Source organism: Williamsia herbipolensis, from assembly GCF_036153515.1.
Taxonomy (GTDB): domain Bacteria; phylum Actinomycetota; class Actinomycetes; order Mycobacteriales; family Mycobacteriaceae; genus Williamsia_A; species Williamsia_A herbipolensis.
In genome coordinates, this window is the sequence record NZ_CP108021.1 from 2,933,733 (window position 1) to 2,989,021 (window position 55,289).

58 protein-coding genes and 1 tRNA gene (2 of these 59 cut by a window edge) are annotated in these 55,289 nt (G+C 69.6%); 32 read left to right on the forward strand and 27 right to left on the reverse strand.

All coding sequences use genetic code 11. The features are described from left to right. Positions 1–4, reverse strand: partial view of a cytochrome P450/oxidoreductase gene (locus OG579_RS13260; RefSeq protein WP_328856301.1) — the start only. The gene continues 2,444 nt to the left of window position 1, outside the view; 4 of the gene's 2,448 nt are visible here — the first part of the coding sequence; it begins with the start codon at positions 2–4; its stop codon lies beyond the left edge, outside the window. Positions 5–260: 256 nt separating this feature from the next. Between OG579_RS13260 and OG579_RS13265 the strand changes: the two genes are divergently transcribed. Further along, entirely contained in the window at positions 261–500 is a 240-nt protein-coding gene (locus tag OG579_RS13265) for a DUF6480 family protein (RefSeq protein WP_045821058.1), read from the forward strand. A 15-nt stretch (positions 501–515) separates the two neighbouring features. Here the strand turns inward: OG579_RS13265 and OG579_RS13270 are convergent, their stop codons facing one another. Both OG579_RS13270 and OG579_RS13275 read right to left on the reverse strand, forming a co-directional pair. Continuing rightward, on the reverse strand, positions 516–998 hold the full coding sequence (locus OG579_RS13270; RefSeq protein WP_328856302.1) for an SRPBCC family protein: 483 nt from the start codon (positions 996–998) through the stop codon (positions 516–518). Between the two features lie 35 nt (positions 999–1,033). Next, entirely contained in the window at positions 1,034–1,756 is a 723-nt protein-coding gene (locus OG579_RS13275) for a VIT1/CCC1 transporter family protein (protein ID WP_150116331.1), read from the reverse strand. A gap of 313 nt (positions 1,757–2,069) precedes the next feature. Here OG579_RS13275 and OG579_RS13280 point away from each other — a divergent pair, with 313 nt between their 5' ends. Then, positions 2,070–2,633 (forward strand): hypothetical protein, encoded by a 564-nt coding sequence (locus tag OG579_RS13280; protein ID WP_045821061.1) that lies wholly within the window; start codon positions 2,070–2,072, stop codon positions 2,631–2,633. 83 nt (positions 2,634–2,716) lie between these two features. Here OG579_RS13280 and OG579_RS13285 read toward each other — a convergent pair whose 3' ends face one another. Next, complete coding sequence (locus OG579_RS13285; protein ID WP_328856303.1) at positions 2,717–3,748, reverse strand: NADP-dependent oxidoreductase; 1,032 nt, start codon at positions 3,746–3,748, stop codon at positions 2,717–2,719. A 186-nt stretch (positions 3,749–3,934) separates the two neighbouring features. Between OG579_RS13285 and OG579_RS13290 the strand changes: the two genes are divergently transcribed. The 6 genes from OG579_RS13290 to ku are packed head-to-tail and all read left to right on the forward strand — an operon-like array spanning position 3,935 to position 8,222. After that, on the forward strand, positions 3,935–4,234 hold the full coding sequence (locus OG579_RS13290) for a hypothetical protein (RefSeq protein WP_052688590.1): 300 nt from the start codon (positions 3,935–3,937) through the stop codon (positions 4,232–4,234). 1 nt (position 4,235) lies between these two features. Continuing rightward, entirely contained in the window at positions 4,236–5,195 is a 960-nt protein-coding gene (locus OG579_RS13295) for an FAD:protein FMN transferase (RefSeq protein WP_328856304.1), read from the forward strand. Then, entirely contained in the window at positions 5,192–5,752 is a 561-nt protein-coding gene (locus OG579_RS13300; RefSeq protein ID WP_328856305.1) for an iron reductase, read from the forward strand. The genes OG579_RS13295 and OG579_RS13300 overlap by 4 nt, the downstream gene beginning before the upstream one ends. After that, positions 5,749–6,978, forward strand: coding sequence for an NADH-ubiquinone oxidoreductase-F iron-sulfur binding region domain-containing protein (locus tag OG579_RS13305; RefSeq protein WP_328856306.1), 1,230 nt, complete (start codon positions 5,749–5,751; stop codon positions 6,976–6,978). Before OG579_RS13300 ends, OG579_RS13305 begins: the two co-directional genes overlap by 4 nt. After that, positions 6,975–7,223, forward strand: coding sequence for a ferredoxin (locus OG579_RS13310; RefSeq protein ID WP_328856307.1), 249 nt, complete (start codon positions 6,975–6,977; stop codon positions 7,221–7,223). Before OG579_RS13305 ends, OG579_RS13310 begins: the two co-directional genes overlap by 4 nt. A 60-nt stretch (positions 7,224–7,283) precedes the next feature. Continuing rightward, positions 7,284–8,222 carry a non-homologous end joining protein Ku gene (gene ku, locus OG579_RS13315; RefSeq protein ID WP_328856308.1) on the forward strand — a complete coding sequence of 313 codons (939 nt, stop codon included), beginning with the start codon at positions 7,284–7,286 and terminating at the stop codon, positions 8,220–8,222. A 63-nt stretch (positions 8,223–8,285) separates the two neighbouring features. On the opposite strand, the gene OG579_RS13320 is transcribed toward ku, so the two are convergent. The 4 genes from OG579_RS13320 to OG579_RS13335 form a co-directional block, all read right to left on the reverse strand. Further along, on the reverse strand, positions 8,286–9,119 hold the full coding sequence (locus OG579_RS13320) for an SDR family NAD(P)-dependent oxidoreductase (RefSeq protein WP_328856309.1): 834 nt from the start codon (positions 9,117–9,119) through the stop codon (positions 8,286–8,288). Continuing rightward, positions 9,116–10,738 carry an FAD-dependent oxidoreductase gene (locus OG579_RS13325; RefSeq protein WP_328856310.1) on the reverse strand — a complete coding sequence of 541 codons (1,623 nt, stop codon included), beginning with the start codon at positions 10,736–10,738 and terminating at the stop codon, positions 9,116–9,118. The genes OG579_RS13320 and OG579_RS13325 overlap by 4 nt, the downstream gene beginning before the upstream one ends. Before the next feature lie 76 nt (positions 10,739–10,814). After that, entirely contained in the window at positions 10,815–11,450 is a 636-nt protein-coding gene (locus tag OG579_RS13330; RefSeq protein ID WP_052688595.1) for a TetR/AcrR family transcriptional regulator, read from the reverse strand. A 2-nt stretch (positions 11,451–11,452) separates the two neighbouring features. Next, complete coding sequence (locus OG579_RS13335; RefSeq protein ID WP_328856311.1) at positions 11,453–12,496, reverse strand: crotonase/enoyl-CoA hydratase family protein; 1,044 nt, start codon at positions 12,494–12,496, stop codon at positions 11,453–11,455. Positions 12,497–12,560: 64 nt separating this feature from the next. On the opposite strand from OG579_RS13335, the gene OG579_RS13340 reads away from it, so the two are divergent. Beyond that, complete coding sequence (locus OG579_RS13340) at positions 12,561–13,349, forward strand: crotonase/enoyl-CoA hydratase family protein (protein WP_328856312.1); 789 nt, start codon at positions 12,561–12,563, stop codon at positions 13,347–13,349. A gap of 13 nt (positions 13,350–13,362) precedes the next feature. On the opposite strand, the gene OG579_RS13345 is transcribed toward OG579_RS13340, so the two are convergent. After that, complete coding sequence (locus tag OG579_RS13345; protein WP_328856313.1) at positions 13,363–14,376, reverse strand: hypothetical protein; 1,014 nt, start codon at positions 14,374–14,376, stop codon at positions 13,363–13,365. Positions 14,377–14,597: 221 nt separating this feature from the next. On the opposite strand from OG579_RS13345, the gene OG579_RS13350 reads away from it, so the two are divergent. From OG579_RS13350 to OG579_RS13360, 3 genes are all read left to right on the forward strand, one after another. Further along, complete coding sequence (locus tag OG579_RS13350; protein WP_328856314.1) at positions 14,598–17,408, forward strand: DUF2232 domain-containing protein; 2,811 nt, start codon at positions 14,598–14,600, stop codon at positions 17,406–17,408. A 115-nt stretch (positions 17,409–17,523) separates the two neighbouring features. Continuing rightward, the gene (locus OG579_RS13355) at positions 17,524–19,044 is read left to right on the forward strand and encodes a flavin-containing monooxygenase (protein WP_328856315.1); all 1,521 of its coding nucleotides are present in this window, start codon (positions 17,524–17,526) and stop codon (positions 19,042–19,044) included. Between the two features lie 151 nt (positions 19,045–19,195). Continuing rightward, entirely contained in the window at positions 19,196–20,548 is a 1,353-nt protein-coding gene (locus OG579_RS13360; protein WP_328856316.1) for an MFS transporter, read from the forward strand. Here OG579_RS13360 and OG579_RS13365 read toward each other — a convergent pair. After that, positions 20,486–21,391, reverse strand: coding sequence for a LysR family transcriptional regulator ArgP (locus OG579_RS13365; protein ID WP_328856317.1), 906 nt, complete (start codon positions 21,389–21,391; stop codon positions 20,486–20,488). The two genes, OG579_RS13360 and OG579_RS13365, sit on opposite strands and share 63 nt — an antisense overlap. 70 nt (positions 21,392–21,461) lie before the next feature. On the opposite strand from OG579_RS13365, the gene OG579_RS13370 reads away from it, so the two are divergent. Next, positions 21,462–22,085 carry a LysE/ArgO family amino acid transporter gene (locus OG579_RS13370; RefSeq protein WP_328856318.1) on the forward strand — a complete coding sequence of 208 codons (624 nt, stop codon included), beginning with the start codon at positions 21,462–21,464 and terminating at the stop codon, positions 22,083–22,085. Positions 22,086–22,088: 3 nt separating this feature from the next. Here OG579_RS13370 and OG579_RS13375 read toward each other — a convergent pair whose 3' ends face one another. After that, positions 22,089–23,276, reverse strand: coding sequence for a sensor domain-containing phosphodiesterase (locus OG579_RS13375; RefSeq protein ID WP_328856319.1), 1,188 nt, complete (start codon positions 23,274–23,276; stop codon positions 22,089–22,091). Positions 23,277–23,616: 340 nt separating this feature from the next. Between OG579_RS13375 and OG579_RS13380 the strand changes: the two genes are divergently transcribed. The 4 genes from OG579_RS13380 to OG579_RS13395 are packed head-to-tail and all read left to right on the forward strand — an operon-like array spanning position 23,617 to position 27,150. Next, entirely contained in the window at positions 23,617–24,531 is a 915-nt protein-coding gene (locus tag OG579_RS13380) for an ABC transporter ATP-binding protein (RefSeq protein ID WP_328856320.1), read from the forward strand. Continuing rightward, positions 24,528–25,307, forward strand: coding sequence for an ABC transporter permease (locus OG579_RS13385; RefSeq protein ID WP_328856321.1), 780 nt, complete (start codon positions 24,528–24,530; stop codon positions 25,305–25,307). The genes OG579_RS13380 and OG579_RS13385 overlap by 4 nt, the downstream gene beginning before the upstream one ends. 8 nt (positions 25,308–25,315) lie before the next feature. Next, positions 25,316–26,539, forward strand: coding sequence for a sensor histidine kinase (locus tag OG579_RS13390; protein ID WP_328856322.1), 1,224 nt, complete (start codon positions 25,316–25,318; stop codon positions 26,537–26,539). Next, positions 26,509–27,150, forward strand: a complete 642-nt coding sequence (locus OG579_RS13395; RefSeq protein WP_045821143.1) for a response regulator — start codon at positions 26,509–26,511, stop codon at positions 27,148–27,150. Before OG579_RS13390 ends, OG579_RS13395 begins: the two co-directional genes overlap by 31 nt. A gap of 40 nt (positions 27,151–27,190) precedes the next feature. Here OG579_RS13395 and OG579_RS13400 read toward each other — a convergent pair whose 3' ends face one another. Then, positions 27,191–27,844, reverse strand: a complete 654-nt coding sequence (locus OG579_RS13400; protein WP_328856323.1) for a YoaK family protein — start codon at positions 27,842–27,844, stop codon at positions 27,191–27,193. A 53-nt stretch (positions 27,845–27,897) separates the two neighbouring features. Here OG579_RS13400 and OG579_RS13405 point away from each other — a divergent pair, with 53 nt between their 5' ends. The 3 genes from OG579_RS13405 to OG579_RS13415 all read left to right on the forward strand — a co-directional run bounded on the left by OG579_RS13405 (position 27,898) and on the right by OG579_RS13415 (position 30,290). Continuing rightward, entirely contained in the window at positions 27,898–28,494 is a 597-nt protein-coding gene (locus tag OG579_RS13405; RefSeq protein WP_328856324.1) for a DinB family protein, read from the forward strand. Beyond that, entirely contained in the window at positions 28,491–29,819 is a 1,329-nt protein-coding gene (locus OG579_RS13410) for an alpha-hydroxy-acid oxidizing protein (protein ID WP_328856325.1), read from the forward strand. Before OG579_RS13405 ends, OG579_RS13410 begins: the two co-directional genes overlap by 4 nt. A gap of 66 nt (positions 29,820–29,885) precedes the next feature. Continuing rightward, complete coding sequence (locus tag OG579_RS13415) at positions 29,886–30,290, forward strand: PLD nuclease N-terminal domain-containing protein (RefSeq protein ID WP_328856326.1); 405 nt, start codon at positions 29,886–29,888, stop codon at positions 30,288–30,290. Positions 30,291–30,310: 20 nt separating this feature from the next. Here the strand turns inward: OG579_RS13415 and OG579_RS13420 are convergent, their stop codons facing one another. Together OG579_RS13420 and OG579_RS13425 are read right to left on the reverse strand one after the other, a co-directional pair. Next, the gene (locus tag OG579_RS13420) at positions 30,311–30,790 is read right to left on the reverse strand and encodes a DUF2231 domain-containing protein (RefSeq protein WP_328856327.1); all 480 of its coding nucleotides are present in this window, start codon (positions 30,788–30,790) and stop codon (positions 30,311–30,313) included. Positions 30,791–30,836: 46 nt separating this feature from the next. Beyond that, positions 30,837–31,721, reverse strand: a complete 885-nt coding sequence (locus OG579_RS13425; protein ID WP_328856328.1) for an alpha/beta hydrolase — start codon at positions 31,719–31,721, stop codon at positions 30,837–30,839. A gap of 116 nt (positions 31,722–31,837) precedes the next feature. Between OG579_RS13425 and OG579_RS13430 the strand changes: the two genes are divergently transcribed. Beyond that, positions 31,838–32,266 carry a DoxX family protein gene (locus OG579_RS13430; protein WP_328856329.1) on the forward strand — a complete coding sequence of 143 codons (429 nt, stop codon included), beginning with the start codon at positions 31,838–31,840 and terminating at the stop codon, positions 32,264–32,266. A gap of 99 nt (positions 32,267–32,365) precedes the next feature. Here OG579_RS13430 and OG579_RS13435 read toward each other — a convergent pair whose 3' ends face one another. The 3 genes from OG579_RS13435 to OG579_RS13445 form a co-directional block, all read right to left on the reverse strand. Further along, positions 32,366–33,253 (reverse strand): crotonase/enoyl-CoA hydratase family protein, encoded by an 888-nt coding sequence (locus tag OG579_RS13435; protein WP_055784892.1) that lies wholly within the window; start codon positions 33,251–33,253, stop codon positions 32,366–32,368. 67 nt (positions 33,254–33,320) lie between these two features. Further along, positions 33,321–34,556 carry an alpha/beta hydrolase family protein gene (locus OG579_RS13440; protein WP_328856330.1) on the reverse strand — a complete coding sequence of 412 codons (1,236 nt, stop codon included), beginning with the start codon at positions 34,554–34,556 and terminating at the stop codon, positions 33,321–33,323. Beyond that, a complete protein-coding gene (locus tag OG579_RS13445) occupies positions 34,553–35,770 on the reverse strand; it encodes an alpha/beta hydrolase family protein (protein WP_328856331.1) in 1,218 nt (405 codons plus the stop codon). Before OG579_RS13445 ends, OG579_RS13440 begins: the two co-directional genes overlap by 4 nt. Before the next feature lie 174 nt (positions 35,771–35,944). Here OG579_RS13445 and OG579_RS13450 point away from each other — a divergent pair, with 174 nt between their 5' ends. Both OG579_RS13450 and OG579_RS13455 read left to right on the forward strand, forming a co-directional pair. Then, positions 35,945–36,376, forward strand: coding sequence for a GtrA family protein (locus tag OG579_RS13450; RefSeq protein WP_045821085.1), 432 nt, complete (start codon positions 35,945–35,947; stop codon positions 36,374–36,376). A gap of 16 nt (positions 36,377–36,392) precedes the next feature. Beyond that, a complete protein-coding gene (locus OG579_RS13455; protein WP_328856332.1) occupies positions 36,393–37,214 on the forward strand; it encodes an SDR family oxidoreductase in 822 nt (273 codons plus the stop codon). A 16-nt stretch (positions 37,215–37,230) separates the two neighbouring features. On the opposite strand, the gene OG579_RS13460 is transcribed toward OG579_RS13455, so the two are convergent. Beyond that, positions 37,231–37,881, reverse strand: a complete 651-nt coding sequence (locus OG579_RS13460) for a TetR/AcrR family transcriptional regulator (RefSeq protein WP_045821087.1) — start codon at positions 37,879–37,881, stop codon at positions 37,231–37,233. Positions 37,882–37,983: 102 nt separating this feature from the next. On the opposite strand from OG579_RS13460, the gene OG579_RS13465 reads away from it, so the two are divergent. The 6 genes from OG579_RS13465 (at position 37,984) to OG579_RS13490 (ending at position 45,177) form a co-directional block, all read left to right on the forward strand. Beyond that, entirely contained in the window at positions 37,984–39,123 is a 1,140-nt protein-coding gene (locus OG579_RS13465) for a VOC family protein (RefSeq protein ID WP_328856333.1), read from the forward strand. Next, positions 39,120–40,061 carry a fumarylacetoacetate hydrolase family protein gene (locus tag OG579_RS13470; RefSeq protein ID WP_328856334.1) on the forward strand — a complete coding sequence of 314 codons (942 nt, stop codon included), beginning with the start codon at positions 39,120–39,122 and terminating at the stop codon, positions 40,059–40,061. The genes OG579_RS13465 and OG579_RS13470 overlap by 4 nt, the downstream gene beginning before the upstream one ends. Beyond that, positions 40,058–41,653, forward strand: a complete 1,596-nt coding sequence (gene mhpA, locus OG579_RS13475; RefSeq protein ID WP_328856335.1) for a bifunctional 3-(3-hydroxy-phenyl)propionate/3-hydroxycinnamic acid hydroxylase MhpA — start codon at positions 40,058–40,060, stop codon at positions 41,651–41,653. The genes OG579_RS13470 and mhpA overlap by 4 nt, the downstream gene beginning before the upstream one ends. Next, positions 41,650–42,849, forward strand: a complete 1,200-nt coding sequence (locus OG579_RS13480; RefSeq protein ID WP_328856336.1) for a cytochrome P450 — start codon at positions 41,650–41,652, stop codon at positions 42,847–42,849. Before mhpA ends, OG579_RS13480 begins: the two co-directional genes overlap by 4 nt. Before the next feature lie 65 nt (positions 42,850–42,914). Then, positions 42,915–43,601 (forward strand): TetR/AcrR family transcriptional regulator, encoded by a 687-nt coding sequence (locus OG579_RS13485; RefSeq protein WP_328856337.1) that lies wholly within the window; start codon positions 42,915–42,917, stop codon positions 43,599–43,601. Then, positions 43,540–45,177 (forward strand): acyl-CoA dehydrogenase family protein, encoded by a 1,638-nt coding sequence (locus OG579_RS13490; RefSeq protein ID WP_328856338.1) that lies wholly within the window; start codon positions 43,540–43,542, stop codon positions 45,175–45,177. The genes OG579_RS13485 and OG579_RS13490 overlap by 62 nt, the downstream gene beginning before the upstream one ends. Positions 45,178–45,183: 6 nt before the next feature. Here the strand turns inward: OG579_RS13490 and OG579_RS13495 are convergent, their stop codons facing one another. From OG579_RS13495 to OG579_RS13515, 5 genes are all read right to left on the reverse strand, one after another. After that, positions 45,184–46,062 carry an LLM class flavin-dependent oxidoreductase gene (locus OG579_RS13495; RefSeq protein ID WP_328856339.1) on the reverse strand — a complete coding sequence of 293 codons (879 nt, stop codon included), beginning with the start codon at positions 46,060–46,062 and terminating at the stop codon, positions 45,184–45,186. A 144-nt stretch (positions 46,063–46,206) separates the two neighbouring features. Continuing rightward, positions 46,207–47,109, reverse strand: a complete 903-nt coding sequence (glfT1, locus tag OG579_RS13500) for a galactofuranosyltransferase GlfT1 (RefSeq protein WP_328856340.1) — start codon at positions 47,107–47,109, stop codon at positions 46,207–46,209. After that, on the reverse strand, positions 47,106–47,948 hold the full coding sequence (gene wzt, locus OG579_RS13505) for a galactan export ABC transporter ATP-binding subunit Wzt/RfbE (RefSeq protein ID WP_328856341.1): 843 nt from the start codon (positions 47,946–47,948) through the stop codon (positions 47,106–47,108). Before wzt ends, glfT1 begins: the two co-directional genes overlap by 4 nt. Positions 47,949–47,958: 10 nt before the next feature. Continuing rightward, positions 47,959–48,822 carry a galactan export ABC transporter permease subunit Wzm/RfbD gene (gene wzm, locus OG579_RS13510; RefSeq protein WP_328856342.1) on the reverse strand — a complete coding sequence of 288 codons (864 nt, stop codon included), beginning with the start codon at positions 48,820–48,822 and terminating at the stop codon, positions 47,959–47,961. Positions 48,823–48,871: 49 nt separating this feature from the next. Then, on the reverse strand, positions 48,872–49,426 hold the full coding sequence (locus tag OG579_RS13515; protein ID WP_328856343.1) for a bacterial proteasome activator family protein: 555 nt from the start codon (positions 49,424–49,426) through the stop codon (positions 48,872–48,874). Positions 49,427–49,529: 103 nt separating this feature from the next. On the opposite strand from OG579_RS13515, the gene OG579_RS13520 reads away from it, so the two are divergent. Then, positions 49,530–50,726 (forward strand): cysteine desulfurase-like protein, encoded by a 1,197-nt coding sequence (locus OG579_RS13520; protein WP_328856344.1) that lies wholly within the window; start codon positions 49,530–49,532, stop codon positions 50,724–50,726. A gap of 42 nt (positions 50,727–50,768) precedes the next feature. On the opposite strand, the gene OG579_RS13525 is transcribed toward OG579_RS13520, so the two are convergent. Beyond that, positions 50,769–51,746: an NAD(P)H-quinone oxidoreductase gene (locus tag OG579_RS13525; RefSeq protein ID WP_328859240.1), complete on the reverse strand. Its 978-nt coding sequence runs from the start codon at positions 51,744–51,746 to the stop codon at positions 50,769–50,771. Between the two features lie 200 nt (positions 51,747–51,946). Between OG579_RS13525 and OG579_RS13530 the strand changes: the two genes are divergently transcribed. After that, on the forward strand, positions 51,947–52,519 hold the full coding sequence (locus OG579_RS13530) for a MarR family winged helix-turn-helix transcriptional regulator (RefSeq protein ID WP_052688606.1): 573 nt from the start codon (positions 51,947–51,949) through the stop codon (positions 52,517–52,519). Between the two features lie 33 nt (positions 52,520–52,552). Here the strand turns inward: OG579_RS13530 and OG579_RS13535 are convergent, their stop codons facing one another. Continuing rightward, complete coding sequence (locus OG579_RS13535; RefSeq protein ID WP_328856345.1) at positions 52,553–53,515, reverse strand: alpha-1,2-fucosyltransferase; 963 nt, start codon at positions 53,513–53,515, stop codon at positions 52,553–52,555. Positions 53,516–53,599: 84 nt separating this feature from the next. Here OG579_RS13535 and OG579_RS13540 point away from each other — a divergent pair. Further along, a tRNA-Ser gene (locus tag OG579_RS13540) sits at positions 53,600–53,686 on the forward strand. Here the strand turns inward: OG579_RS13540 and OG579_RS13545 are convergent. Both OG579_RS13545 and OG579_RS13550 read right to left on the reverse strand, forming a co-directional pair. After that, the gene (locus OG579_RS13545; protein WP_328856346.1) at positions 53,668–54,591 is read right to left on the reverse strand and encodes a glycosyltransferase; all 924 of its coding nucleotides are present in this window, start codon (positions 54,589–54,591) and stop codon (positions 53,668–53,670) included. The genes OG579_RS13540 and OG579_RS13545 overlap by 19 nt on opposite strands. Before the next feature lie 49 nt (positions 54,592–54,640). Continuing rightward, positions 54,641–55,289: the 3' portion of a CPBP family intramembrane glutamic endopeptidase gene (locus OG579_RS13550; protein WP_045821104.1), read on the reverse strand. The gene runs 65 nt beyond the window's last position; the window shows 649 of its 714 coding nt (coding positions 66–714); the start codon falls outside the window, past its right edge — the gene reads right to left on this strand; it ends in the stop codon at positions 54,641–54,643.

The window sequence follows — 55,289 nt, forward strand, 5'->3', positions numbered from 1 at the left end:
GCATGACGACAACCGCCTTCACTGAGTTCCATGTCGGAGTGACATTAATGAACTATACGTCCCCAGTGATGACAATGTGGGCACTTTTGTCGCATCCCTCGGTGGTGCTCGGCGCGAGCTATGAAGCGGCCGCGTTGTGACGCGGTCGTCACGGCAGGGTAGGCGCGAAGCGAGGACACTGGGGAGAGTTCGTCCAGCTCGGGGCGAGTGACACCAACCATCGCGGTGCTCGCCACCGCCTGTCACGCCAGGAGCTGCACATGCCCGACGCCGAACCCGCTCGTTTCCCCGACTCCGATCTCGAGACCGGTGGGAGTGTCGACCCCGGCGCCACCCCGCCCGCAGACGCGTCGACCTCGATGGCCTCCGACGCACGGCAGGCGACGCCACGACGCTTCTCTCCCACCACCATCGTGGTCGGGGTCATCACGACGATCGTGATCATCGTCGCGATCGCCGGGCTCATCGCCGTGATCGTGGATTCGACCCAGTACTTCTGATCTCCCGAACCGGGATCAGGTCTGCTCGGCCTCGATGATGCTCTTGATCCTCGCGAGGGTCGCCGGGATGCCGGAGTGAGCGGCGTCGACGCGATCGGTGATCTGCGCCTGCGCCTCGTCGCCGTACTTCTCGTGGAAGAAGGCGATGCCGTCGTCGCGGAACTGCCAGGTCTCGGTGAGTCGGGTCCCGTCGCCCGCGGGCTCGAGGGTGAAGCCCCAGCGCGCGTACTTCCCGCCGACCAGCCACGCGAATTCGCGACCGGGCTCGGCGGCCACCACGACCGATCGCGTCTCCCAGGTGCGTGACGGCTTCTCGTTGCGTCCGGTGAACCAGGCGTCGACCCGCGGACCGTCCGGACCCGGCTCGTCGCCGCTGTCCCACCAGCAGGCGGTGCAGATGGGGCTCCACTCCCCGGTCCGCGTCACGTCGGACACCACGCGGTAGACGGTGTCGGGGGTGGCGTCGATGTCGATCGATTCCGCGTGCTCGTAGCTCATGTGACCCAACCTAACGAACGACGCACGGGGCTCGCTCAGACGACCACTCCGCCCACGAGCCGTCCGATCGCGTAGGTCACCACCATGGCGATGACGCCGCCGACCGTGACCCGCAGGACCGCGCGCGAGCGATGCGCGTCGCCGATCGTCGCGCTGATGAACCCGGCCAGTGCGAGGGCCGCGGCCACCACGAGGAAGGTGACCGGGATCCGCAGGTGCGCAGGCGTCAAGAGGATGGCGAGCAGCGGCAGCACCGCGCCGGTGGTGAACGAGATGGCCGAGGAGATCGCGGCCTGCCAGGGGCTGGTCAGATCATCGGGGTCGATACCCAGCTCGGCGTCGACGTGCGCGGCGAAGGCGTCGTTCTCGGTGAGCTCGGTGGCGACCTGCCACGCGGTCTCGGTCGAGAGGCCCTTCGCCTCGTAGATCGCGGCGAGCTCCTCGAGTTCCTCCTCCGGCTGCTCGGCGAGTTCGTCTCGCTCCTTGTCCAGCAGTGCCTTCTCCGTGTCGCGCTGGGTGCTCACCGATACGTACTCGCCGAGCGCCATCGACACCGCGCCCGCGGCCAGGCCCGCCACACCGGCGGTGAAGATGGGCTCCCGCTCGGCGGTCGCGGCGGCGACACCGATGACGATGCCTGCGGTGGAGACGATTCCGTCGTTCGCGCCGAGCACCCCGGCGCGCAACCAGTTGAGTTTGCCGCCGGTCCCCGATGCATGGGGTTCGGCGCTGTGCTGGATCGGTTCGGTCTCGGACATGGCCACCATGAAACATGGTCGGCACCAGCCCGTCCAGGCAGATGAGGCTGTCCTGACCTGCGTGGATGAGATGCAGCACATCACCAGTGCCACCACGGCGCGGCACATCGGTCTACGGTGGAGTTGTTGCTCCTGCAGTCAGTCGGGTCGACTGAACCACAGCACATTCACCTGCCACCGGTCCCGAGGGTCCCGTGGCGGATCCACGCACGGCAGCAATGGATCTCAGATCTCATCTGGTCAGCGCTGCGGTGCGTCACCGCGCGGCCGTCCTTGGCGACTGCCGACCGGTGAGATGCCCCAGGAGGGCCATATGTCCAGACGTATCACCACTTTTCGCGCACTCCATGATCTCGGTGCAGCCGCATGGTTCGGCGGATCGCTGATGGGCGCGGTCGGGGTCAACGGCGCCGCTGCCGCGGTCCGCGATCCCCAGGATCGCGCTCGGGTCGCCGCCGTCGGTTGGGCCGGCTGGTCGCCGGTCAACGCCGCCGCCATCGCCGCGCACGCCGTGGGCGGCGCCGTCGTGCTCTACGACAACCGCGGCCGCGCCGCACACCAGACCGGTGTGCGCGCGAACACAGTCGCCAAGCTCGCCGTCACCGGTGCGGCCGTCGCGGCCACGGTCTACAGCGGCCTGCTGGGCGCCAAGACCGCGACCGGCGACGGCTCTCCCGTACGGGGTGCCACCGAGCCCGCACCGACGACGCCGCCCGACGTCGCCGCAGCCCAGAAACAGCTCCGCTACCTGCAGTGGGCGTTGCCGGTACTGACCGGGACGATCGTGGTCCTCGGTGCCCAGCAGGGCGAGCAACAGCGACCGGCGCAGATCGTGTCCGGGCTCGCCGACGGCGTGGCCCGACGAATCGGCCGCTGAGACACATCGCCGTACTCCCACGGGAGTACGGCGATGTCGTTCGTCCGCGGTACGAGACCGCCGGCGCGCGCCTTCGGGTGACCTCAGTCGGCGACGTGCACCACGGTCTTGCCGAAGCTGCGACCCGCCAGCATGTCGCGGAACGCGTCGAGGGTGTTGTCGAAGCCGTCGACCACGTGCTCGAGGTATTTCAGTGAACCGTCGGCAACCCACTGCGACGCCTCGCTCAGGAACGTCTCCTGTTGCTCGGCGGCGAACTCGGTCTGGATGAAGCCGCGCACGGTGAGGCTGCTGCGGAGGATGACGCCCATGAGTGCACCGCTGCGGTCGGGACCCTCCGGCAGCGACGTCAGGTTGTAGTTGGCGACCAACCCGCACACCGGGATCCGGCCGTAGGTGTTCATGCGCGGGAGGACGGCGTCGAACACCTTGCCGCCCACGTTCTCGAAGTAGACGTCGATGCCGTCGCCGGTCGCCGCCGCCAGCTGCTCGGCGAGATCATCGGCGCGATGGTCGATCGCGGCGTCGAAGCCCAACTCGTCGCGCAGGTACGCGACCTTGTCGGGTCCACCCGCGATACCGACGGCGCGGGCGCCCTTGATCTTCGCGATCTGACCGACCGCGGAACCCACGGGACCGGTGGCCGCGGCGACGACGACGGTCTCGCCGGGCTGCGGGCGGCCGATGGTCAGCAGGCCCGAGTAGGCGGTGAAGCCGGGCATGCCGAGGACACCGAGGGCGGTGGTGTGCGGGACCGCTGAGTCCGCGTCGAGCTTGCGGAGGTGCGTGGTCGACTCGACCGAATGGGTCTGCCACCCGCCGTAGCCGAGCACGACGTCACCCTCGGCGAATCCGGGGTCGCGCGATGCCAACACCCGCGAGACGGTCGCGCCGACCATCGGGGCGTCGATCTCGACCGGCGGTGCGTACGACTTCGCCGAGCTCATCCGACCGCGCATGTAGGGGTCGAGAGACAGGTCGAGCGTCTGCAGCAACACCTGGCCCTCACGCGGTTCCGGGAGGGAGAACTCCTCGAATCGGACGTCGGAGTCCTGTGGCTCGCCGTGGGGGCGGGCGGCGAGGACGATGCGTCGGGCGGACTGCGGCGAGGTCATGACGGTGGAGCTCCTTGAGATTTCGTGGACAAAACTGCTGTGTGGCGCAACGACCCCACCCCGCGCGTTGTTCCGACCCCCTTCGCAGCCGGGTCGCAGCGACCTCCCAGGTTCGGCTCCGATGCTGGTCATCACACCGGCGAGAGGACCGACGAGCGGTCGCCGCGAGATGCGAAGGAGTCAGCCGTGAACACACCCCAACGCGGGATCCGACGAGCACGATGGGCCGCCGGCGCTCTCGCGGCGAGCGCACTCGCCGCCGTCGGGATCACCTCGGGCCTGGCCTACGCCGACACCGGTTCGACCGACACCTCGACCTCCACGACGTCCACCACGACCTCGACGGGGTCGACCTCCACCGGGACCACCGATTCGACCGGAACCGACTCGAGCGGGTCGGATTCCTCCGGCGCCTCGTCCTATGGCACCGCGCCCACCGTGACCGCCGGCTCGGGCGACACCCACGGCCAGACGAGCGGGTCCTGACATGACACACCCCCGTTCGGTTCCCCCCGAGACGACCACGACCTGGCAGGTGTGGGGACTCGAGGCCTCGCTGGTCGTCACCGACCCCGATCGTCTCGTGGAGGCGCGCGCCGTCGTCGATTCCGTTCTCGCCGACGTCGACGCCGCCTGCAGTCGCTTCCGTCCCGACGCCGAGCTGTACGGACGGTCGATCCGGCGTGGGCGCCCCACGCGGATCACCCCTGTCCTGGCGACCCTCGTCGACGCCGCGCTCGACGCCGCCCGTGCCTCCGGCGGCGCCGTCGACCCCACCATCGGTCGACGACTCGTCGCGTTGGGATACGACCGCGACTTCGCCGATGTCGTCGCCGACCGCGCGAGCGGCCTGACCGCGGGACCCAGCGTCGCCGTGCACGAGGCCGATCACACGATGATCCGTCGCCACGCCGACACCCTCACCGTCCCCGAGGGCGTGCTCCTCGATCTCGGGGCGACCGCCAAGGCGGTGGCCGCCGACCTCGCCGCCGAGGTCATCGCCGACGAGATCGGTTGCGGCGCCATGGTCAACCTCGGAGGCGACATCTGCGCTCGCGGGGACGCCCCCTCCGGAGGCTGGCAGATCCTGGTCCAGGACGTCCCCGCCGACGGGCGGACCGAACCCGCGGCACAGATCGGACTCGTCGGTGACTGCGCGGTGGCCACCTCCAGCACGCTGCGCCGACAGTGGACCCACAAGGGCCGCAGCGTGCACCACATCATCGATCCCCGCACGGGTGAGCCGGCCGCACGGCACTGGCGCACGGTGACCGCGGTCGCCCGCCGGTGCATCGACGCCAACACGCTGACCACGGGCGCCATCGTGAAAGGCGCTGCGGGACAGCCATGGATCGAGTCCACCGGGCTGCCCGCCCGTCTGGTCGCTGCCGACGGGACCGTTGTCGGGTTGGGCGGCTGGCCGCAGGATGCGGAGATGGCGGCGTGAGCGACGAGGCCCTCTGGGCGCTGGGCCGCGGCACCGGCATCACCGCTCTCATGATGCTGACGGTGTCGATGGTGCTCGGCATCGCGACACGGTCGGGGCGTGGGGTCGCGGGACTGCCGCGTTTCGGTGTGGTGTCACTGCACCAGTTCGCCTCTCTCTCGGCGACATTGCTCATCGCGGTGCACGTCACGACACTCGTCGTCGATCCGTACGCGCAGCTCGACCTCGTCGACGTGGTCGTCCCGTTCGGCGGCGGCTACGAGTGGTTCTGGGTGGGCCTGGGCACGCTGACTCTGGACCTTGTGGTCGTGGTGGTGCTCAGCGCACTCCTCCGACATCGCATCGGGCAGAGAGCATTTCGTACCGTCCACTGGGCCGCCTACGGACTGTGGCCCATCGCGGTCGCGCACGGGCTCGGTGCGGGCAGTGACAGCGGCGCCCCGTGGATGTGGGCCATCACCGCGTGCTGCGTCGTCGCCGTGCTCATCGCCGTCGGCATCCGACTGCACCCCCGTTTCACCGAGTTCTCCCGATCACGAGAGGTGGCGACCGCATGACCGCGATCACCGAACCCCGCCCGTCGCGGCACCGCGCCACGGCGCCCGACCATCCCGCCGACCGACTGCTCACCGGTGCCGGCGGCTCGCTGCGGCGGCATCACGAGATCTACGGGGCGAGGGCCCGTCGCGGTCGCGACCTCATCGACCTGATCGCGGCGGCAGGGCTCACGGGTCGCGGCGGCGCGGCCTTCCCGGTCGCCCGCAAGATCGAGGCCACCGCGGACGCGGCACGACGACGCAACCGACCGTTCGTCGTCGCCAACGGCGCCGAGGGTGAGCCGCTCAGCGGCAAGGACGCCGTCCTGCTCCGACAGTCACCGCATCTGGTGCTCGACGGTCTCGCCGCAGTGGCCGAGGCCGTGGGCGCACAGGCTGCCCACCTCTGCGTGCCCGCGCACCGCGTCGACGAGCTCGCCTCGCTCGTCGCCGAGCGCGCCGCGTCGGGATGGGATCGCACCCCCGTGACGGTGACCGCGACCGCGGGGCGGTTCGTCGACGGCGAGACCACCGCCATCGTCGACCTGCTCTCCGGCGGGCCGGGACTGCCCCGCAACCGGGTGGTCCCGAGCGCTGTGCGCGGCGTCGGCGGCCGACCCACGTTGGTCCAGAACGTCGAGACGCTCGCCCACGTCGCGCTCATCTCCCGCAACGGCGCCGCGTGGTTCCGGGGCCGCGGCACCGCCGCCGAACCCGGTACCGCTCTGGTCACCCTGTCCGGCCGCAGAGGCCTCGACGGCGTCGTCGAGACCGACCTCGGGACCCCGCTGGCGGTGGTGCTCCGACGCATCTCGGTCGACCCGACCGATCTCCGCGCGGTCCTCGTCGGGGGCTTCCACGGCACGTGGGTCGACGGACGAGCGGTCCCGCGGCTGGCCCTGTCGGCACGGTCGCTGTCGGAGGTCGGGGCGAGTCCCGGTGCCGGCGTGTTCTCGTACCTGATGCGCGGCGAGCGCGGTCTGCCCGTCGTCGCCGAGATCGTCGGCCACCTCGCGCGGGAGAGTGCGGGCCAGTGCGGTCCGTGCCGGTTCGGGATGCCCGCGCTGGCCGAGGCGATGGCGGCCGTGGCCGCCGGTGCGGGAGCCCAGGCCGCACACCGCGCGGTCACCCTCGCCGACACCATCGACGGACGCGGCGCGTGCAGCCATCCCGACGGCACCGCCCACATGGTGCGCTCGGCGCTCGCGGTGTTCGCCGACGAGGTCGCGGCGGGACAGCTCCGATGACCGCGCTCCACATCGACTGGACCGCCTGCGACGGCCGCGGCCTGTGCGCCGAACTGGTGCCCGAGGTGTTCGACCGCGACGAATGGGGATACCCGGTGAGCCGCGACGGCCGACGCCGACCCGAGGTGCCGCACGACGCCACCGGCCGGGCACGGCGGGCGGTCCGGGCCTGCCCGCGACTGGCGTTGACGCTGGTCGAGACCGAGGCCCGAGCCGATGCCGAGGCAACCCCGCCGGGTCACTGATCTGCATCGACACGGCCCAGGGGGCTGCGGACGGCGCCCGAGGTCGGCACAATGATCCCCATGCGCTCGATCTGGAAAGGCGATCTGAGCTTTGGCCTGGTCAACGTGCCGGTCAAGGTGTACTCCGCCACGGAGTCTCACGACCGCACCTCGCACCAGGTCGACGCGAAGGACGGCACCCGCATCCGCTACCGCAAGGTGCGCGAGGGCACCGACACCGAGGTCGAGTTCTCCGACATCGCCAACGCGTACGAGAGCGACAGCGGCGAGACGGTGATCCTCACCAAGTCCGACCTCGCCGAGCTGCCGGTGCAGAAGAGCCCCGAGATCTCGATCACCGGGTTCGTGCCACGAGAGCAGATCGACCCGATCTACTACGACAAGCCCTACTACCTCGAACCGGCGTCGAAGTCGCCGAAGGCCTACGTGCTGCTGCGTCAGGCGCTCGCCGACAGCGACCGCGTGGCCGTCGTGACGTTCACGCTGCGCAACCGGACCCGGCTCGCGGCCCTGCGTGTGGTCGACAACGTGATGACCCTCCAGACCCTGCTGTGGCCCGACGAGGTCCGCAAGGCCGAGTTCCCCGCGCTCGAGGACGAGCCGACCATCCGGCCGCAGGAACTCGAGATGGCGCAGTCGTTGATCGACACCATGGCAGGCGATTTCGACCCCTCGGAGTACGAGGACACCTACCAGCTCGAGCTGAGCAAGCTGATCGAGGCGAAAGCCGAGGGGACCGAGGCGTTCCCGACCGCCGAGACCGACGACTCGGGCGACGACGACTCCGAGGTGGCCGATCTGCTCGCCGCACTGCGCGCATCGGTGAAGAACCGCGGCGGCCCGGACACATCGGCATCGGACGACTCGGGTTCCGACGAGGAGAAGACCCCCGCGAAGAAGGCGCCGGCCGCGAAGGCCGCGCCCCGCAAGACCGCCGCGAAGAAGGCACCTGCCAAGAAGGCGCCCGCGAAGAAGACCGCGGCGAAGAAGTCGGCCTGAGCCCAGCGCCGTTCTCCCGCACGGAGTCGGCACGGTTTCCCGCGGGGCGGGACACTCTGCCGACTATGGGTGGCCCGGGCCCCGATAGACCTGAGCCACCTTGCGGCGGCCCACCAGCTTGCCGGCCGCGGGGAGCAGTCGCTGGCCGGTGGAGACCAGTGCGGGCACGCGTCCCGGGATGACCTGGTCGCGTCCGGAGTCCAACGCCGCCACCGTCTCCCGCGCGATCGTCTCCACCGGTACCTTCGGGATCGTCAACGTGTGGGCGCGGTTCTCGGGGGTGCGGGTGGCATCGAGTGCCTCCACGAGAGGGGAGTCGAACTCGCCGGGGCAGATCAGGTGCACCCCGATGCCCTGCGGTTCCATCTCGAAACGCAGTGCGTTCGTGAAACCGACGAGGGCGTGTTTGGCCGCGCAGTACGGGGTGTAGCCGAAGACGCCGGTGAGTCCGGCGAGGGAGGCGATGTTCACGATCCGCCCACCGGGATGCGGAAGATGCGGCAGCACAGCACGAATGGCGTTCACGGTGCCGAAGAAGTTGATGTCCATGACGTCGGTGAAGGCCGCGGCGGGCAGTGTCTCGAAGTAGCCCTCGCGCATGATGCCCGCCGAGTTGATCAGCACGTCGATCGGATGGTCGGCGGCGAGTCCGGCGAACGCATCCACGACCGCATCGGGGTCGGAGACGTCGACCGACCGCGTGCGTACCGCCGCATCGGCGACCTGTGCGCGCAACGCTTGTGCCGCGGTGGCGAGTTTCGCCTCGTCGCGGGCGAGCAGCGTGACCCCGACACCGCGTCCGACCAACTGGCGACTGATCTCCAGTCCCAGCCCCGACGAGCCGCCGGTCACCACCGCGTGGCGGCCCGCGCGGACCCAGGAACCAACGCCGCTCATCGCGCGGTCACCGTGGTCGGGCGCGCCGCGACCGGTGTGGTCGGGTTCTTCTGCGGCACATGCGACATCGCCTCCTCGGCCATCGCGGTGATGGTGAGGCTGGGATTGACCCCGGCGTTCGCGGCGACGGTCGAACCGTCGGTGATGAGCAGGTTCTCGTAGCCGAAGGCGCGACGGAACCGATCCACGACACCGTGCGCGGGTGAGTCGGCGATGACCGCGCCGCCGAGAATGTGCGCGGTGGTCGGGCGGGCGAGCAGCGATTCGGTGACCGCGGTGGAACCGTAACCGCCCCCGCCGATGTGGCGGACCGCCGACTCGGCGATCGTCCGCGCGATCGGGAGGTCGCCGAGGGGCGCGTCGCCGTCGCCGACCGCGGTGTTGATGCGGCTGAACCGGTTCCGGCGTCGCAGCCGGAGCGCGGTGTCGGTGCTCTGCATGATGGTGAACACCACCGACCGCCTCGACCACCCCGACAGTCGCGTGGGGCTCAGCCAGCGCAGCGGGCGCGCGAGCATCGCGAGGACGAACTGTCCCACCCGCAGACGACCGCCGGTGAGCGGACCGAACGTGAGGCCCATGGCGTCGCCGCCGAGACCGTAGGTGTTGTTGGTGAAGTGCGTGTGTTCGTCGGGATGGATGCTCGTGGTGATGGCGATGTCGCTGCGCAGGTCGGCCTTCGGGTGGTTCGAGGTCACCGCGACGATGGCCTCGCTGTTGGTGCGGACGAGGTGGCCGAGCCGGTCGCTCAGTCGGGGCAGGCTGCCGCGGTCGCGCAGCGTGCGCAGCAGCAGGTTGGTGCCCAACGCGCCGCCGGCCACGACGACGCCCCGCGTGCGGATCGTCTGCCGGTCGCGACGCAGGATGCCGCCCGATCGGACGGTGGTGACCTCGTAGCCGTCGGAACCGTCGGCGGCGCCGATCGGACGGATGTCGACGACGGTCCGCTCGGCCTCCACCCGCGCCCCGAGGCGTTCGGCCAGGTGGAGGTAGTTCTTCACCAGGGTGTTCTTCGCGTTGTGTCGGCATCCCAGCATGCACTGACCGCACCGGATACAGCCCGCACGGTCGGGGCCGGCGCCGTCGAAGTAGGGGTCGGGGACCCGCTTCCCGGGTTCGCCGAGGAACACCCCCACCTCCGTGGTGTGGATCCGGTCGCTCGCGCCGAGGTCGGCGGCGATGTCGCGCATCAGGTCCTCGCTGGGTCCCTCGCCGACGAACGTGGTGACGCCGAGCATCGACTGGGCGGTCGCGAAGTGGGGTGCGAGTTCGCTGCGCCAGTCGGCGAGATCGGCCCACTGGGGGTGACGGTAGAAATCGTCGGAGTGCGGGACGTAGAGGGTGTTGCCGTAGACCAGCGACCCGCCGCCGACGCCCACCCCGCTGATGACGGTGACGTGGGAGAACGGGGTCATGGCCATGATGCCGCGCAGCCCCGCGAACGGTGCCCACAGCAGTTTGCCGACCTGCCAGGCGCTCGAGGCGAAATCGGTGTCGGCGAAGCGACGGCCCTTCTCGAGCACGGTGACGTCGTAGCCCTTCTCGGCCAGCCGCAGGGCGGCGACGCTGCCGCCGAAGCCGGACCCGATGACGACCCAGTCGTGGTCGATCTCCGCCATGGCGCCCACCCCTTCATCCGATGACAAGCGTCATCAGATTAACGCATGGGAGCCACCGTCACGGTGAGATGGTCGATCAGTGATCCGACTCCGCGATGGCCACCAGGAACCGCGTCGACGCCGCGACCAGGACCCGCCGATCGGTCGTGTACCCGTCGATCAGCCAGGCGGTGCCCGTCTGTCGGATGCCGCCGACGGCCGCCGTCGCGAGGACACGGCGCTCGGCCTCGTCGACGGGAGCCTGCTGATCCGCCCGCATCTGCGACAGCAGCAGGTCGCCGAACCGGTTGAGGGTGTCGAGATAGAGCCGGTCGACCCGAGGGCTCACCCCGAGGACCTCGAGCCACACCACGCGCGCGAGCAACGGGTTCTCGGTCACGCCGAAGAACGCGTCGAGCCCGCGACTGGCCCGGACCACCGTCGTGGCATCCGGTGGCAGGGCGGCGAGTTCGTCGACGACGGCGGCCATCATCCGATCGACGCATTCGGCGTACACCGCGAGCAACAGGTCCTCGAGACCCGGGAACTGTTCGTAGAAATAGCGATCGGCGACGCGGGCCTCGCGGCACAGACCCCGTACGGTCGCCGCGCGGAAACCCACCGATCCGAAGATCGACAGGCCCGCGTCGAGAAGTTGTCGCCGCCGACGTTCGTCCCGCGCCACCGGGCTCTCGCCCCCGTAGCTGCGGCCCCCCTCCCGAGCGATGGTCACTCTCACCCCTTCTTGTGATCGCCGAACGGCTCGTCTCGCTCCCGCACTGCCTGCTTGAATCCCGATGTCGCCGAACGCGTCTGGAACGCATAGCCCTCGCGCGTATGCCGCGACACGCCGTCGAAGACGGTGCTGATCATCGCCGAGGTGGCCACCCCCTGCGACAGCAGGGCGCTGTTGAGGGCGAGCTTGACCATCATCAACTGGTTGATCGGCATCGCGGCGATGCGGGCGACGTAGTCCTCCACCACCTCGTCGAGACGATCGGCCGGTGCCGATTCCACGGCGAGACCCCAGTCGAGCGCGGTTTTCCCGTCGATGCTGTCGCCGGTGAACAGCATCCGCTTGGCGCGCTGGTCGCCGATGCGGTGGGCCCACAGACCGGTGGACGGCACACCCCACACCCGCACCGGTGGATAGCCGATGCGGACGTCGTCGGCGGTGATGATCTGGTCGCAGTGCAGGGCGATGTCGGTGCCGCCCGCGATGCAGAACCCGTGCAGCTTCGCCACCACGGGTTTGTTCGCGTGCAGCAGGCTCGAGAAGCCTCGGCCGTTGCGGCTCATCATCGCGAAATCGACCATCGGGTCCCACTGACCGGCAGGATTGTGGTTGGTCGCCTGCACCATCGGGTCGAGCACGGTGCCGTCGACACCCACCTCGTGCACTGACCTCCGCGACTCGTCGGCGCCCGGGTCCTGCCACCGCTCGGCGAACATGCCGAGGTCGTACCCGCCGCAGAAACCCTTGCCACGACCCGACAGCAGGATCACGTGGACGCGGGGATCGAGATCGGCGTGCTCGACGGCCGCCGCGATGTCGCGCGGGGTGTCGGAGGTGATCGCGTTCCCGTGCGCGGGCCGGTTGAAGGTGATCCGCGCGATGCGTCCGGTCACCACGTAGGTCAGCGTCGGGTAGTCGAGCGTGTCCGGCGGGGTGCGGTCGCCCACCGCCGACACCGGTGGGCCCGAGGTCCAGTCGTCACGCCATCCGGCGGGCCGGTCGCCGCCCTGGGTCGGGGTCGTCAGGTTCGAGTCGTCGCTCATCGCCGCAACACTATCGGTGGCCTGACCGGCCCGGGCCCGTACCGCGCGGGTCTAGTGTCGACCCATGGCCGAGCTGGTGCAGGTGCGTCACGACGGTCCGGTGACCGTCATCGCGATCGACCGTCCCGAGGTGCGCAACGCGGTCGATCGTCCGACCGCCGAGGCCCTCGCGCAGGCGTGTCGCGACTTCGACGCCGACGACGACGCCGCGGTCGCGATCCTCCACGGACTCGGCGGCACCTTCTGTGCCGGTGCCGATCTCGGCGCCATCGCCGCCGGTGATCCCGAACGCATCAACCGGTTCGCACCCGACGGCGACGCCCCGATGGGGGTCTCCCGGATGCGTCTGGGCAAACCGGTGATCGCCGCCATCGAGGGATACGCCGTCGCCGGTGGCCTCGAGCTCGCCCTCTGGGCCGATCTGCGCGTGGCCGACGAGAACGCCACCCTGGGGGTCTTCTGCCGTCGGTGGGGGGTGCCGCTGATCGACGGCGGAACCGTCCGGCTGCCCCGCCTCATCGGCGAGAGCCGCGCGATGGACCTCATCCTCACCGGCCGCCCGGTCGACGCGACCGAGGCGCACGCGATCGGACTCGTCAACCGCGTCGCCCCCGCGGGAACCGCCCTGGAGGTCGCCATCGCCCTCGCGCACGACCTCGCCGCGTTCCCGCAGACCTGCCTGCGTGAGGACCGGATGTCGGTGCTCGAACAGGACGGCCTCACCCTCGACCAGGCGCTGCTCAACGAGACCCGCCACGGCGCGACATCACTCGTCAACGGCACCGCGCAGGGCGCAGGGCGTTTCGTGTCCGGCGCGGGCCGCCACGGCACCTTCGACTCCGGCACACCGTGACCTGCCGGTGCGGTCAGTCGGCGGCGGTGTCGACGACCGTCGCTCGTCGGCGCGACCGGTAGCCGAGAACGGTCGGGACGCCGCCCAGCACCAGCAGCGTGATCAGTCCCGCGACGCCGGCCCACAGGAGCGACCGCGCGACCAACGGCGCGTTGTCGCGGGCCAGGATCACCTGCGTCTGCCGCGTCGACTCCGGCGGGGTGATCGCGGGGGTCGGACCCAGATCGGTCTGGGCGGCACCGATGCGGCTGTCGATGGTCTTCAGCACGGTGGTCAGCTGGCCGAAGGTCTTGGTGAACGAGTTCGCGGCCTCGACCACCCGGGGGCGTGCGGAGGACAGCGTCGCGAAGCCCGCACTGAGCTGACCGGCCGACTCCCGCGCGGAGGCGATACCCGCGTCGACGGTTCCCGCCGATGACCGCGCCGCCGGTCCCAGACCCGCCAACGCCCGACGCAATCCGGCGATCGCGTCGGTCTGTGACGTGAGGTCACCGGTGGCCCGTTGCAGCGATCGCAGTGCGGGAAGACTGCTCCGCGCCCCCGGGATGGCGTTCGACTCGACCGCGGAGACGATGCGGTCGACGAGGTCGTCGATCGGCGCGGCGGCGTCGGACAACCGCGACACCTCTCCGAGTGCGTCGGCGGCCCGGGCCGTCAGCTGCGACACCTGACCGCCCGCCGCGGCCAACGACGGAGCCTGGTCGAGCGCCGTCACCAGTTGCTGCGATCCGCGTCCGGCGGTGTCGACCGCGTCGAAGATCTGCCCGACACCGTCGGTCAGCGTGCTCACCGTCGCCGACCCGCCCGCCACCGCCGCGTTCAGGAAGCCGAACAACAACTTGGCCTCCGACAGCGAGTCGCGGGCGGACTGCACCTTCTCCGGCCGCGGGTCGGCGGCCTGCGGAGCCGCGATCGGTCGCGACGGTGCGCCCGCGGCGAACACCGCACCGCCGACGATCACCGACACCGCCACCACACCGAGGAACACGGGGACCCATCGGGGCATGCGGGAGATCGTGGCCGTCACGCCCTCAGCCTAGGTACTCGCCCGACGGCGTCGTGGTCACCGCCGTGTGCGAACTCGCAGCATTTCCTCAGAAACGGTCGGCTCGGCGAGGTGGGGGCGTCGCGACACGGCCTCGACCCTGGCCGAACTCTCATGCATCGTCTCGCTCCGCGACGTGCGGCTTCGCTGCTCTGGCACCCTGGATACGGACATGACACGTGAACGATGAGAGGGCGGTGGTCGTGAGTTCCGTCCTGGAGAAGTCGCGGGTACGCAGGCAGTCCGTCGACGGGCGTCGGCGGTTGCGGATCAGTGCCATCGAGGCCGCCGAGGCCGCGGCGCTCGCCGATGTGGCCGCCGCGATCTGCGTGCTCAGCCGGGTGCTGCCGATCGCCGGGGCCGCGATCCTGGTCTCGTCGATCCCGTTCGCCGTCCTCGGCATCCGCCGGCGCCTGTCGGTGTGCATCCTCGCCGGGGTCACCGGATGGATCGTGGCACTGCTCTTCGGCGGGTACGGCACGGCCAACATGGTGGCCGGTGCCGCGGTGTCGGGATGCTTCGCGGGAATCGCGATCCGTCGCCGATGGTCGCCGCCGACCGTTCTCGCCGGCGCGGTCCTCGGGCTCGGTGTCCCGTCGGCGGCGCTGACCACCGCGGGTCTCGCGGTCTTCTCGAGTTACCGCGAGTTCATCTTCGACAACATCCGCAACGGTGTCGGCGGCGCGGCGCGGCTGATCGGCAACGCCGGTGCCACCCAGGTCGAGCAGATCGATCGCGCGGTGGTGAGCGCCCTGCGGGTCTGGCCGATCACCATCCCCGTCGCGACCCTGCTCGGGGTCGTGTTCACCGCGCTGTTCACCTACCTGTTCGTCAAGCGCCCGGCGCAGTCGCTGGCACGTCGCCTCGGTCCGCCGTCGACCGATGTGCTGGTGGAGGAGACCGGCCGCATCGCGCCGGTCCCGATGGAGCTGCGCGATGTGTCGGTCACCCACCCCGGGGCCACCACCCCGACCGTGTGGGGGATGAACGCCGACATCACGCCCAACCGTCTGACCGCTGTCGCCGGACGCAACGGGGCGGGCAAATCGACTCTCGCCCGGGTCATCTCGGGCCGCGCTCCCACCTCCGGTGTCGTGATCCGTGCGGGCAATCCCGGCCTCGGCGCGCCCGGCGGCACCGCCGTCATCGGGCAACGCCCCGAGACCGGTGTGCTCGGTCTGCAGGTCGGCGACGACCTCGCCTGGGGCGATCCCACGATGACCCCCGAACGTGCCCGGGCACTTCTCGATCGCGTGGGTCTCGATGTCGCGCTCGACGCCGAGACCTCGCGACTGTCCGGCGGACAGCTGCAACGACTCGCCATCGCCGGGGCCCTCGCCCGCGATCCGCAGTTGCTGGTGAGCGACGAGAGCACCGCGATGATCGACGGTCCGGGTCGTGAGGCGTTGATGACCACCTACCGCCGACTCGCCGACGGCGGCACCGCCGTGGTGCACGTGACCCACGACCCGCGCGAGATCGCTGCCGCCGACGCGACGATCGTCGTCCCCGGTGGTGACACCGAACCCGCGACACCGCCTGCGGGCAACCGCCGCAACTGGATTCGCGGCGGGCGGCTCGATGTCCGCGGTCTGCGGTTCGCCCACGACAGCGGCACCCCGTGGCACCGCGAGGTCCTCGCCGACATCGACATGACCATCGCGCCGGGGCAGACCGTGCTGGTGACCGGCGCCAACGGTGCGGGCAAGTCCACGCTGGCCCGCCTGCTCGCCGGGATCGAGAAGCCCGACGCCGGCGAGGTACACCTGGACGGTGAGCCGGTTCTCAACAACCGCGAGGGCGCACTGTTCGGCCACCAGTACGCACGACTGTCACTGGTGCGCTCCCGTGTCCGCGACGACATCTGCGACGCCGCCGGTGTCGACCGCTCCAACGGCCGTCTGGTGTGGGAGTCGTTGCGCGAGTTGGGTCTCGACCCGTCGGTGGTGGCCGAGATGCGCGTCGATCACCTCAGCGTCGGGCAGCAGCGGCGGGTCGCGCTGGCCGGACTCCTCGCCGCACGCCCCCGGGTCCTGGTGCTCGACGAACCGCTCGCCGGACTCGACGACGCGTCGCGGATCGCCATGGTCGCGGCCCTGCAACGGGTACGCGCATCGGGCACCACGCTCGTCATCGTCACCCACGACCTGAACGAACTGCGCGCCATCGCCGACCGCGCGATCGACGTCGCGGTCCTCCCGCCGCGACCGCCGACGGTCGAGAAGCGACCCTCGCGGGCGTCGATGGCGGGTGTCGTGGGACGTGTTCTGCCCCGGTCGTCGCCGGCGCATCGACTCTGGGTGGGCAGCAAGGTGTTCGCCATCGTCGCGACGGCGCTGATGTTCGCGATCGACCCGGGGTGGATCACCGTCGGCGCCTCGGTGCTCATCGCCGCGGCGTGGACACTCGCCGGCCGCATCCCCGTCGCCGCCCTGCCGCGGCTGCCGTGGTGGATCTTCGCCCTGATGGGCCTGGGAGGTTTCGTCACCGCGATGGGCGGCGGCGAGCCGTTCGTGACGGTGTTCGACGTCCGGCTCGGGCTCGGCGGCGCGAGCACCTGGGCCGTGCTCATCTCGATCACGATCGTGTCGTTCTATCTGTCGCTGGTCTTCTGCTGGACCACGCCGATGGCCGAGGTGCCCGCATTCGGGCAGCGGGTCGTCGGGTGGGCGCGACGGGTGGGCATCCCGCTGCAGCCCGTCGCGGTCGCGGTGACCGTCGCGCTCCGCCTGCTGCCGTTCATGATCTCCGACTTCCGGGTGTTGCTGCAGACCGTCGGGCAGCGTCGTACGCCCGGGAAGCGGTCGGCCCAGCAGCGGGTCGAACAGTGGTCGGCCTGCATGCCCATCGCGTGCTCGTTGGCGGTGCAGAATGCGCGCGAGGTGGCCACCGCGATGGACAACCGCGGCGGGATCGGATCGGTCGCCCGTGCCGATCGCCGACCGGGGATCGGCGACGTCATCGCCATCGTCTTCGTCGCCGCCGTGGTCGTCGCCGCGATCGCCGTAGGCTGAGAACACCAGCTGCGCCGCTATTGACGCTTCGTCAATAAGAGCGTTATTGTCGATCAGTCAATAAGCGTCCGGTGGGCTCGTCAGCCGGATCGGCTCCGATGCGGAGAGGATCATCATGACCCAGGCAGGCACGTCCGAGACCAGGTCGGATTCAGCAGTCGAGTTCCGTGACGTGCTGATCGTCGGTGCGGGACTCTCGGGCATCGACGCCGCGTACCGGCTGCAGGAACGCAACCCCGGCCTGAGCTACGCGATCCTCGAGCGCCGCCAGGCGATCGGCGGCACCTGGGACCTCTTCCGGTATCCCGGCGTCCGCTCCGACAGCGACATCTACACGCTGAGCTACCCGTTCCGTCCGTGGGACGGGGAGAAGTCCATCGCCGACGGCGACGACATCCGGCAGTACCTCGTCGACGCCGCCGCGGAGTACGGCATCGACGAGAAGATCCGCTACGGCGTCCACGTGCTCTCGGCGGACTTCGACACCACGGTCGACCGCTGGACGGTGGAGACCGAGATCGACGGCAAGCCCGTCACCTACCAGGCACGCTTCTTCCACCTGTGCACCGGCTACTACGACTACGACGGCGGCTACACCCCCGATTTCGCGGGCATCGACCGCTTCGGCGGGCAGGTCGTGCACCCGCAGAAGTGGCCCGAGGATCTCGACTACGCCGGTAAGAAGGTGGTCGTGATCGGCAGCGGCGCCACGGCGATCACGTTGATCCCCAGCATGTCCCGCGACGCCGAGCACGTGACGATGCTGCAGCGTTCACCCACCTACATCACGGTGCTGCCCTCGGTCGACAAGGTCGCGCACACGCTGCAGAAGCGATTGCCCGCCCCGCTGGCGAGCAAGATCATCCGCGGCAAGAACGCGGGGATCTCGCTGGCGTTCTACCTCTACTGCCGTCGCTTCCCCGACTCGGCGCGCGCACGGCTGCGCGGGTTGGCCAAGCGCATCCTGCCCGACGGCTTCGACGTCGACACGCACTTCAACCCGACCTACAACCCGTGGGATCAGCGCCTGTGCGTCGTCCCCGACGCAGACCTGTTCCGCGCCATCAAGTCCGGCAAGGCCGGGATCGTCACCGACACCATCGACAGCTTCGACGAGACCGGTATCCGTCTCTCGTCGGGCGACCACCTCGACGCCGACGTCGTCGTCACCGCGACCGGTCTGCAGTTGCAGGTGTTCGGCGGGATCAGCCTGGCCGTCGACGGCGAGAAGGTCACGCCCGGTGAGCGTTTCCTCTACCGCGGCCGCATGCTCGAGGGTGTCCCGAACTTCGCGTGGACGTTCGGCTACACCAACGCGTCGTGGACGCTGCGCGCCGACCTCACGTCCAAGGCCGTCGCAGATCTGCTGCACTACATGGACTCCCACGGCTACACCCACGCCTACCCCGACCGGCGCGGCAAGGAGCTCCCCGACGTGCCGATGGTGGACCTGTCGAGTGGCTACGTCGCACGGTCGGCGGGTGCCCTGCCCAAGGCCAGCGCCGACAAGCCGTGGACGGTCCGCGCGAACGTGGTGCTCGACGCGATCGACGCCAAGCGCGACAAGATCACCGAGTCGATGACGTTCGGACGCGCGCCGACGTCCGTCCCGCAGCGCGACGCCGTCCACAGCTGACCCGCTGCTGAGATCGTCCCCCTGGCGGGGCGCCGACGGCGATCTGCCCTCGGCGGGCTCTGAGGGGGACGATCTCGGCCACAGTGGTGGCCGCGCGGGGTAAATCGGTGGTGTCCACGGCGCCGAAACGGGCATCCTGGACCGTGTGAGCGTGGCCGAGACGTCGACCGGCGCCGAGCGATCGCGGTTGCCGCGTGCCCTGGCGCCGTTGGCCCGTACCCAATACCGCCTGCTCGCGATGGGTCTCGTACTGGCGACGTTCGCCGACGGCATCTGGACCGTCGGTGTCGTCTGGCAGGTCATCGCCCTCGGCGGCGGACCCGGTGCGCTGTCGGCGATCACCACACTGGCCGCGATCGGGATGGTCGTGTCCACGCTGTTCGGTGGCGTGCTCGCCGACCGGATGTCACAGCGCACCATCCTCATCGCGCTCGAGGTGGTCAAGCTCGTCGCCATCGGCGGCGTCGGACTGCTGGGGGTCACCGGAAATCTCGGTGTCGGTGCACTCGCCGTCGTCGGGTTGATCGGCGGCATCACCACCGGCATCTACTACCCGGCGTACTCGGCGTTGGTGCCGCGCGTGGTGCCGCCGGCGGAACTGCTCGCGGTCAACGGGTTCGAGGGCACCCTGCGTCCGGTCATCTTCCAGGCCGTGGGCCCGGCACTCGCCGGCGGACTGATCGCGATGTCCGCACCTCCCGCGGCAATCGTCGGGTCGGCCGTGGCGAGCGCACTGTCGGCGGTCTTCTACGTGCGGATGCGACCGGTGGTCGTCGAGCGTGTGACCGACGATCGACATCCGGTGCGTCGCACCATCGCCGAGATCGCCGAGGGCTTCGGCTACATGTGGCGCACACCGTGGCTGCTGGCCACGTTGTTGTTCGCGCTGATCCTGGTGATGATGACCGCCGGCCCGCTGGAGGTGTTGGTCCCGTTCGCGATCAAGGACCGCGCCGGTGGTGACGCCGGCTCGCACGCCATGGTGCTGGCGGCGTTCGGTGTCGGTGGCGCGCTGGGTTCGCTGTACATGGCGTCGCGACCCATGCCGCGTCGCTACCTGACGATCATGTTCGTCGTGTGGGGCCTCAGCGGACTCCCGTTGATCGCCTTCGCCTTCGCCGACCACGTCGCGATGTTCGTGGTGGCCGCCTTCGTCATGGGCATCACCTTCGACGCGCCGATGGTGCTGTGGGGGACGCTCCTGCAACGGCGCGTGCCGCCGGCGATGCTGGGTCGTGTCTCGAGCCTCGACTTCTTCGTCTCGGTCGCCTTCATGCCGGTGTCGATGGCGGTGGCCGCACCTGTCGCGGGCGCCGTCGGCCTCACCACGACGTTCCTCCTGGCCGCGGCCATCCCCGTCCCGATCGCCGTGATCGCCTACGCCGCAGCCCGACTCGCCCACGACGAGATCGCGCATCCGTTGCGCGACACGGGGGCGACGTCACACGAGGAAGTCGCGACCGGCAGCGACGATGAGGTCGGTCAGCTCCGCGATCAGCGGTGAGTTGACCGTCCAGTACTGCCAGTACAACTCGATGTCGACATGGTCGTCGGAGAGCACCACGACGGTGCCGGCGGCGAGGGCGTCGGCGATCTGCGCCTGCGGCACCGTGCCCCACCCGGCGCCGAGTTCGACGGCACGGTGGTACTCCGTCGATGCCGGGATGTACGTGGTCGGCGGCGACAGCGGTGTGCGCGTGTGGCGTCGGATGAGGGCGGCCATGATCGTGTCCTTGCGGTCGAAGGCCACCATCGGCGCTCGTGCGAGGTCGCGTGCCTTCAGCCCGTCCGGGAACCACGTCCGGGCGAAGTCGGCGCCCGCCACCGGGAGGTAGCGCGTCGCACCGAGACGCCGCTCGGTGCATCCCCGGATCGGGGTGGGATCGGAGGTGAGGGCGCCCAGCACCTGTCCCGACCGCAGGTACTCGGTGTTGTGGCTCTCGTCGTCGCGCATCACCTCGATGGCGACGTCGAACCGGTTCTGCATGTCCACGATCACCGGCAGCAACCAGGTGGCGAGCGAGTCGGCGTTGCTCGCGATGGGCAGGTGCACCCGTGGACGGTCGCGAGGGTCGTCCGGTTCGTGCTCGGCGGCACCGGTCAGTTCGGCGAAGGCGCTGGAGGTCAACAGATCCCACTGCTTGGCGAGGCGGAGCAGCACCTCGCCGTCGGTGGTCGCGACGCACGGTTTGCTGCGCCGCACCACGACCCGTCCGACGTCGGACTCGAGTGCCTTGATCCGCTGACTGACCGCCGACGGCGTCACGTGCAGGGCGCGAGCGGCGGCATCGAAGGTGCCCTCGCGCACCACCGCGGCCAGGGTCGCGAGGCCGTCACTCGTGATCATGAAGTGATTCTAATGATTCGTCAAAATCATTCGCTGGATTGATGGTGGATCCGTCGTTAGCGTCGTCGGCATGAACCCACTGCCCATCGCACTGACCGGACTCGCCACCGGTGCCGGCCTGATCATCGCGATCGGTCCGCAGAACGTCATGGTGCTGCGCAACGGTGTCGCACGGACCCACGTCGTCCCCATCGTCGCGGTGTGCGCGGTCTCCGATCTGGTCCTGATCGTCGCGGGTGTGGTCGGCCTCGGTGCCGTCGTCTCCGGGCACCCGGGCATCGTGACCGTGGCGACGGTGCTCGGCGCCGGCTACGTGATCGTGTTGGGACTCATGGCCGCTCGTCGCAGCCTGGCGCCGACGGCCATCGCGAGCGGGGAGGTCACCTCCCGTGCGGGCAGCCGGTCCCGATGGGCTGCCGTCGGTGCCGCACTCGCCCTCACGTGGCTCAACCCGCACGTCTACCTCGACACCGTGCTGACCCTCGGGGCGATCGCCAACAGCCACGGCCCCGAGGGGAAGTGGGCGTTCGCGATCGGGGCGGGCGCGGCCAGCATCCTGTGGTTCTGCGCCCTGGGATTCGCCGCGGGCAAGCTGGCTCCGCTGTTCACCAGGCCCCGCGCCTGGCAGATCCTCGACGCGTTCGTCGCCGTCGTGATGCTGGCCGTCGGGGCGACGCTGCTCGCGTCGCTGTGACGTTCAGCGTGGGGCGAGGTCCACGATGATCGATCGTGCGATCTCGGCGACCACGGTGCGATCGGTCGTGATGCACCACCGGTAGTCGCCCGTGCCCGGTCGTCCCGGTCCGTCGATCGCCGTCGCGATGACCGCGACCGCATGACCTGCGGCGATCACCGCCACGGCAAACGTGTCATCGGGTGCGGTGTCCGGGGTGAGCGGTCCGAGGACGCCCGGCTGCGGCGCACGGCCGAGCCCCGGACCGGTGAGGCCGACCAGGAGCTGCCGTCGGGCCAGGTCGCGGTAGCGCGCAGCGATCTCCGCGGAGATGTGACGCGCACCCTGCAGGGCGGCGACCACGCAACCCGGCGTGGTCTCTTCCAGCGCGGCGTTCTCGACCGCGTCGCACATCGACAACACGTCGGTCAGGGAACCGACGGCGGTGGGCACCCGATCGGAGATGGCACGCAGGGGATCGACGCGACCCCGTGTCGTGTCGACCAGGCGGGGTCGCGGCCCCACCAGCGGTGCCACATCCGACAGCGGTCCCGGACGGCCGTACCGGAATCCCTGGCCGAGGGTCGCGCCCAGTTGTTCGGCGCACCGCTCATGTGCGGAGGTCTCCACCCCCTCGGCGATGATCGCGACATCGTGACGGCGCGCGTACTCGCCGGCGATGGTGATGGCGAGGGCGGTCTCGATGGTGGACTCGTCCATGTGGGTGAGCCCACGGTCGAACTTCACCACGTCGGGGGCGATGACATCGAGAAGGGCGAGACCGTCGACCCGCGCGCCGATGTCGTCGAGCGCGATGCCGTATCCGGACCTCCGCGACTGTTCCACCGTGCGGAGAACGGTCGACGGATCGCTGAGCAGGGTGCGCTCGGTCAGTTCGAGCACGATCTGGATCCCCGACTCCTCGACGTCGGCCAGCAACCGGTCGTCCTGCCACGGTGGCGGCGAGGCCAGGGTGTCCGGTTCGACGTTCATGAACAGGTACTGGCTGCGGTCCATCTCGTCGACCACGGCGGTCTCGAAGGCGCGTCGTCGACACCACCAGTCCAGCCGGGCGACCTCACCGAGTGTGCGGGCGACGTCGAACGCCTCGACCGGGTTGACCCCGGGTGACTCGGGCCACCGGGCCAGCGCCTCGAACCCGATGACGTCACGGCTGTCGAGCCGGACGATGGGCTGGAAGACCGGCGCCACCCGCGAAGGGTGGTCCAGGATGTGTGTGATCCCGCGTCTGATCGGCGCCAACGAACACCTCGTCCACTTCTGCGAATCGACCGTGGACATGTCGAATCGGATTCTCGCATCGCATGAGAAGTGCTGATCGCGCTGGTAGTTCCCCCCACCACCGCGGCACCGCCCCCCCGAGGCCGGTCGTGCGAAAAGCTTAACGCACACCCCAAACACGCTGTGGTGCCGTGAAGAGCCGATCCGCCATCCTGGTCGGCGCGGCCCGTCGGTGGATCCACCGATCGGTTGATCGCGGTGTAGCCGACCGGTCGATGCCGCGGGCCCGTTTCCCGACGACGCTGATCACATGGCAATCATTCGAGTGGAACATCTGAGCAAGGGCTACCCCGGTGGCCGTGGCGTCGTCGACGTCGGATTCGAGGTCGACGAGGGCGAGATCTTCGGGATCCTCGGCCCCAACGGCGCGGGCAAGACGACGACCGTCGAGTGCATCGGGGGTCTGCGCGCCCGTGACGGCGGTGTCGTGGAGGTGGCCGGACACGACCCGGCTGACGAATCCCCCGACCTCCGTGAGGTGTTGGGGATCCAACTGCAGGAGTCGTTGCTGCCCGACAAGATTCGCGTCGGTGAGGCACTCTCCCTGTACGCGAGCTTCTACCGCAACCCCTTCGACATCGCCGAGCTCACCGAGCGGCTCGGGTTGGGTCCGCAGCGCGATGTCGCCTTCTCCCGGCTGTCCGGAGGGCAGAAGCAACGTCTGTCGGTGGCCCTCGCCCTCGTCGGCCGCCCGCGAGTGGCGATCCTCGACGAACTCACCACCGGCCTCGACCCGCAGGCGCGCCGCGAGGTGTGGGGACTCCTCGAGGACCTGCGGACCACGGGCGTCACGCTGCTGCTGGTGTCGCACTTCATGGAAGAGGCTCAGCGACTGTGTGATCGGGTCGCCGTCATCGACTCCGGACGTGTCGTCGCCCTCGGGACGCCGGCCGAACTCGCCGATCGCGTGGGCGGGGCGCAGGTGATGACCTTCGTGCCGTCCGCCCCGGTCGACCCCGGCACCATCCGTGCGCTGACCGCGGTGTCCGACACCGAGACCCGCGGTGAGGTGGTGCACGTCACCGGCGACGCCGAGATGGTCGCCGACGTGCTCGCGGCCCTGCGCGCGCAGGGGGTCTCCGCCGGACACCTCCGCGTCGAACAACCCACCCTCGACGACGCTTTCGTCTCGCTCGTCACCCACGGAAAGGACTCGCACTCATGACCACCACACTGTCGCCGCGTACACCCGGCCTCGCACTGCCGCACGGACTGCCCGGCATCCTCACCTCCGAGGCGCGTCTGATGGCCCGCAATCCCGCCCTCGTGGTCTGGGTCGCAGCCCTGCCGCTCATCGCGTCGATCGTCCTGGGGGCCATCCCCGCCACGACGCGACCGGTCGCCGACCTCGACGGGTCGAGTTGGTTCACCGCCTACCAACCCATCCTCGTGATGTTCTCCGCGGTGCTCCTGAGCGTCCAGATCCTGCCCGACGTCCTCACGCGGTACCGGGAGATGGGGATCCTGCGACGCCTGCGCACCACACCGGCATCACCCGCGGCGCTGCTGGCCGCGCAGGTGATCCTGTGCCTCGCGGTCGAGGTCGTCGTGGTCGCGGCGATGGTGGGTGTCCCCGCCGCGTTCGGTGCACCGCTGCCGCGCAACGGGATCGGGTTCGTGCTGGCACTCGCGTTCGCCGTCGCGGCGATGCTGTCGATCGGGATGGTGCTCGCGAGTGCGTTCCGCAGCAACAAGATCGCCGCCGCGGTGGGCACCGTCCTGTTCTTCGCCCTGCAGTTCTTCGCCGGTCTCTGGATCCCGCGGGCGTCGATGCCGGGGTGGCTGCGTGGCATCTCCGACGGCACGCCCAGCGGGTCGGCGGTCGGTGCGCTGACCAGCGCCATCGACGGTGGCTGGCCGAGCCTCCTGCACCTGGGGGTCCTCGCGGCGTGGACGGTCGTCCTCGCAGCGGTGTCGGTGCGGGTCTTCCGATGGGAATGAGCTCGACGATGTCGGGGCGCCCGGCGTGGCAGGATCAGCCCATGCGTGGGCAGCAACGCACCCCGGAGCCGCTGAACTGGCAGCGATTCGATATCGCGCCGGTCTGGCTGACGGTGATCCCCGGTGGACTCATCCTGGCGTCGCTGATGATCAGCGCGCTCGTGGGACTGCCCGCCGACACCGATGCCTTCGTCGCCCTGATCGTCCTGTCGGCGGCGGCCTTCGCGCTGCAGTGCACATGGGTGCGCCGCAGCACGGTGTCGGGCCGGGCGCGCGTGCTGATCGTGGTCGTGCAGTTCGCGCTCACCGCATCGCTGATCTGGCTCAGCCCGTTCTACGGGATCTACGCGTTCATGGGATACCTGACCGCGTTGATGATGTTCACCGGTGCCGGTCTCTGGATCGCGATGACCGCCAACGCCGTGCTGGCGGCGGTGTCGCAGATCGGCGGATTCGACCAACTCGGGCGGTCGTGGCCCGCGTTCTGCGTCCTGGTGCTGATCAACACCGGGTTGGTCGTCCTGTTCAGCTGGGTGGGCGCGCGCCGCGACGAGGAGGTCGCCCGACGCGAGGCCGCGGTGCACGAACTCGAGCAGGTGCAACAGCGCAACGTCGAACTGCAGGAACAACTCCTGCTGCGGGCGCGAGAACAGGGTGTGCTCGAGGAGCGCGCACGGCTGTCACGGGAGATCCACGACACCGTCGCCCAGGACCTCGTGGCAATCGTCAGTCAGCTCGAGGCCATCGACGGCACCGACTGGCGCGGCCGGGTCGACACCGCGAAGGATCTGGCTCGATCCGGTCTCGGCGAGGCCCGACGCGCCGTGTACGCGCTGCGGTCGCCGATGCTCGACGCGCAGCCCCTGCCGGTCGCGGTCACCGAACTGGTCAACGCCTGGGCGACCGTCCATCGGCTGGCCGCGCACGTCGAGATCGCCGGCGACCCCGTCCCCACCGATGCCGATCAGGACCTCCTGCGGATCTGTCAGGAGGCGTTGTCGAACGTGTCGCGGCACGCACATGCCCGCGCGGTCGACGTCTGCCTGTCCTATGTCGAGGAGGGTGTGCTGCTCGACATCAAGGACGACGGCGACGGCTTCGACCCGCAGCGGATCCGCGAGGGCAACGGGTTGCGGGGGATGCGTGAGCGGGTGTCGTCCTCGGGTGGAACGGTCGACATCGCCACCGAGATCGGCGGGGGATGCCTGGTGAGCGCGGTGGTGCCGGCGTGACCATCCGACTCGTGATCGCCGACGACCATCCGATCGTCCGCGACGGCGTGACCGGGATGCTCGCCGGCGACGAGCGGATCGAGGTCGTCGGTGCGGCGTCGTCGGGGCCCGAAGCCGTCGCCCAGGTCACCGAGCTGGACCCCGATGTCGTGTTGATGGACCTCCGGATGCCCGGCGGCGACGGCGTTCCCGCCATCGAGGCGTTGCGGCGCCGAGACCGCGCCCGTCCACGGATCCTGGTGCTCACCACCTTCGACGCCGACCGTGACATCGCGGGCGCGATCGATGCCGGCGCGGACGGATATCTCCTCAAGGCGCTCGGGCGTGATGAACTGATCGCCGCCGTCGTCGACGCCGCGGCCGGACGAAGTGTGTTGGCGCCCAGCGCCGCCCAGAGCCTGATGGCTCGGCGGCACCACGAGGAGCTCACCGACCGGGAGGTCGAGGTCCTCACCCGCATCGCCGGTGGAGGGACGAATCGGACGGTCGCGCAGGGCCTGGTGATCAGCGAGGCGACCGTCAAGACCCATCTGCTCCACATCTACTCGAAGCTCGGGGTCCGCGACCGTGCCGCCGCGGTCCGCGTCGCCTACGAGCGAGGCCTTCTCTGACCCACCGCCGATCGTGACCTCACCTGCCCGATCGACGCACTCACCTGCCCGGTCGGCGGAGGGTGAGGAACAGCACCGCGGCGACGAGCACCGGGGGGAGCAGGGGTGCCGCGACGGCGGCGTGCGACACCAGCGCACCCGACGCAGAGGCGCCGGCCAGCAACGACAGCAACCCCAGGGCGGCCGACCGGTTGAGCCGACCGTCGACCACGAGATCGGTGAGCAGTCCGGTGAGCGTGCCGGTGAAATAGGTGCTCGACAGTCCCGGCACACCGACGAGGGCGAACGCGCGGGTCTGCACCCCCATCGCGCCGGCGGCGAGCACCAACGCCGCGTACGCGGTCGCACCCCCGGGGTGGGCATCCGCCGCGATCCACAGTGCGGCCACACACACCAGCGCCACGAGTTCGGCCAGGTGAAGCCACCCGAGGCGCCGAGCGGCGGAGCGATTCGACCGGGTGAACCCCGCGGCGAGTGCCACCCCGACGGCGTAGGCGAGCACGGCGACCGCCGCGTGCGACATCGCCGTGGCGTCGCCCGAACCGATGCCGACACCGATCACGACCACGTTCCCGGTGATCACGCTCGCGAACACGTGGCCGAGGCCTGTGAACACGACGACGTCGACCGCCCCGGATGCAGCACTCAGCAGGCACCCGATCAATGTCGTCGGCGGCCGCGAAACCGTGTTCATCCCCGCAACCCTAGGCAGCCCGCCGACCGGGGCGCGGGATTAGGCTCGCACGCATGAGCGCCGACGCCCTGACCGTGCTCCAGCATCAGCTGCAGGCCCGCCTGCAACTCCTGCGCGACGCGGCCCTGTGGAAGCTCGAGGGCCTCGACGAATACGACCTCCGTCGCCCGCTGACGCCCACGGGCACGAATCTGCTGGGACTGGTCAAACATCTGGCCGGGGTCGAGCTGGACTACTTCGGGGACACGTTCGGCCGCCCCATCGACATCGCCACACCGTGGCGGGGCAGCGACGACGACGCCGACCTGTGGGCCACCGCAGCCGAATCCGTCGCCGACATCGTCGCGCTGTACCGGCGGTCCTGGGCGCACGCGCAGGAGACCTTCGACGCGTCGACGCTCACCACCACCGGGACCGTACCGTGGTGGCCGCCCGAGAAGCGCGACGTCACACTCGGTCTCGTGCTGGTGCACATGATCACCGAGACGGCCCGACACGTCGGGCAGATGGACATCCTCCGCGAGGAGATCGACGGCGCCGCAGGCATGTACGAGACGAACGACAATCTGTCGCATGCCGATCAGAGCGCCCGCGACCAGTACGTGGCACGGCTGCAGAGTGTGGCCGACGCCGTGAAAGGGAGATCATGACCGATCAGATCGAACGCCCCACCGCGACACCGCCGTCGCCGGGACGTGCCCGCCAGAACGCCATCTACTCGGCTGGCGTGTTCGGCCACATCCCCTCGGTACCCGCCGATTTCGCCGAGCTGGAGCGTCGCGCGAAGCGGGCGATGGGTCCGCGGGCGTGGGCCTACATCGGGGGCGGTGCCGGCGAGGGTGCGACGATGCGCGCCAATCGTGCCGCGTTCGACGACTGGGCGATCGTCCCCCGCGTGCTGCGCGACGTCTCCCGACGCGACCTGTCCGTCGACCTCTTCGGTACCACCCTGCCCGCGCCCGTGCTGTTCTCGCCGGTGGGTGCCGGTGAACTCGCCCACCCCGACTCCGACATCCATATCGGCTCCGCCGCAGCGGAACTGGGTGTCCCGTACATCTTCTCCAACCAGGGTTGCTCGCCGATGGAGGACACCGCGGCCGCTATGGAAGCGGTGACGCCGGGGGCGCCGCGCTGGTTCCAGCTGTACTGGTCGACCGACGACGCCCTCGTCGAGTCCCTCGTGCGTCGCGCGGAGAACATGGGCGCCGAGGCGATCGTCGTCACCCTCGACACCACCATGCTGGGGTGGCGCCCGCAAGACCTGAACCTCGGATCGTTGCCGTTCGCGCGCGCCGAGGGCATCGCGCAGTACACCTCTGACCCGCGGTTCCGCGACATCGTCGCCGAGCGCATCGCGAACCCCTCGGGCGCCGCGGGACCGAAGGTCGAGCTCACCCGCGCCGCCGTGTCCACCCTGTTCTCGATGGCGCGCCACCTGCCGGGATCGCTTCTCAAGAACCTGGCGTCGCCGGTCCCCAAGCAGTCGGTGCAGACGTTCCTCGACATCTACTCGCGCCCGTCGCTCACCTGGGACGACATCGCGGGGCTGCAAAAACGGACGTCACTGCCGGTCGTGTTGAAGGGCATCCTGCACCCCGACGACGCGCGGACCGCGGTGGAGATGGGCATCGACGGCATCATCGTCTCCAATCACGGTGGGCGACAGGTCGACGGCTCGATCAGCTCTCTGCACGCGCTCCCCGACGTGGTGGCCGCTGTGGACGGGCGGGCGAAGGTGCTCATCGATTCCGGTGTCTACACCGGAGCCGACGCGTTCAAGGCGCTCGCCCTGGGGGCCGACGCCGTCTGCATCGGTCGCCCCCACATGTACGGCCTCGCGATCAACGGTCGCGACGGCGCCCGCGACGCCGTCGCCAACATCATCGCCGAGCTCGATCTCACGCTGGGGTTGTCAGGGCACACCGACGTCACCTCCCTCACCCCGGACGCACTGCGCCACATGGGTCGGCGCTGATCGCTCCTCCCCGCCGTTCAGTCGTGCGATAGTGGTCGTCGTCGGTGACCGGTTCGCGGAGGTGTGATGCCCTATTTCGAGATGATCGGGACCTCGGCGCTGCCGTACTCGGCGCTGCTGACGGGCCTGCTGATCGTGCTGGCGGTGGTCGGTGCGATCGACGTGCTCGGCCGCGACACCGTCTACATCCGCGGGCTCCCGCAGTGGGCGTGGCTGCTGATCGTGGTGGCGTTCCCCGTCGTCGGGCTGCTCGCCTGGCTGCTCATCGGTCGGCGGCGTCGCCGACGTCCGCGTCGCGCGCGGACCGACCCGGTGGCGAGTGCCTTCCCGGAGTACGACCGCAAAGGCCGCTTCGTGCCGTCCGATCCCGAGGCCGACGCGGCGTTCCTGCAGCAGTGCCGCGAGCGGGCCGAGCACCAGCGCCGGGTCGCCGAGATCGAACGTCGCCGCAGGGAGTCGGACGGTTTCTGACCGGTGGGTGGGTCGTGCTGCTATCCCAACCAGACCGAGCGCGCGCCGCTCTCGCCCACGAGGTACACCATCACGATCGCCGCGATGGCGAAGCCGACGACGATCACGGCGGCGGCCACCGACGACATCGTCACCGCGCGAGCGGGTATCGACACCTTCGAGGCGACCTTGCCCATGATCCAGTCGTTGTTCAGCGCCCAGAAGACCACGATGAACACGAACAGCGGTGCGACGACGATGATCATCTTGTCGCCGAGTTCGGTGTGATCGGCGAGATACTGGTTCGGGCCGACCTTCTTCTCCAATGACTCACCGGCGCTGGTCGTCAGCGGTGTCATGATCACCGCGACCAGCCCGACGATCGGCGCGATGATCCCGATCTTGCGTCGGGCCGCCGGCCACACCACCGCGAGGATGCCGAGTATCGCCGCCAGCGGGATCGCGACCACGGTGAGATGCACGAACAGCGGGTGGGCCGGGATGCCGTTGATGGTGTCCATCGCCTCAGCATAGGAGCCAAGAACGGCTCAGGACGCCATTGTCCGATTAGTCGACGGAGCCCTCCGGCGACCCGATCAGCCTGTCGCACAGCCACTCGACGAGATCGCCGATGACCTCGGCCCGGTTGGTCTCGTTCACGATCTCGTGTCGGGCACCGGGGTACACGTGGGTGGTCACGTCCGCCACTCCTGCATCCCGCAACCGATCGACCAACGGCGTGAACAACGCGAGACCGCCGTTCACCGGGTCCTGATCGCCGACCGCGATGTACAGCGGCAGATCCGGCCGGATCCGCGCGAGCACCGCGGGGTCGGCCAGCGGACGCGCCCCGATGAACATGGCGCGGCTCGCCTCACCGTCGAGCCCGAAGCCGCACAACGGATCTGCGACGTACGCGTCGACCGCGGCGTCGTCGCGGCTGAGCCACTCGAATCCCGTCCTCGGCTCGAACGGCGCGTTGAAGACGGCGAGGTCCAGCGGTGCGTCGAGGTCGAGTGCCGGTTCGAGGATGTCGATCGCCGCGGTGCCCGACAGCGCGACGGCGTCGAACGCGTCGCTGTGCGCGGGCAGCGCCTGCTGGGTCGCGAACGACCCCATGCTGTGCGCGAACACGCCGATGGGCAACCCGGGTTCGCGCTGTCGGATCCATCGGGCCACCTCGGCGATGTCGGCGACGAGAGCCGACCATCCGGCCTCCCCGATCTCGCCGGGCACACCCTCACCGATCCCCGCACCGTGGCCGCGTTGGTCGTATCCGTAGACGGCGACGCCCGCGGCGGTGAGCGCCGCGGCGACGTGGTCGTAGCGCAGCACGTGCTCGCCCATGCCATGGACGATCATCACGACCGCGCGTGGATCGCTCTCGGGTGCCCACCGGTACACGGGAAGCGATGTGCCGGTGCTGTCGGTGAACTCCACGGACTCTCTCACCGGACCGACGGTACAAGCCACGGTGCAGGCCGCGAGTGGTTTCTGGAGACGACCGATGAGTTCAGGCGCCGGTGTCGGTCAACCCCACCGACACCATCACATCCACGGAGGGCACCATGACCACCACAGCCACCACCCCCGCCGACACGACCACCACCACCCGCCGATCGCGCGCCCACACCATCGGAGTGGTTCTCAGCATGCTGCTCGGCGCGTTCCTGCTGTTCGACATCCTCGGCAAGCTCTTCCAACCCGAGTCCGTCGTCGAGGGCACCGAGAAGCTCGGTTTCAGCACCACACAGGCGACGGTCATGGGCATCGTGCTCGCCGGATGCCTCGTGGTGTGGGCCATCCCGCGCACCGCGGTGCTGGGCGCGATAGGGATCACCGCCTACCTCGGGGGAGCGGTCACCGCGAACTGGAACGACGACGCACCGCTGGTGAGCACCACACTGTTCGCCGTGTACTTCGGTGTCGCACTGTGGATCGCGATGGTGCTGCGTCGCCCGGCGCTCCTCGCCGTGTTCGGACTCCGCAAGAGCTGACGACACGGGCTGCTGCTGACAACGTCCCCCTGAGGGCCCACCGAGGGCAGATACCCCTCGGTGGGATCTCTCGGGGACGTTCTCGGCAGCGCTGGTCGGCTACCGGATCGAGTCGGTCTCGGCGAGGAAATCGGGCAGATCCGCGGGCAGCGTCGAGGTGAACTGCGCCGGACGCTTCTCCAGGAACGCCGCGACGCCCTCCTTGCCGTCGGCGATCGACGTGTAGTACATCGCGAGAGAGTCCACCCGGTGGGCGTCGACCGGGGAGGCGAAAGCGCTGTTGCGGTAGAGCATGTGACGCATCAGGGCGGTGGCGACCGGTGAGCGGCCGTCGACGAACCTGTGCGCCAACGCGATCGCCGCGTCGAGGAGCTCCTCGGGCGGATGGATCGAGCGCACCAGTCCGAGGTCCTTGGCCCGTTCGGCGTCGACGATGTCGGCGGTGTAGATCAGTTCGAGGGCGTTCTGCATCCCCACCACGCGCGGCAGGAACCAGCTCGAACACGCCTCCAGCACGATGCCGAGCCGCCCGAAGACGAACCCGATGCGGGCCTTCTCCGACGCCAACCGGAAGTCCATCGGGAGGGTCATCGTGGCCCCGATACCGACCGCTGCGCCGTTGATCGCGCCGATGACCGGCTTGGGGCAGCGGTAGATGGCGAGGGACACGCGGCCACCGGTGTCGCGCACGCCGCTGACGATGGCGGGGTCGTCGAAGCGGTCGTACAGATCGGCGAGCGTGGGCTGCAGGTCCTCGTCGAGCCCGAAGACGTTGCCCTCGCTGCTCAGATCCATGCCGGCGCAGAAGGCCTTGCCCTCGCCGGTCACCACGATCGCGGCAACCTCCGGATCGGCCGACGCCTCGTCGAACGCGGCCTCGAGATCGTCGGCCATCTGCACCGTGAACGCGTTGAGGTTCTCGGGGCGGGTCAGGGTGAGCACGAGGACACCGTCGGTGACCTCGTAGCGGACGGTCTCACGGTTCATCGGTGCACGGCTCCCTCGCGGTCGGATGGATCCCAACCTACGGGAGTCGGCGATGGGGCCGACGTCGTCACCGCCCGAGCACGCGATCCAGGAAACGGTCGGCGTCGGGGCGCGCGGCGACGAGGACGCCCGGGTGATCGGCGCCCGGGTACACCCGCAGCTCCAGTGGCTGGCGGTTCGCCGTGAGCTGCGCGGCCAACGACAACGCCGACGGGGCCGGGACGTTGACGTCGAGCAGCCCCTGGGCGAGGAAGATCGGTTCGCGGTAACCGCTGTCGGGCGTGCCGAGGTACGACCGCAGCGCGCCGTAGATGTTCGGGATCGACGACAGCGGCCTGGTGAACAGCGTGCGCAGATCGAGATCGCGCGCGTAGGGACGAAGCTGTGTGCCACAGGTGATCCCGGCGAGGTCGGCCAGTCGCCGCCCCAGTGGGGTGAGCAGGCTGTCGATGCGCAGATCGGGTCGTGCGTCGCGGAATCCGGCGAGGATGTAGAGCACGTATCCGTTCAGCGCGCGGGGCAGTGTCAGTGGCGGGAACTGCGGGCCGCCGAGCACGAGGGCGGACTCGATGTTGGCCGGGGCTCCGGTGGCCACGACGCCGCGGTAGTCCAGCCCGGCTCCGGCGGTGAACTCGTCGGCGCGGCGTGCGGTGTTCAGTGCGGCACCGGCACCCTCGGAGTGACCGACGGCCACCCACCTGCGTGACAAAGGCATCGGCAGCTGGTGGACCGCTCGCACCGAGTCGGCGACCGAATGGGCCGACTCGACACCGTTGAGGTAGCCGAGCAGTCCCGGGGTCCCCATTCCGGTGTAGTCGGTCGCGGTGATCACGAAACCGCGTGTGAGCCAGTGGTTCAGGTAGGCCGCGTCGGACTCCGACCGCACCTGCGCCGACGGTGCGCAGTCGTCCCCCATGCCCACGGTGCCGTGCGCCCAGGCCATCACGGGCCAACCGCCCGCGGGCGCCTGCCCGCGGGGTACGAACACCGCGCCGGTGCTGATCGCCCGCCGGCCGCGTGCGTCGGTGGTCGCGTACACCACCCGGTAGGCGCGTGCGGCCTCCCGCAACGACAGCCGCGTATCGAGGGGGCGCTCGGCGATCAGTGCACCGTCGCGGTCGGGGATCGGGCCCGAGTAGTCCCGGACGTCGAGGCCCGACCAGATCGGTGCCGGTTCGGGGGTGAGCGGCGTACCCGGCGCCGGGATCGCCGACGCCACGGGCGCGGCGAGGACCGACAGCGCCGCGACGACGATGCCGACGAGAATTGCGCGCAGCCAACGACGTCGGAGCGGGTGCGTCACCGCAGGATCCGGGCCAGGAACGGTGTCGAGTCCTTCACCGACGCGTACACCGTGCCGGAGTGATCGGTCGGGTAGTCGTGCAACTCGACGGGTTGACGGTTCGCGGTGAGCTGCGCGGCCAACGACAACGCCGAGGGCGCCGGGACGTCGACGTCGGTGAGGCCCTGTCCGAGGAAGATCGGCCGGTCGTAACCGCTCGCGGGGGTGCCGATGAACCGATGGAGCTCGTCGTAGGCGTTCGGGATCGACGACACCGGCTTGGCGAAGAAGGTGCGGAGGTCGGCTCCGGTGAGGTCCTGTCGGAGCTCCGGGTAGCAACGGACCTCGGCCTTGTCGGCGGCGGCGCGACCGCGGGCGGTGAGGATGTCGTCGACGCGCAGATCCGGTCGCGCCTCGCGGATGGCCGCGAGAATGTAGGTGGTGTACGTCGTCAGGCCGGTGGGCAACGCGAACGGCGGGAAGGTCGGACCTCCGAACTGCAGGACGGTCTCGATGTTCGCCGGCGTGCCGGTGGCGACGACCCCGCGGTAGTCGAGACCGGTGCCGCGTGTCAGTGAGGTGGCCAGTCGCGCGGCGTTCATCGCCGCACCCGCACCCTGCGACTGCCCGACGATGGCCCATCGCGCGGCGGTCGGGACCCGCAGTCCACGAAGCGCTGTCACGGAGTCGACGATGGAGTGCGCCTCGGCGACGCCGTTGAGGTAGCTCATCAGACCGGGGGTTCCCAGTCCCGCGTAGTCGGAGGCGACGATGGCGTAGCCGCGCCGCAGCCAGTGCGCGAGGTAGTCGCTGTCACGCTGGGCGCGCGGTTGCGCCGAGGGGGTGCAGTCGTCGCCGATCCCGACGGTCCCGTGCGCCCAGGCCAACACCGGCCATCCACCCCGGGGTGCGGTGCCCCGCGGGAGGAACACCGCACCGGTGCTCACGGCTGCCCTGTCGTGCTGATCGATGGTCGAGTAGAGGATCCGCGAGGCCGATCCGGCACCCGGGATCGACAGCGACGGCGCGAGGGGAGTCGACTCGATCAGCGTCCCGGCGCGCGCGGGGATCGGTCCGGAGTAGTCGCGCACGTCGAGCCCCGACCAGTTCGGTGTACCGGTGGGTGGCGGCTGGTCGGCGAGGGCCGGACCGGCGACGACGCCCGTCGACAGCACCAGCAGGAATGTCGCGATGACGGTCGCGACCACGCGCGACCCGGCAGGACGGTGGCTCATGCGGGCAACGTTAGTGCCGCGAACGTCGTGTCGGAACGTATCGAGGCGCCGGCCGCCGGTGGGGATAGTCTGACCGGCGTGTCCGAACAGCAGGGATCCGAACGCGCCGATGCCCCCCGGGGCGAGCAGGACGTACATCACGCCCACGAGGAGTTCCGGAGCCCGCACGCCCCGATGCCGATCGAGCTGCCGCTCGACGATCAGGAGGCGTCGACCGACGTCGACCTGAAGACGCAGCTCGTCCGGTTCGTGGTGACCGGCGCCGGTTCGGGTGTCCTCGATTTCGGCATCACCCTGGTGCTGCAGTACTTGCTCGGCGCGCCGTACTGGCTCGCCAAGACCGTCGGCTTCATCGCCGGGACGACGACGGCCTACCTCATCAACCGTCGATGGACCTTCCGTGCCGAACCCAGCCGTGCACGCTTCATCGCGGTGGTCGCGCTGTATCTGGTGACCTTCGCGGTGCAGGTGGGGATCTATTCGGTGTTGTCGCACGTCTGGCCCGAAGAGGTGCTGTACAGCCTGGCCGCGTTCGTCCTGGCCCAGGGCACGGCGACCGTCATCAACTTCGCTGTGCAGCGCGCCGTCATCTTCCGCATCCGCTGATCGTTAGCATCGCCAGATGGAACTCGCAGGCGCCGTCGCAGTCGTCACCGGAGCAGGCGCGGGCATCGGTGCCGCTGTCGCCCGGGCCATCGTCGACCAGGGCGGTTCGGTGGTGGTCGCCGACCTGAACGCCGAGCGCGTGCGTGCGGTCGCGGAACGTATCAACACCGACACCGGCGCAACCCGTGCGGCCGCGGTCGCCGGTGACGTGTCCGACGACGCGGTGATCGCCGAGCTCGTCGCCACCGCCGAACGCGAGTTCGGGCCGGTGGATCTCTACGTCGCCAACGCCGGTATCACCGCGGGCCTCGGGCTCGATTCCGACGACGCCGCCTGGCAGACCGCGCTCGACGTCAACGTCCTCGCCCACGTGCGCGCCGCGCGCGCCCTGGTGCCCGGCTGGGTCGAGCGTGGTCGTGGCTATTTCCTGTCGACGGCGTCGGCCGCGGGTCTGCTGACGCAGATCGGTTCGGTCACCTACTCGGTGAGCAAGCACGCCGCGGTCGGGTTCGCCGAATGGTTGCGCGTCACCTACGGCGACTCCGGTGTCGGGGTGAGCTGCCTGTGCCCGATGGGCGTGAACACCGAACTGCTCAACGCGGGCTTCTCCGGCGATCGCGACGGAGGTTCGATCGCCGCGAACGCGGTGACGAGCGCGGGCACCGTGTTGGAACCGGAGGACGTCGCGGCCGTGGTGATCGAGGCGCTGCGCGACGAGCGGTTCCTGATCCTGCCGCACCCCGAGGTGCTGACGATGTACCAGCGCAAGGGGTCGGACTACGACCGCTGGATCGCGGGCATGCAGCGCTACCAGCGCTCGCTGCGCGGCGACGCCTGACGCGCGCACGTCGAGGTCACTCGATCTCGGGCGCCGGTGTCCGCAGGGGTCGGTGGGCGACCTCGTACGCGTCGGCCTTCGACAACCCGAACATCCGCAACAGATTCGTCGCGAGCTCGTCGGCGACACGCTCGGTGTCCATGGCGGGATCGCGGGTGACGAGATGTAGGCACCCCAGCAGCGATCCCGCGGTACACGCGAGTGCCGCGGGCAGGTCGTCGATGTCGAGACGTCCGGATGCCCGTGCGGCGTCGAGGTCACGCAGCGCTCGGGGCGCCAACCCGTCGTCGCGATCGAGGTAGCTCATCCCGACGCCGACCATCGTCCGCGCCACCCGTGCGTGGGACCGATTGAGCCGCATCGTCATCCGCACGCCCGCGGCGAACACCTCAGCTGGGTCGGTGAGCCCCTCGGTGGCACTGTCGAACAGTCGGCCGTAGGTGTCGAGGGTGGTGGCGATGGCGGCGTCGAACAGCTCGGCTTTGCCCGCGAAGTGGTTGTAGAACGATCCGATCCCGACGTCGGCGAGTTCGGTGATCTCGGAGATGCTGGCGTCGGTGCCGCGGGGGCCCTCGAGCATCCGGCACGCCGCGTCGATCAGTGCTGCCCGGGTGCGCGCCTTCCGCCGATCGAGTCGGTTGGCCGGGATGTCGGGGGTGGTGTCCACCGGTGATCTCACCTCACTTCTGACGATGATTCCAAGTGTGAAGGCACTTGACTGAGGTGTCCATCAAAAGTGAGGATTTCATCAGTTTGATGGGAGATGATCATGACACAGCTTGTGGGAACCGTCCCGGCGCCGTCGGTGCACGCCGATCTGCACAGCGAGTTCGGCGCTCGTCCCGGTGATCCCGACGACCGCCATCGGTCGCCGGTGATCAAGGTGGTCGACATCGCCTGGTTGGAGTTCGAGAAGCAGAACCTCGCCGACGCGGAACGATTCGCGCGCGACTTCGGGTTCACGGTGGCGAACCGCACCGCCGACCGCCTCGAGTTGCGGGGGACCTGGGCGGGCGCGCCGTGCGTGCTGATCCGCCGCGCACGTCGATCCCGCTTCGTCGGACCGGCGTACCGCGCCGAGAGCACCGCCGACCTCACCACTCTCGCCGAGGCGACGGGCACGCGCGTGCACTCACTCGGCGACCTCGGCGGCAGCGTGGTCGACCTCGTCGACCCGTCCGGTCAGTCGGTGCGGGTGGTGGCCGACCTGTTCGACCTGCCCTCCCTCCCCGATCAGGAACCGCTCACCGTCAATGCGGGCGGGAAGGTGGCGCGGTTCAACGCGATCCAGCGCCCACCGCGGGCCCCGGCGCGGGTGCAACGCCTCGGCCACGTGGTGATCGAGTCACCCCGCTTCCGTGAGGCGTTGCACTGGTATCAGTCGGTGCTCGGGTTCATCGTGAGCGACTTCCAGTTCTTCCCCGGTCAGCGCGACCGCGGCCCGACGATGGCCTTCATGCGGTGTGACCGGGGTGCCGACGCCGCCGATCATCACACCCTCGCCATGACGCTGGGACCGCGAGCCCGCTACGTGCACAGCGCCTATCAGGTCGCCGACCTCGACGCCGTCGCCGCGGGCGGCGCGTACCTGGCCGACCGCGGGTACCACCACGCGTGGGGGATGGGCCGCCACATCCAGGGCAGCCAGATCTTCGACTACTGGCGTGATCCCGACAAGTTCATGGTCGAGCACTACGCCGACGGCGACGTCTTCGACAACAGCGTCACCGCGGGGTGGGCGCCCATGACCGCCAGCGGCCTCTCGCAGTGGGGCCCGCCGGTCACGCGCGACTTCCTCGGCGCCAACCCCGACCCCGACCTCGTGAAAGGCATCCTCAACGGCCTTCGCGACGACAACGAGTTCGACATCCACCGCCTCCTCGGCCTGTTGAAAGTTGCCCGCTCATGACAACGACGATCATCCGAACCGCCGCCGGCTGGTGGGTTGAGCGCGACGAGATCGCCGTGCCGATCACCACATCGGCCACCACCACCGGCGAACTCCTCGCCGACCGTGCCGCGATCGATGCCGCCGCCACTGCCGAGGCGGGTACGACGCAGGTGGCCGACCTCGACCTCCTCTCGCCGATCACCACGCCGTGTCGGGTCGTGGCGCAGATGGTCAACTACGCCAGCCACGCCCGTGACTCCAACATCGACCCGAGTCGGGTGCAGGCGACGTTCTTTCGGAAGGCGTCGGGATCGGTGGTCGGCCCGTACGACGACATCGTGAAGCCCGCACACGTCCGTCTGCTCGACTACGAGGTCGAGATCGGACTCGTCGCGGGCGGCGAGTTGACGGTCGGGAGCACGGTGACCGCGGATGATCTCGGCGACGTCATCGCCGGCGTCGTGATCACGAACGACGTGAGCGCCCGCGATGTCCAGTTGCCGAAAACCCAGTTCTACGAGTCGAAGTCGTACCCCACGTTCACCCCGATCGGCCCGCGACTGGTGCTCCTCGACCACGAGGAGTGGCGTCGATTCGACCAACTGCGACTGCAGCTCTGGGTCAACGGCGAACGCCGACAGGACGGCCATGTCGGTGGCGACATGATCGTCGACCCGGTCAGCGCGCTGAGGGTGCTCGCCGGTTTCCAGCGACTCGCCCCCGGCGACGTGCTGCTCACCGGAACGCCCGGGGGCACCGCCCTGTCGGCGCCGCCCAAGCCGATCGAGATGATCGGGGCACTGCTGCCCCCGCACGTGAAGTGGAAGCAGTTCTTCTCCCGCCAGGCGTCGAACCCGAAGTACCTTCACGACGGCGACGTCGTCGAGGTCCGCATCGCCACCGACGACGGATCGATCGACCTGGGCAGGCAGCGGTGCACGGTGCGATACGCATGACGACCCAGCGGGCATCGACGACCGTGGTCATCGTCGGGGCCGGTCCGGTCGGGGTGACCGCGGCGCTGTTGCTGGCCCGGCGTGGGGTCGCGACCGTCGTCCTCGAACGACACCCCGAGCCGTACGCCCTGCCGCGGGCCGTGCACCTCGACGACGACGTGTTCCGGATCCTGCAGGCCGCCGGGGTCGACGAGGCGTTCCGCACCGTGAGCAGGCCCATGCCCGGGATGCGTCTCATCGACGGCCGCGGTCGCGTGATGGCCGAGTTCGGACGCGACACCGACGACGGGCCCCAGGGATTCCCGCCGGACAGCATGTTCGACCAACCCGACCTCGAGAAGATCCTCCACGACGCGGCGAGCCGGGAGCCGCTCATCGACCTGCGCCGCGGGTGTGAGGTCGTCGACGTGGTCGAGGGGCCGACACCGACGGTCCGCCACATCGACGCCGACGGGGTCGAGACGTCCGTCGCCGGTGCGGCCGTCATCGCCTGCGACGGCGCGAACAGCCTCGTGCGTGAGAGCCTCGGGATCACCTCGACCGATCTGCGGTTCGCCGAGAAGTGGCTCGTGATCGACGTGAACACCCCACGCCCCCTCGACGTCTGGGACGGCGTGCATCAGATCTGCGACCCGGCGCGGGCGGCCACCTTCATGCCGGTCACGGGCAACCGGTATCGCTGGGAGTTCCGGGTCCACGACGGCGAGGACCTCGACGCGCTCGTCTCTGTCGAAGGTCTGCGGAACCTGTTGTCGCCGTGGATGTCCGCTGACGAGATCGACGAGTCGGAGATCCTGCGACGAGCGTTCTACACCTTCCGCGCGCGCGTGGCCGACCGGTGGCGCGCCGGTGGCATCTTCCTGGCCGGCGATGCCGCGCACCAGACGCCGCCGTTCGTCGGCCAGGGGCTCGGTTCGGGACTGCGCGACGTGGCGAACCTGACGTGGAAGCTCGCCGACGTGCTCGACGGGACCGCGCGCGGCGATCTGCTCGACACCTACGAGGTGGAGCGGCGCCCCCACGCGATCGCCGTCATCCGGATGGCGTTGGCCGTGGGTATGGCCCTGACCGGCGGGCAGGATCGCTTCGCCGGTGTGCGCCGTCTCGGCGTGGCCGCGGTGTGCCGGGTGCCGGGACTCGCCGCGGTGATGCCGGCCGTCGGGGTGCCGCCGTTGCGCCCCGGACCACTCGTGATGCCCACACCGCTTCTCCGGCGGATGCTGCTGCGCCGGGTGAACGGCTCCGCACTCCCTCAACCTGTCGTCGGATTCGCCTCCGACACCGCACGACTCGACGAACTGATCGGATCGCGCTGGGCTCTCGTGACCCGAGGCCGCGTCCCCGAGACACTCCCGGCCCGGGTCGCTGATCTCGGTGCGGTGCACATCGACACCGATCGTCTCGCCACCCATCCGGCCGGTGTCGCGTCGCCGGCACGGTGGCTGCGGCGTCATCACGCGGTCGCGGTCCTGGTGCGCCCGGACCGTGTGGTCGCCGCGAGCGCCACCGATCCCGACGGGATCGGCGATCTCCTCACCGCCCTCCGCGACATGCGGTCACCGGTACCGCGGCGCGTCGGGGTACTCGCGTGACCGCCGGCCCGGCGACGATGTCGCGTCGGAGCGCGCGACGTACCGCCCCGGCGGTCGACGTCGACCTGTACGGCCGGCAGGCGCTGGTCGACCCGCACCCGGTGTACCGCCGGATCCGCGACGCCGGCCCCCTCGTCTGGCTGCCGCGCCACCGCGTGTGGGCCATGGGTCGCTTCGACGACGTGCGCAACGCGCTGCGTGACGACGCGACCTTCCGTAGCGGACGCGGTGTCGCAGCGAACCCGGTCGCCAACCTCCTCGGCCGCAAGACGGTGCTCTCCAGTGACGACGACACACACGCGACACGGCGGCGGATCCTCATGCAGTCGTTGATGTCCCGTGCGATCCGACCCTCGCTGCCACTGTTGCGCGACGAGGCCGAGGCCACCGTGACGCGGCTGCTCCACCGCGAGTCCTTCGACGGCATCGCCGATTTCGCCACCCGACTGCCGATCTCCGCCGTGGCCGACCTCGTCGGCGTGCGGGTCGGCCACGATCAGCTCCTCACGTGGGGCGCGAGCACCTTCGACATCCTCGGTCCGGTGAACCGGCGCACCCTGGACGCCACCGCGACGGCACTGGGGCTGTACCTCTACTCGATGCGACTGCGTCGATCGCAGGTCACACCCGACGGCTGGGCGGCGACCGTGTTCGACGCGGCCGATCGCGGTGAGATCACGCGGTCCGAGGCGCGCACGATGGTCATCGATTTCGTCGCCCCCAGCCTCGACACCACCATCCTCGCCACGGGTCAGCTGCTGTGGAGCCTCGGTCGCGATCCGCAGCTCTACGCACAGCTGCGCGCAGAGCCGGACCTCATCCCCACCGCAGTGGTGGAGGCCGTGCGCATGGCCTCACCGGTCCGCGGGTTCACGCGAACGGTCGCCCGCGACACCGAGATAGGTGGGGTCCGTCTCCCCGCCGGTGAGCGCGTGGTCCTGCTCTACGCGGCGGCGAATTTCGACGAGCGCCACTTCGACCGACCCGAGACATTCTCGCTGCACCGCCGGGGCAGCAACCTCGGGTGGGGTCACGGCATGCACACCTGCGTCGGGATGCAGTTGTCGAAGCTGGAGATGCAGACCCTCCTCGAGGTCATGATCGCCCGGGTCAGCACCATCGAGGTGTCCGACCCACAGCCGCTGACCAACAACTGCTTGCAGGGTTTCGCCTCGTTCCGCGCGTCGATCACCTGACCTCCCCCAGGTCGGTCTTCCCTGACCCGTTGACGGAAGAACGGAACCGGTGTTCACTCCTTGCTGTGGCCTATCGACGCACCCCCGCCGTGCAGCGGCGTCTGGATGAACTCCGGGCGCGGCTGATCGACGCGGCGATCGCGCAGGTGGCCGAGCACGGGTACGCGGGGTGCTCGGTCGCGTCGGTCGCCGCGGCCGCCGGTGTCGGCACCGGCACGGTGTACCGCCACTTCGAGGGCAAGAGCGAACTGTTCGCCGAGGTCTTCCGCATCGTGTGCGGCCGCGAGGTGCAGGCGATGGTCGAGATCGGTGAGATGGCCCGCGCCACCGACGGTCGTGCGGTCGACGCCGTCGTGGCCTCGGTGTGCGCGTTCGCCGATCGTGCGCTGCGCACGCCCACCCTCGCCCACGCCCTCCTGGTCGAACCGGTCGATCAGACCATCGACACCGAACGCCTGGCGTTCCGCACGTCGTTTCGCGACAACCTGTCGGTGGCGATCGACGCCGCCGCCGACGCCGGCGAGATCCCGAACCAGAACAGCGAGTTCACCGCGGCGTGCATCGTCGGGGCCATCGGCGAGGCGCTGGTGACACCGCTGGCGCGCAGCGCGCACACCCACGAGACACCCGACCCGACGACTCTGACCACCGACATCACCACCTTCACCCTTCGAGCACTGGGGAGCACCGATGCACAGCACACACGAGGTCACCAATCAGGTTCCGCCGCTGGTGGACTACGACGCGGCTGAGTACCCGCCGATCCTCGAGGCGCTGAGCCGCGAGGGTGCCGACTCCGCGCTGGAGACGATCCACGAGGTCGGCCGTCGGGCCGGCAGCGCCGAGGCCATCGAGTGGGGTGACCTCGCCGAGGACCACCCACCGGTGCTCCACACCCACGACCGCTACGGCCACCGCGTCGACGAGGTGCGCTACGACCCCGCCTACCACCAGCTCATGACGACCGCGGTCGAGCTGGGCCTGCACGCCGCGCCGTGGGCCGACCCCGACCCGCACGCCCACCTGCACCGCGCCGCGAAGCTGACCGTGTGGGGTCAGACCGACGCCGGCCACCAGTGCCCCATCTCCATGACGTACGCGATGGTGCCCGCCCTGCGCCACAACGCCGAGCTCGCCGCGCAGTACGAACCGCTGCTCGCCGCGAAGGTCTACGACCCGAGAACCGCCGCGCCGCTGACCAAGGCCGGACTCATCGCCGGCATGTCGATGACCGAGAAGCAGGGCGGCTCCGACGTCCGGTCGGGGACCACGCGCGCCGTCCCGCAGGCCGACGGCAGCTACCTGCTGACCGGGCACAAGTGGTTCACCTCGGCACCGATGTCGGACGTGTTCCTCGTGCTCGCGCAGGCGCCCGGCGGACTGAGCTGCTTCTTCCTCCCGCGCGTGCTGCCCGACGGGACCCGCAACCGGATGTTCCTGCAGCGCCTCAAGAACAAGCTCGGCAACCACTCCAACGCGAGCAGCGAGATCGAGTACGACGAGGCGACCGCCTGGCTCGTCGGTGAGGAGGGACGCGGTGTCCCCACCATCGTCGAGATGGTGAACATGACCCGCCTCGACTGCATCATCGGCGCCTCGACCGGTATGCGCGCCGGCACACATCAGGCGACCCATCACGCCGTGCACCGCAGCGCTTTCGGTGCGGCCCTCGTCGATCAGCCGCTCATGCGCAACGTGCTGGCCGATCTCGCCGTGGAGGCGGAGGCGTCCACGACGGTCGCGATGTGGCTGGCCGCCCTCACCGACCGCGCGACCTCGGGTGACGACCGCGCGGCCTCGCTGCGACGGATCTCGTTGGCGGTCAGCAAGTACTTCGTGTGCAAGCGCAACCCCCTGCACGCGGCCGAGGCTCTGGAATGCCTGGGCGGCAACGGATACGTCGAGGATTCGCGGATGCCGCGGATCTACCGCGAGGCGCCGCTGCTGTCGGTGTGGGAGGGTTCGGGCAACGTCGCCGCGCTCGACACGCTGCGCGCCATGGTGAAGCAGCCCGAGACCCTCGAGGTGTTCTTCGACGAGCTCGACACCGCCACCGGATCCGACGACCGGTACGACGCGGCGGTGACGCGGTTGAAGGCCGAGTTCGTCGACTTCGACACCATGCAGCACCGCGCGCGTCGCGTGGTCGGCGACATGGCCCTGGCGCTGCAGGGATCACTGCTGATCCGGCACGGTCACCCGGCCGTGTCGGACGCGTTCTGCAGCAGTCGACTCGGCGGTGACTGGGGCAGCGTCTTCGGCACGCTGCCCGTCGGTGTCGACACCGCGGCCATCATCGACCGCGCGACCCCGAAGGTCGGTACGTAGCGTCGGTCAGCCGTTGACCTTGCTGATCACGTTGTCGGCGAACATCCGCAGGTTGTCGATCTTGTTCTGGAGCGGCTCGGTGTCGGGTCCGACGATGTACGGGATGCGGAAGCCGACGATGACGTCGGTGATGCCCTTGTCCTCGAGTCGCTTGCACCCGTCGGGGGTGTAGGCGTCGAGCGAGATCACATGGATCTCGAAGGGGTCGTTGAGCTTTCCCTCGCCCTTGCGGATGTCGTGTAGCTTCGCCAGCAGTGCGTCGAGTTCCTCGGGCTGACCGCCGCCGTGCATCCACCCGTCGCCGCGGACGACTGCTCGTTTCAGCGCGAGATCGGCGTGGCCGCCCACCAGCAGGGGAATCGGTTGCGTCGGTGCGGGGGACATCTTGATGCGCGGGAAGTCATAGAACTCGCCGTGGAACTCGAAGTACTCACCGGTCGACAGGCCGCGGATGATGTCCATGCACTCGTTCATCCGCTTGCCGCGGCGCGCGTAGTCGACCCCCATGATGTCGTAGTCCTCGGGCCACGGACTGGTGCCGACACCCAGAGCGAGGCGGTTGTTCGTCATGAACGCCACCGACATCGCCTGCTTGGCCACCAGCACCGGCGGTCGCACCGGCAGCTTCAACACGAACGGGTTGAAGCGGATCGACTTCGTGACCGCGCCCATCGCCATCGCCTGGATGAACGTCTCGATGAACGCCTTGCCGTCGAGGAACTCGCGGTTGCCGTCCTCGGTGTAGGGGTAGGTGGAGTCCGATTCCTCGGGATAGGCCAGCGAGTCGGGGATGGTGAACCCCTCGTATCCCGCCTCCTCGGCCGCGACCGCCAGATCGGGATAGAAGCGGGGATCCGTCATCGCCTCGGCGTAGGTGAATCGCATGATCGGTCTCCTCGGTCGTCCATCGGCATCGACCTCGATTAGAACATGTTCTAGTTCTCGTCACGGCCCACTTCCCGCTCCACTTACCCAGCGACGCGCCGCGTACAAGCGGAGCGCGACTCGGAGAGCGGAGCGCGAACCGCGTCAGGGTCGCGTGAAGTGCTCGCGTCGGCCCTGGCCGCGCAGGCGTACCCACTCGCGGAAGCCCGCGATGTCACGCCTCTGCACGAGGAAATACCAGCCGAACCGGGCGTACTCCTGCGGGATCAGCTTCCGCAGGCCCGGCTGATGCAGCAGGTAGCCGCGGTTGCGGTAGGTGAAGAAGCGCTTGGTGGCGTCGTCGGGGTACTGGGTGTGCATCCGACCGCCGAGGATCGGCCGGAACTCCGCGGTGCCGTCGGGATGCAGATAGGCCGTGATGAGGCAGGTGCCGAAGCGCATGCCCGAGCGCACGAGACGACGATGCATCTCCACCTCGTCGCCGCGGACGAACAGGCGCAGATCGGGGACGCCGACGGCGTCGATGGCGCGTGCGGAGAACAGCGCGCCGTTCATCAACGAGGCGATCCCGTCGAGGACCTCCTCGGTCTCCTCGGGCCCTGCGAACAGTTCTGATCGTTTGCGGCGCCACACGACACCGCGCCGCAGCGGGAACGCGAGGGTGTCGGGGTCGTCGATGTTGCAGACCACCGGCGACAGCTCGTCGTAGCCACCCTCGGTCGCGCAGCGCAGCAGGGTGGCGAGCACCTCGGGTCCCTCGGGCCGCCCGTCGTCGTCGGCACACCACACCCAGTCGGCGCCCAGGGCGAGGGCGTGCAGCATCCCGAGGGCGAAACCGCCTGCGCCGCCAAGGTTGTGGGCCGATCCGATGTAGGTGGTCGGGACGTCGAGGCGCGAGACGAGGTCGGCGACGTCGGTCTCGTCACCGTTGTCGACCACCACCAGGTGATCGATGGGACGGCTCTGGCCGGTGAGCACCGCCAGCGACTGTCGCAGCAGTTCGACGCGACGGTGGGTGACCACCACCGCGACAACGCGCTCCGTCACGCCGGATCGGCCGAACCGGCGCGCGCGGCATCGTCGCGCGCCTTGTCATCCCGGGCGACATCGGCGATCACGTCGCGTACGTGGCGCGCGGCGTCGGGACCCTCGTAGGCGCCGACGACCTCCTCGATGCCACCGTCCATGCGGACCTGGCCGTGATCGATCCACAGTGCCCGGTCGCACAGCTGGGCCAGGAACTCGTTGGAATGGCTGGCGAACACCAGGATTCCCGAACGCTTCACCAGGTCCTGCAGTCGCACACGGGCTTTGCGCATGAAGTCGGCGTCGACCGCGCCGATGCCCTCGTCGAGGATGAGGATCTCGGGGTCGATGGAGGTGACCACGCCGAGCGACACCCGCACCCGCATACCGGTCGAGTACGTGCGCAGCGGCATCTTCAGGTAGTCGCCCAGCTCGGTGAACTCGGCGATCTCGTCGGTCTTCTTGAGCATCTCCCGGCGACTCATGCCGAGGAACATGCCGCGGATGATGATGTTCTCGTAGCCCGAGATCTCCGGGTCCATACCGACGCCGAGATCGAACACCGGCGCGACACGACCGGAGATCTTGCAGGCCCCGCGCGTCGGTTCGTAGATGCCCGACAGCAACCGCAGCAGCGTCGACTTGCCGGCGCCGTTGTGGCCGACGAGACCGATCCGGTCACCGTGCGAGAGATGCAGGTCGATGTTCTTGAGCGCCTCGACCACGACGACGTTCGACTCGTTCGAGCCGATCACGCCACCGGCGCGACCGAGAACCGACTTCTTGAACGACCGTGTCTTCGCGTCGAAGATGGGGAAGTCGACGCACGCGCCCCAGGTGTCCAACCGCACTGTGCTCATCGCGTTCCCCTCAGACCCAGTAGGCCACGCGGGCCCGGTAGTTGCGGAGCACGAGGAGCGCGGCCGCCCAGCCCACCGCCGTGCAGCCGATCACGATGAACCAGTGGTAGGCCGCCACGTGCGCGCCGACGAGTGGTCCCCGGGAGATCTCGAGATAGTGGAACATCGGGTTGAGCTCCACCAGCTTGAGTCGCTCCGAGTTCTTGGCGTTCTGGCCGAGGTTGTCCGTGGTCCAGATGATCGGAGTCATGAAGAACACGAGCTGCACCACCGTCGCCAGCAGCTGGCCGATGTCGCGGAAACGGGTCGAGAGGATCCCGAAGACGACCGTCACCCAGATCGCGTTGAGCGCGAAGAGGAACAGCGCCGGGATGATCAGCAGGATCGTCCAGTTCACCGGCTGCGGGAACACCGCCATCACCACGGCGTAGATCACGATGTTGTGGGCGAAGATGATCGACTGCCGCCACACCAGCCGGTAGACGTGCACGCTCAGCGCCGACGGGATCTGCTTGAGCAGACCCTCGTTGCTGGAGAACACCACCGATCCCTCGAGGATCGACTGGGAGATGAAGTTCCAGAAGATCAGCCCGAGGGTGACGTGGGGCAGGAAGGTCTTGATGTCGATGCCGAACAGTTCGCCGTAGAGAAGGCCCATCGCGACGGCGGTGACACCGGTCGCGACGGTGATCCACAGCGGACCGAGCAGGGATCGGCGATAGCGCTGCTTGATGTCCTGCCAGCCGAGCAGGGCCCACAGTTCGCGCTGGCCGAAGCCGGTGCGCAGGTCCGCCCACGCGCGCCGGAACGTCCGCGAGTCCGATGCGACCGGCGCGGCCGGCGAGACGTCGTCATCGTGCAGAACAGTGGACACGGTGCACGAGCCTACCGGCCTCGCCGTGCGATGACGGTCTCGCGGCAGGTCAGAGGTACTGGCCGGTGCCGGTCACGCCGTGTCCACCGGACATCGGTCCGCCGCCGGGACCGGGCAGCTGTCCCTGACGCATCTGCTCGAGCTGCGCGCGGGCGGCCATCTGCTGGGCGAACAACGCCGTCTGGATGCCGTGGAACAGTCCCTCGAGCCAGCCGACGAGCTGAGCCTGGGCGATCCGGAGCTCGGCGTCGGATGGTGTCGACTCGTCGGTGAACGGCAGCGCCAACCGCTCGAGCTCCTCGCGCAGCTCGGGCGCCAGTCCGTCCTCGAGCTCGCGGATCGACGACTGGTGGATCTCCTTGAGTCGGGTACGGCTGGCGTCGTCGAGAGGAGCCGCGCGCACCTCCTCGAGGAGCTGCTTGATCATCGTGCCGATCCGCATCACCTTGGCCGGCTGCTCCACCATGTCGGTGAGGCCACCCGACCCCTCGTGGTCGTCGCCGCGACCGGCGCCGTCACCGGCCGGGCCACCGGGCCCGACCACCACGATGCGGTCGTCGGAGTCCGTGGAGTCCGACCCTGAACCGAAGACTGGGGGTGTCATGTACCCATTGTGCGATATGCGTCCGACGCCGTGTGGGCACCGTCCCCACCTGCGGTGACGAGCTGGTATGGATCACCTAAGCGAACGGTCTATCGTGTCTGCCATGACCTACGATGTCGCTCGGGTGCGCGGGCTGTTCCCGTCGCTCGGCGACGGATGGATCCACCTCGATCCGCAGGTCGGGATGCAGATCCCGGACTCGGTCGCGTCGACGGTGTCCAAGGCCTTCCGGGCCCTGGTCTCCGCGCCGGGCGGGGTCTATCCCGCGGCACTGCAGTCGCGCGCGATCATCGACGCCGCCCGGGGGGCGGTCGCCGATCTCGTCGGCGGACAGGCGCGCGGGGTGGTCCTCGGGCCGAGCCGCGGAGCTCTGCTCAACACCCTCGCCGAGTCGATGAGTCCCCGCGTCTGGCTCGGGTCGACGGTGATCGTCAGCCGCCTCGACGACGAGGCCAACCTCGTCCCCTGGATACGGGCGGCCGACCGGTTCGGTGCGAAGGTGTCGTGGGCCGAGGTCGACATCGAGGACGGTGCACTGCCGCCCTGGCAGTACCGCGACCTCGCCGGTGAGTCGACCAGCGTCATCGCGATGACGGCCGCGTCGTCGACCATCGGCACGGTCACCGACGTCCGTTCGGTCGCCGAGGTCGCGCGGTCGGTGGGTGCGATGCTCGTCGTGGACGCCACCAGCGCGGCGCCCTACATGCCGCTCGACCTCTCCGAACTCCAGGCCGACGTCCTCGTGGTCTCCGCTGAACGGTGGGGCGGCCCGCAGGCCGCCGCCATGGTGTTCCGCGATCCCGACCAGCTCGACCGGGTGCGTGCGGCGAGCCTGTCGCCGCGTGCGGTCGGCCCGGAGCGACTGGAGGTCGACGGCCACCAGCACGCCATGCTCGCCGGGCTCGTCGCGTCGATCGAGCACCTCGCGGGGCTCGACGAGGCCGCGACCGGCACCCGCCGCGAACGGATCGTCACCTCGATGACGAGCCTGTCGGGGTATCTGCAGCGGCTGCTGACCTACCTGGTGAACTCCCTCGAGCAGCTCAACACCGTCCGTGTGGTGGGGACCAGCGATCCGCGCGTGCCGACGGTCAGCTTCACCTTCAGCGGGGTATCGGCCGACAAGGTGGTGCGTCGCCTGGCCGACAACGGCATCTGTGCGCTCGCCGACCAGCCCAGCCGCGCGCTCGACGGCATCGGTGCCGGCGACGTCGGTGGCGCGGTCACCCTCGGCCTCGGCCAGTACTCGACCCCGTACGAGGTCGACCAGCTCGTCCGCTGCCTCGGCTCCCTCGCCTGACCCCCGCCACCGGGCAGTTCCTCGCGTCGATCGGGCGGGAACTCAGATCGTGAGCAGCACCTTGCCGATGGCGTCGCCGCCGTCGAGGTGGCGGTGCGCGGCATCTGCGTCGGCGAGCGAGAAGGTGCGGTCGATGATCGGACGGATCGAGCCGTCGGCCACCTTCGGCCACGTCGCCTCACGTACCCCGTTCATCACCGCGATCTTGCCGGTCGGACCGTCGACGGGACGCCCGCGCAGGTTGGTCGCAGCGACCGTGGCGCGCTTGGTGAGCATCGCGCCGAGGTTCAGTTCGGCGGTCGCGCCGCCCTGGAGCCCGATGATGACGAGCCGGCCGCTGTCGGCGAGGGCGGAGACGTTCTTCTGCAGGTACTTCGCGCCCATGATGTCGAGGATGACGTTCGCGCCACCGAGCTCCGACACGACCTCCACGAAGTCGTCGTCGTGGTAGTTGATGAGGGTGGTGGCGCCGAGGTCGGCGCAGAAGTCGAGTTTGCGTTGCGAGCCCGCCGTCACCGCGATGCGGGCGCCGAGTGCGCGGGCGAACTGGATCGCGTGGGTGCCGATCCCGCTCGCGCCGCCCTGGATGAGCAGGAGGTCGTCGGCGGCGAGGCCCGCGGTCATCGACAGGTTCGACCACACCGTGGCCGCCACCTCGGGCAGCGCCGCGGCCGAGACGAGATCGAGCGACCCGGGCACCGGGAGCACCTGACCGGCGGGCACGGCGACGAACTCGGCGTAGCCACCACCGGCGAGCAACGCACAGACCTCGTCGCCGACGGCGAGGTCGGTCACGCCCTCACCGAGCTCGGCGACCGTGCCCGACACCTCGAGGCCGAGGATCTCGCTGGCCCCGGGCGGCGGCGGATACAGGCCCTGCCGTTGCATGAGGTCGGCGCGGTTGACCCCGGCCGCGACGACGGCGATGAGGACCTCGCCGGGACCGGCGGAGGGCTTCGGGGCGGTGGTGGGTTCGAGGACGGCGTCGGATCCGTCGCCGCGGACGGCGATCGTGCGCATGGAGGTCACCCGTCATCTCTACCCCGTGACATCGATGCGCACACAGAGGCCTGCACCGAGCGGACTCCGTGGGCGTCGCGTCACAGAGTTAGCCGCGCGAAGTAGAGCGTTCGTCCGACTGTTTTCCGGGCGCGCCGGCCGTATCGTTCGATGACGTCGCGAACTGTTTTGTCGCACGACGCCGTCGACTCGGGGGTCACATGTTCAGCATCGGTCAGCAGACGGACGAGGCCCCGAACGGGGTCGACTCCGACGCCTGGTCGGGCCCGTCGGTGTCCTCGAACCTCCACTCCGTCACCGACGACCGTTCCGGCGAGGCGGCATCCGAGTGCGAGTCGATGTCGCCCGAGGAGCAGCGTTCGTGGCGCGCCTTCGTCGACGGCACCCACGCGCTGCTCGTCACCCTCGACAAGGCCCTCGTCTGCGATGTCGACCTCGCGCTGGGGGAGTTCCTGCTGCTCACGGCGTTGTCGGAGAACGATTCGATGCGCATGTCGGATCTGTCGAGCAGTGGTCTCGGATCGCGGAGCACCATCTCGCGGCAGGTGTCGCGGCTGGTCGGTATCGGCGACATCGCGCGGCTGCCCGATTCCACCGATGCCCGCAATCGCCTGGTCAGCATCACCGATCGTGGTCGCGAGCATCTGCGTGTCGCCGAGGTCGATCACTCCCGACGCGTCCGCAAGCATCTGCTCGCCCACATCAGCACCGAGCAACTCGACGAGCTCGGCAGCATCTTCACCCGTGTGCGCGACGGCCTCGAATCCGACTGATCCGCCCCGCCGAGAAGTCGGTCGCCCCGGCCGTCAGAGCCGCTTGTCCAGCGTGAGCCACTGGGGGAGCAGAAGGTCGGTGGCGGCATGGCCGGCGTCGTGCCAGGGTCTCGGCGCGACGACCGGACAGCTCGGGTCGCGCCGACTCATCACCCACGCCGCCCACCAGCTGAACGACGAGTTGCTCATGACCATGCCGTGTCCCGCCGCCATCGCGGCGAGCGTGGTGACCGGTCCCATCGCCAGCTCGGGGTCATATATCTCGGCGTCGGCGAGGAAGTCGAAGTCGGGGGCGAGCAGCTCGGGGCTGTCGGTGAAGAGGACCTGCGTCGACGGCAGGCCGGCAACCCGTTGGAGTGCAGCGCGGAAATACCCCGGTCGGGCGAGGCCGTGGATCCCCCTGTTCCGGGCCTGCAGGTAGTCGCCGCGCCGGATGTGCACGGCGAGGAAGTCGCTCGGCAGCGCTGGACCGTCGCGGCGTGCCCGTGCGAACGCCGAGTCGAGGATCCCGAACAGCTCGTCGGCGTGGTCGGCGAAGTAGCGCGGGCTCTGGAAATACCCGGACAGCGTGGTCCCCGGCGTGATCGCGTCGATCGACGGGTCGACCTCACGGCTCGCCGGCCGGAACACCGGCGACCGCGAGATCCTCAGCCGCGCGAGCGGGGGCATCGCGGCCGCGACCCGGTGGCGCAGCCCCACCGAACCGTCGGCGGCCTGCCGGGGGTAGTCGAGGTTGACCAGGGTGCCCGGAAGCCCGAGTGTGTCGATCTCGAACGAGCGCTGCGCGTAGCTGCAGAACGCCGACACGTCGATGTAGAGCGGGCAGCCCAGTCGCCGTGATTGCGCGAAACCTGCTGCGTACTCGAAGAGTTGATTACCCAGGCCCCCGCCGATCTGGTGCACGCAGATGCCGTCGGCGATGTCGTGTGGCGAGACGTGCGGTGCTGCCGACACGGGTCCGACCACCACCGGGTCGCCACCAGCTGCCGTGTTCATGCGTACGACACTAACGATCGGTCCGTGCCCGCTGCATCACCCTCGACAAGCGCGGAGCGGGTCTGACGTACCCTTCTCGGCGAAGGAAGTGTGGCAGAGCGGCCGAATGCACTCGCCTTGAAAGCGAGCGTCAGTTAACCCTGACCGGGGGTTCAAATCCCTCCACTTCCGCTGTGTGTGGACCAGCGTGTGTCCCGTGGCCACCGACGCCGCAGCGCCGATGCGCAGTCGGAGAGCGCGGCGCGCAGGATCGCCGACTCGAAATTGGCCTGGACGATGCCGGCCCCGATCCGCGCGCGCAGCGACGCCCTCGACGACGGCTTGCCGATGAACGTTCCCAGGGCGCGCAGCGGGAGGAACACTGCGGTGTCGAGCACGAGGAGTGGGACCCGGTCGGTCCGTAGGCGGTATTTGGAGGTGCCGTAACGGCGGTACTGCCCCTGCAACGCACGGAATGTCGCTCGAGGGCGCCACCGGACCCGGGTCTGCGGATCGACCACGAAGTGCGCTCCCATGGCGGTCGCGCGGAAGCACAGACCGGCGTCCGCACCGCCCCGAATTTCCTCGAATCCTCCCGCCTGCCAGAACAACTCACGCCCGACACCGAGATTGCAGGCGGGATAGAACCCCACGCGGGCATAGGTTCCGACGCTGAACGGGTTGAGGTGGCGGGCGATCGCGGCGGCGATGTCGGGTGTCTGCTCGACCTCGATGTCGGAGTAGGAGATCACCGGACGGTCGGCGTCACGCAGCGCGTCACGGTGCGATTCCAACCAGCCGTCGAGCGCACGACACCGGGTGTCGAAGAAGACGAGCGCGGTGGTCGTGGCGAGCGCGGCGCCGAGGTTGCGCGCGCCGTAGGGCCCGGGCGCGTGGGAGTTGAGAAGAAGGCGAACGCCGAGGCGGGCACAGATCTCGGCGGTGGCGTCGCACGAACGGTCGTCGATCACCACGATGTCGTCGCCGGGTCGGAGCTGCGGCAACACCGAGGTCAGACAGTCCTCGATGAGGGTCTCGGCGTCCTTCGCCGCCACGATGACCGAGAGGGTGACATCACCGGACACCGGAGCGTTCATACGAACGCAGTTTACGACCGAATGAACGGTTCTGCCGGGTACGCCGGGTTCAGACCCCGAACATGGGTGGCAGCGCCAACAGGATCACCGCAGTCCAGGCGACGTGGGTGAGCATGGGCGCGAGGATGCCGTCGGTGGCGCGGCGCTCGATGGCGGCGACCAGTCCCAGCAGGATCGCGGCGAAACCGAGCATCGGGTTGCCGCTGGCCAGGGTGACCACGATGTAGATCAGGGTCGAGAAGATCACCGGGTAGTGCCGGCCCAGCGCCGAGTAGAGCGCGCCGCGGAAGAACATCTCCTCGGCGATGCCGTTGACCAGCGCGATGACCACGACGACGGTCAGATTGCCCTTGGTGGCGTGCTCGAAGACGTTGGCGATCAGATCGTGGATCGGCGGGATCAGGCGCACCACCAACCCGCCGAGGACGAAGACCAGTCCGAGCCCGAGGCCGACGCCGAGGCCGGTCAGCACCGGGCGGCGCCGGTGGCCACGCCACGTGATGCGTCCGAGGTGCAGCGGTCGCGACAGTGCCGCCCCGATGACCCACGTGGCGGCCAGGGCGAGGGTGTAGACGTAGAAGATCGACGCGCCGGGCTCGGTCGAGAGCGACAGCGCCAGGAACACGCTGCCGATCAGCAGGAACACCACGACCACGATGCGCCGTCGGCGGATCACGGCCGGATCCTCGCCCGGGTGA

Excerpts from the sequence above, each read along its gene's own strand:
- OG579_RS13470 (WP_328856334.1), top strand. The coding sequence starts at position 39,120 with ATGACAACGACGATCATCCGAACCGCCGCCGGCTGGTGGGTTGAGCGC.
- OG579_RS13390 (WP_328856322.1), top strand. The coding sequence starts at position 25,316 with ATGTCGGGGCGCCCGGCGTGGCAGGATCAGCCCATGCGTGGGCAGCAA.
- OG579_RS13430 (WP_328856329.1), top strand. The coding sequence starts at position 31,838 with ATGACCACCACAGCCACCACCCCCGCCGACACGACCACCACCACCCGC.
- OG579_RS13305 (WP_328856306.1), top strand. The coding sequence starts at position 5,749 with ATGACCGCGATCACCGAACCCCGCCCGTCGCGGCACCGCGCCACGGCG.
- OG579_RS13520 (WP_328856344.1), top strand. The coding sequence starts at position 49,530 with ATGACCTACGATGTCGCTCGGGTGCGCGGGCTGTTCCCGTCGCTCGGC.
- OG579_RS13495 (WP_328856339.1), bottom strand. The coding sequence starts at position 46,062 with ATGCGATTCACCTACGCCGAGGCGATGACGGATCCCCGCTTCTATCCC.
- OG579_RS13325 (WP_328856310.1), bottom strand. The coding sequence starts at position 10,738 with ATGGCGGAGATCGACCACGACTGGGTCGTCATCGGGTCCGGCTTCGGC.
- OG579_RS13400 (WP_328856323.1), bottom strand. The coding sequence starts at position 27,844 with ATGAACACGGTTTCGCGGCCGCCGACGACATTGATCGGGTGCCTGCTG.
- OG579_RS13285 (WP_328856303.1), bottom strand. The coding sequence starts at position 3,748 with ATGACCTCGCCGCAGTCCGCCCGACGCATCGTCCTCGCCGCCCGCCCC.
- OG579_RS13380 (WP_328856320.1), top strand. The coding sequence starts at position 23,617 with ATGGCAATCATTCGAGTGGAACATCTGAGCAAGGGCTACCCCGGTGGC.
- OG579_RS13395 (WP_045821143.1), top strand. The coding sequence starts at position 26,509 with ATGCCTGGTGAGCGCGGTGGTGCCGGCGTGACCATCCGACTCGTGATC.
- OG579_RS13275 (WP_150116331.1), bottom strand. The coding sequence starts at position 1,756 with ATGTCCGAGACCGAACCGATCCAGCACAGCGCCGAACCCCATGCATCG.
- OG579_RS13420 (WP_328856327.1), bottom strand. The coding sequence starts at position 30,790 with ATGGACACCATCAACGGCATCCCGGCCCACCCGCTGTTCGTGCATCTC.
- OG579_RS13280 (WP_045821061.1), top strand. The coding sequence starts at position 2,070 with ATGTCCAGACGTATCACCACTTTTCGCGCACTCCATGATCTCGGTGCA.
- OG579_RS13525 (WP_328859240.1), bottom strand. The coding sequence starts at position 51,746 with ATGCGCACGATCGCCGTCCGCGGCGACGGATCCGACGCCGTCCTCGAA.
- OG579_RS13270 (WP_328856302.1), bottom strand. The coding sequence starts at position 998 with ATGAGCTACGAGCACGCGGAATCGATCGACATCGACGCCACCCCCGAC.
- wzt (WP_328856341.1), bottom strand. The coding sequence starts at position 47,948 with ATGAGCACAGTGCGGTTGGACACCTGGGGCGCGTGCGTCGACTTCCCC.
- OG579_RS13385 (WP_328856321.1), top strand. The coding sequence starts at position 24,528 with ATGACCACCACACTGTCGCCGCGTACACCCGGCCTCGCACTGCCGCAC.
- OG579_RS13445 (WP_328856331.1), bottom strand. The coding sequence starts at position 35,770 with ATGAGCCACCGTCCTGCCGGGTCGCGCGTGGTCGCGACCGTCATCGCG.
- OG579_RS13515 (WP_328856343.1), bottom strand. The coding sequence starts at position 49,426 with ATGACACCCCCAGTCTTCGGTTCAGGGTCGGACTCCACGGACTCCGAC.
- OG579_RS13295 (WP_328856304.1), top strand. The coding sequence starts at position 4,236 with ATGACACACCCCCGTTCGGTTCCCCCCGAGACGACCACGACCTGGCAG.
- OG579_RS13415 (WP_328856326.1), top strand. The coding sequence starts at position 29,886 with ATGCCCTATTTCGAGATGATCGGGACCTCGGCGCTGCCGTACTCGGCG.
- mhpA (WP_328856335.1), top strand. The coding sequence starts at position 40,058 with ATGACGACCCAGCGGGCATCGACGACCGTGGTCATCGTCGGGGCCGGT.
- OG579_RS13545 (WP_328856346.1), bottom strand. The coding sequence starts at position 54,591 with ATGAACGCTCCGGTGTCCGGTGATGTCACCCTCTCGGTCATCGTGGCG.
- OG579_RS13410 (WP_328856325.1), top strand. The coding sequence starts at position 28,491 with ATGACCGATCAGATCGAACGCCCCACCGCGACACCGCCGTCGCCGGGA.
- OG579_RS13370 (WP_328856318.1), top strand. The coding sequence starts at position 21,462 with ATGAACCCACTGCCCATCGCACTGACCGGACTCGCCACCGGTGCCGGC.
- OG579_RS13530 (WP_052688606.1), top strand. The coding sequence starts at position 51,947 with ATGTTCAGCATCGGTCAGCAGACGGACGAGGCCCCGAACGGGGTCGAC.
- OG579_RS13490 (WP_328856338.1), top strand. The coding sequence starts at position 43,540 with ATGCACAGCACACACGAGGTCACCAATCAGGTTCCGCCGCTGGTGGAC.
- OG579_RS13355 (WP_328856315.1), top strand. The coding sequence starts at position 17,524 with ATGACCCAGGCAGGCACGTCCGAGACCAGGTCGGATTCAGCAGTCGAG.
- OG579_RS13335 (WP_328856311.1), bottom strand. The coding sequence starts at position 12,496 with ATGAGCGACGACTCGAACCTGACGACCCCGACCCAGGGCGGCGACCGG.
- OG579_RS13265 (WP_045821058.1), top strand. The coding sequence starts at position 261 with ATGCCCGACGCCGAACCCGCTCGTTTCCCCGACTCCGATCTCGAGACC.
- OG579_RS13450 (WP_045821085.1), top strand. The coding sequence starts at position 35,945 with ATGCCGATCGAGCTGCCGCTCGACGATCAGGAGGCGTCGACCGACGTC.
- ku (WP_328856308.1), top strand. The coding sequence starts at position 7,284 with ATGCGCTCGATCTGGAAAGGCGATCTGAGCTTTGGCCTGGTCAACGTG.
- OG579_RS13535 (WP_328856345.1), bottom strand. The coding sequence starts at position 53,515 with ATGAACACGGCAGCTGGTGGCGACCCGGTGGTGGTCGGACCCGTGTCG.
- OG579_RS13465 (WP_328856333.1), top strand. The coding sequence starts at position 37,984 with ATGACACAGCTTGTGGGAACCGTCCCGGCGCCGTCGGTGCACGCCGAT.
- OG579_RS13365 (WP_328856317.1), bottom strand. The coding sequence starts at position 21,391 with ATGATCACGAGTGACGGCCTCGCGACCCTGGCCGCGGTGGTGCGCGAG.
- OG579_RS13455 (WP_328856332.1), top strand. The coding sequence starts at position 36,393 with ATGGAACTCGCAGGCGCCGTCGCAGTCGTCACCGGAGCAGGCGCGGGC.
- OG579_RS13405 (WP_328856324.1), top strand. The coding sequence starts at position 27,898 with ATGAGCGCCGACGCCCTGACCGTGCTCCAGCATCAGCTGCAGGCCCGC.
- OG579_RS13320 (WP_328856309.1), bottom strand. The coding sequence starts at position 9,119 with ATGAGCGGCGTTGGTTCCTGGGTCCGCGCGGGCCGCCACGCGGTGGTG.
- OG579_RS13310 (WP_328856307.1), top strand. The coding sequence starts at position 6,975 with ATGACCGCGCTCCACATCGACTGGACCGCCTGCGACGGCCGCGGCCTG.
- OG579_RS13340 (WP_328856312.1), top strand. The coding sequence starts at position 12,561 with ATGGCCGAGCTGGTGCAGGTGCGTCACGACGGTCCGGTGACCGTCATC.
- OG579_RS13435 (WP_055784892.1), bottom strand. The coding sequence starts at position 33,253 with ATGAACCGTGAGACCGTCCGCTACGAGGTCACCGACGGTGTCCTCGTG.